Below are 46,830 nucleotides of genomic sequence, written 5' to 3'. Positions count from 1 at the left end.
ATCGCATGCTGAGCAAACCGCAAAAGCGGCACAAGACTCTGCGACAAGCACTAATAGCGGTCACGCCCTGGTTGTCGATACTAAAGGTTCTATCAATAACCTCGCCAATGAAGTGAACGAGGCGGGCAACGTGATCAGCGAGCTAAACAAGCATGCTCAAGAGATTTCAACGGTACTTGCTACGATTCAAGGTATTGCAGAGCAAACTAACTTGCTTGCTTTGAATGCTGCGATTGAAGCGGCGCGTGCTGGTGAACAAGGTCGCGGTTTTGCTGTAGTTGCAGATGAAGTACGTGTGCTTTCTCAACGAACTCACTCTTCAACAGAAGAGATAAAGTCAACGATTGATGTTTTACAACGCACAACGGCTCAAGCGGTTGATCTTATGGAGAGCAGCTCGAAACTGGCAATACATTCCGTCGAAGATGCCGACCGAGCTTCACATGCGCTAGAAGAGATCAACACAGCGGTGGCTTTGATTAGTGATATGGCGACTCAAATTGCTACCGCAGCAGAAGAGCAAACGCACGTGACGGGTGAAATTACTCAGAACATTACGACCATTAAAGATGTTACGGACCACTTAGTTGTGGGCGCACAGGACAGCTTAACTGAGTCGAACGAACTTAAGAGCCAAGCCGCTGGTTTAAGTGACAAAGTGGCGACTTTTAAGCTTGCTTAACTGTGTCACTCACTGATGCCTGATCAGTGAGTGATTGTTAAGCAATAAGTCAAAGCGACGTAGATTACGTCGCTTTTTTTGTATTTGTGAGTAATCAAATTCTTTATTAATCAGTTTCTGAAAATTCTTTCAGCGCACTCATTGCTTCGTCTGCTTTCTCTTTCTGAACGAAGATATGGTCATGGTAATAACCAGCAATTACGTTGGCGCTAATGCCGTATGAACCTAGCTTGGTGGCAAAAGCCGCTGTTAATCCAACCGCTTCAAGACTCGAGTGGACCGATAAAGTTATCAGGCTAAATACACCGTCGAAATTTAACTGCGCTTGAGTCGCAGATTCCTCTGTTAGGACCAAGGTTAACCCTTTCTTTTCACGAAAGGTCGCGATTGGTTCGAGTTGAACATAATCTGCTAATCCCCCGTCTACAGTACAAAAAACATAATCACCTTCAATGAGCTCTGGTGACATGGACTTTAGCAGAATGTTCAAATCGGTAATGGCGGTCATCGTCTTTTTCCCTGCGTAATCGCGTTTGTTTATGGTGTTGGATAATGCAGCCAAGATAGAATTTAGCTCTGCATAAGTAAAATTAATAATACTTATTCCACATCAGTATCGTTAATGTCTAGATTCCTTCCATCTTGATGGCATCGAACAAGTGCTGAGTGGTGAGATGGAGTGGCACTAAGTTCATTATCTCGGTTGTGTTTTAGAACTGCCTGGAGATTGTGTGTTACATTTAAGTTGATACACAACTGGAGATATCGATGATCTGGCTTTCAGTGAAAGTACTACAGATTGGACTTGTCTATGGATACAGGAAGTATCAAAAAACGAAAAGAGCTCCTATGTAGGGGCTCTTTTTTTAGATGGCCTTTTTCTTATTAAAGTGAGACTTTTTTTGGAACGAACAGTGTTGAAAGAAATGGCGTATTTGTCCGGTTTACTAGTCAGTATCCAAATTGACTCTGAAATGTCACATCATCAATAAGCGAAAGTATGTTGAAAATAGAACAAGTTACCCCTCATATCGGTGCGCGAATCCATGGAGTCGATCTCGCCACATGCAGTGTGACCGAACTCGATGAGGTTTATCAGGCGCTGATTAGCCATCAAGTAATCTTCCTAGGTGATCAAATACTCTCACCAGAACAACACTTGATGATTGCAGAGCGATTTGGGCAGCTCGAGCTTGCGCATCCCTTCTTTCCTCGCGTCGAAAGCGCACCTCAGGTGAGTGTCATCGAAACAACCCGTGGTAATGCACCCATGGAAAGCTATTGGCATACGGATCTAACCTGGCGCAAAGTGCCATCGAAAGCTTCTTTGTTGCATGCTCAACATATTCCAAGCACCGGTGGGGATACGATTTGGTGTTCGATGACGGCTGTATTTGATTCATTAGATGAAGACATGAAAGTAAAGCTGAGAGGCTTATCAGCGACTCATTCGCTGGTGGCTTTTGAAGGAGTTGAGCCAGATCAGATAGAGCTTGATTGGCACAAATCACTACTTAAAACCGCGCAGCAAAATCCACCTGTAATTCATCCTGTTGTTCAGAGCCATCCGGAAACCGGTAAAGAAACACTTTATATCAATGAGCAGTTTACCCGTTATATCAACGAACTTGACCGACAAGAGAGTGATATTTTACTTAACCAACTGTTTGAAATTGCACGACGCCCTGAGTTTCAAGTCCGTTTCAAATGGGACAAGGGATCAATGGCTATTTGGGACAATAGGGTAACGCAACATTACGCGGTGATTGATTACGGCGATACTCCAAGAAAGATGCATCGCGTTACAGTGACATAATGAAAACGAAGAGGCGCAGCACTTGCTAAGGCGCGTTATTGGTGTAGGCGTGAGCGTATAAATCTGAATCACTTAGGGATGTTGTCTGAGTTAAAGTATGAAACCGAGACTTTATTCATCTAAGTCATAATAAAATCAAAAGCGTTGATACATATTTGATTGAAAGCTCACTGCTCTGAGGTGATGTGTAATATACTCAGCGGAAAACATAAGAACCAACATCAAATTTTAGACTTTGTAAACGTTAGGGCTTAGTAAATAAAGTATTTGTATGAACGCGATTCGTAAAGTTTATCAGTACGCAGAACCTAACCTAACCCTTGTGGGTTGGATGGGCTTTGTCGGTTTCCCTGCTTACTACATTGTATGGGAATTCTTGTTTCCGCAACCCTATGAAAATTTAGCCGTGCGTCTGTTTTGCTCGGTATTGTTCCTTGGGATTGTTGTTCGTAATCGTATTCCATTTGATTGGCGAAAGTACCTTCCGGCTTATTATCAAGTCGCTATTACCCTCTGCTTACCGTGTTTTTTCTTTTACATGCTGCTGATGAATAACTGGTCCAACGTATGGGTTATGTCTTTCATGTCGGCTATTTTCCTCCATATTCTATTAGTTCACGTCACCCGAGTGATGTTTGCACAAACCTTCGCCGGGATAGGGATTGCTACCTTGTGTGCATGGGTGGCACAAGGCTTCTACTTAGAGCTCACTATGGATTGGACGCATGTGCCAATCTTCTTATTTATCTATTTGTTCGGTAACTTATTTTACTTCCGTAATCAGGTGGAACATGAGAATAAGGTGTCATTGGCGAAATCTTTTGGAGCTGGTATCGCGCATGAGATGCGAAACCCACTAAGTGGTTTACTGACATCTATTGATGTTATGCAGTCCATATTGCCGAATCCGAAAAGTGGTGGCCACCAAGGGCAATACGCTTTGAGTAATGAAGAAGTTATACAGTTACGTGAAGTGGGTGATGAAGCGATGGAGATTATTCACTCAGGTAACGAGACGATTGATCTGCTATTGACTTCAATTGATGAAAACCGAGTATCTCGTTCTACGTTCAAGAAACATTCAGCTCAAGCGGTGGTGGAAGGGGCGATAGATAGCTTTAACTATAAGCGCTCAGCTGATAAATCAGCGATCTCTTTAGATGTACAAAGCAACTTTGACTTCTTGGGTAGTGATACCTTGTTGAAGTACGTGATGTATAACTTGTTCAAGAACGCATTCCATCATCGCAGCCCTGAAGATTTTCATATTCATGTCACCATGTGCAGTGATGACGTGACCAATCAAATTATGGTTACCGATAACGGATCTGGTATTTCAAACGATGTCATTCGACGTATCTTCCAGGATTTTTACACCACCGGCCAATCAGGTAACTACGGCTTAGGTTTGCCATTTTGTCAGAAGGTAATGCGGTCGTTTGGTGGAGAGATTAAGTGTAAGTCTGAGGTGGAACAGTGGACGCAGTTCACGATGACTTTTCCATCTTTGACTTCTCACTCTGTGAACGAAATTAAGAGTGAGCTCACTAAGCTAAAGACAGTGTTGATGGTGAGTGACCAGAAAGTACTCTCTGATAAAATTACTGAGACATCACGTTTTATGGGGTTTGACCTCACCGTATTAGACGTTGTATCAGCACTTAAAAATAAGGAATATCAATTTGAGTTCGACTTGATTTTCGTTGATATGGAGAGCTTAGATTTAAGAGCCAATTACCTCGATAGAATTGAATCTTTACTATCGTTCACTGAAGCGAGAATCATCTATTTGTATGAGCATCACCCCATTAAGCGTGTTCGTAACGTTGCTTTTGAACCGATTTGGGTGGAAACACAAGTTTGGCTACTGAATACCAAAGCCACCATCGAGCGCTTACTTTTCGATTCCAATTACGTCTTGCCGTCGGTTGCTGTGAAACCACTAGAGGCGACTAATAAATGTACGATAATGGTGGTGGATGACAACGAATCTTTGCGCCGTTTTACCGCAATGTTATTGGAAAAACAGGGCTTTGACGTTGTACAGAAAGAAGATGGCCAACAAGCGTTAGATGCTTTGGATACCGAGGATGTTGATTTGATTCTGATGGATATCGAGATGCCAATTATGGATGGTATTGAAGCTTCTCGTCGAATCCGCAGTGCAGCCAAAGAATACTCTACAGTGCCGATTATTGCTCACACAGGCGACAGTTCCCCAGTGACATTGGAAAAAATGGAATCGTCAGGCATGTCAGATTTTATTGTGAAGCCAGCAGATAAAACCCGACTGTTCGATAAAATTGCACACTGGATTTGATTGGTTGTACCGTCCGGTTATCCAGCTGAACTAGATGAATAGATGAATAGATAAATAGATGAACACAAGAAAGAGCTCAGCAATTCGCTGGGCTCTTTTTGTATCGCGACATGATAGCGTCTATTCAGTCCTGCCGTTTGTGTTAGTTATAGAATTGGTGTGTACAGAGTTATACGAACTCTAACTCTGGGTGATGGTACGCTTCGTGACAAACTGTGAGCACATGGTCAATGTCTCGTGGTGTCATATCGGCATTCACTGAAAATCGGATGATGTTCTTGTTCTTGCCCGTAGCGGGGCGGCAGAACACCGCACCGAACACATTCCGTTCTTCAAGGAAGTCGCGCACTCGCTCTGTATTTCTCTCATTGCCGCACTCCAACGCAACAATTTGAGACTCGCTGCGGATATTAAAGCCAATTCGTTTTAGACCCGTAGTCAGCGATTTAGCACGCAGGAACAGAGCTTGTCGTTTATCATCTGCACTTTTGATTACCTCTAATGTTTTCTCTAAACGGACCACCTCTTGTGGTAACACGGTCGAGCTGAAAATCGCGGGATAAGCAACAAACGGTAAGGTTTCTGAAAGCAGTTTTGGCCCAAGGATCGCGCCTGCACGATAAGCAAAGGTTTTAGCCAAACTTACGGTGATGAAGTCGACTTGCTTTGTAAGGCCCAATGCGTGAACTATGCCGGCACCATTTTCCCCATGCGTGCCCAATGAATGCGATTCATCAACGACGACGGCACAATCAAACTCCTGCGCCATTTCGTAGATGTCGCGTAGTGGGGCGATGGTCCCAATGGTACTGTAAACCGAATCGACCACAATAACGCCTGAGCCGTGGCGCTCTAACTGTTTACGCAGGTGATTCATATTGTTATGCATAAACGGGTGGGCGATGCCGCCAGCGGCACGAATGCCTTCCCATAGCGACATATGGGCAAAAAAGTCGATATACACCGATGTGTCCGGCGGGCAGATGGTTTGTAATAGTCCAATATTGGCCGCCCAACCTGACTGAGAAAGCAAACAGCTCTCCATTCCGACATAGTTCGCGAGCTCGGTTTCAAACGCAGGTTTAGACTCTTCATCTTGTAAAAAAATTGCAGACATCACTACGTTGTCATCGTGTTCAATAATCGCTGCTTGATGGGCGTCTTGGATCGGTTTGTTGTGTGACAGTGCTAAGTAATCATTGCTCTGCATCACGACGGCATTGCGCTGAGGTCGTTTACCCAATACCAAGTGCTTTTGGCTTTGGTTCTGGGTAATGAGGTCTTGAATATAGAAATTCAAGCGTTCTTCGATAAAGGAAGGTAGTGGTTTGTTTTTTGTTGTATCACTCATAATTATTCTCTTCAAATACGGGAAAACGCCAGCGCCGGCGGTTGTATATTGAAGTTAAAAAGTGATGTGTCATTAGTCAGTTTGCATAATTTTGTATGTGCTAGCAAACTCAGTATTTAAGGGTTTTGAGGCGAGTGGGTTTCCTTACGGTTCGGGGCTTTAACCGAATCAAGATAGGAATAATAGCCTTCTTTTTTATGACAAAAGGCTATTAAAATTCGGTGTTCGAAAGGCTTTTAAAAAGCTGATTTTGAAAGGCTCCGGGCTGTTAGCTGTGAATGTGGATAAGCTCAATTAAGGCATCCAATTGCTGCTTAGTTTCACCCTCTAACGAATACCCAATATTGATGCGTAAGCAATTGCTGCAAAGGTCGAGAGTGCTGAACAGGTGTCCAAGCCTAATATCAATGTTGTGGTCGGCAACTGCCTGAGCAAAGCTTGATTGGTTCAAATTTGGTATTTGTAGCCAAAGTACCATGCCACCTTGCGGGTTACTTATCTTTACTCCTTGAGGAAGGTGCTGAGCCAAATAACTTAGGTATTGCTGGCGCAAAGAGAGAAGCTGAGTACACCTTCTTCTAACGTGTTTTGCGTATTGACCAGATTCGATAAAGTCAGCAACTGCAAGCTGAGTGGGTAGGGCGACGCCATAGCTTGCAGCAGAAAACTGAGCCTTGTATTCGTTAATGAACCTCCCTGGTAAGCACCATCCTAATCGGTAACTCGGTGACAAGCTTTTCGATATTGAACCACACCATAGTACATAGCCGCCTTTGTCGTAGTATTTCGCGGGGAGTGGAGTGTGTGAGGAATAAGAAAGTTCCAGATACACATCATCTTCAATGATCGGTACTTGATAGTGATTCGCTAATTCAGCAAGCTTTTGTTTTTGACTAGCCGACATGTTGATCCCTTGAGGGTTCATATGAGAGGTACAAAAAATCGCGGCATCCACTCGTTTATTCTTCAAATGTGCTTCTAATTGTTGCAAGTCGATACCGTCATCTAGAGATGGGATCTCGATGATTTGTCGCGACATCTTTCCGAGCAACTCCAGAATGCCGTTGAAACAAGGTGAACTAATCGCGATGGTGTCGCCTTCTTTGGTGCACGATTCAAGTGCAGCCTTAATCGCAGACATACAGCCTGCCGTAATCACCATCTCTTCAGGTGAAAAGTGTACATCGAGCTTGGCAAAGTGAGTGGATAATGCCTGACGTAACATTGGCTCACCTTGTGTATCTGGGTAATGGTTTAGCCTGCTGCTCATACGCCGAATAGCGCGGCGAAAACTGCGTTCCAGTTCAACAATCGACTGTTCATTATTGGCGGTGCTAGACACCCCTAAAGGTCCATTGATTGAGCTGTGAGTCGATGAGGTTAGCTTGACGCTCGACACTTTACTTTCAAACTGTGCCCACTCTGGGGTTGAACGAGCAGGTTTATGAGGAGAAACAAAATACCCTGCTTGCGGTCGAGAGTGTATCCAGCCTTGTGATTCCAGTTCTTGGTAGCAGCTCACCACGGTCGACATGCTGATGGCTTGTTGTTTAGCTAATTGACGCAGCGAAGGCATGCGTCCACCTTCGGGTCTTTTCCCCGTTTCAATCTCATCAATAAACTGATTGGCTAGCTTTCTGTAGATGCTCATGGTCACGACCGTTGTTAACTGTACTGGTTTTTATTGTAAAAATTGTATCTGTACTGGTTTTATTGATCAAGGGATACTCATTCAAAACAAAGGAGGGGTCAGTATGAAAAGAAATGATTTGTTGTTAGCGGTGTTCGTGATGGCAATTTGGGGATTCAATTTCTCGATGATCAAAATGGGTGTAACCAATGTTCATCCGTTGTTGGCAACCGCCGCGCGTTTCTCGCTAGCGGTGATTCCGGTGATATTTTTTGTAGCAAGACCGAATGTCGCGTGGCGTTATTTAGTGAGTTATGGCTTTGTGTTTGGTGTGGGCATCTGGGGCATGGCTTCATGGTCAATCACCGCTGGGCTCTCATCGGGGCTTTCGTCGGTGTTGCTCTCAACCAATGTGCTAATTGGTATGGCGGTTGGCGTGTGGGTTTTCAAAGAAAGTGCGTCGGTTCGCAAGTTAATGGGTGCGATGTTAGCGATGTGCGCGTTGGCGGTGCTGGTTTCCGCAGCAACGGGCAATGTCACTGTTAATGGCGTGATTCTTATTATGATCGCAGCGTGTAGTTGGACGTTAATGGGCGTGATTGTTAAAGCGTCTAAAACCACTCAGGCTTTTGCGTTTAACGTGTGGGGCATGCTATTTGCGCCAGTTCCATTAGTGTTGTTTGCGGTGATGCTGCACGGTGACCAAATTATTTGGCAGGCGATAGAACAATGGGATTGGAACGCAACGATTGCTGTGTTGTTTCAGGCTTACCCAACCACGCTATTCGGTTACTGGGTGTGGAATAAACTGTTAATTCAATATCCGTTAAGCACGACAGCGCCGTTAACCTTGCTAGTACCTATCTTCGCATTGATCAGTGGTTACTTTATGTATGACGAGGTGCTATCAGTCGCTCAAGTTGTGGCATCTGTACTGTTTCTAGTCGGTATAGGTTTGATAGTGAAGCCTGCTAAGACAACCGTAAGACCTCTTAGGGAAATAAAGACGATTGATTGAGCATTTTCTAAAAACACAGCAGAATAGCATTGTCGAAAGGATTGACTAATTCGAATTAAATTCTGAAATGATACAAATATCATATTTAATAATGGTTACTTAGTAACCTCTGTTGAGTTTGATATCAAATCAAGTGGCTGATTTTATTGGGTATAGGATAGAGGTCTCAAAAATTATCTTTTAGAACACTAAAGTTTTAAATTCTTATTATGTTGGGTTTTGTGGGATATAATATCACATCGTACCTGTTGGTTAGGTGTTTTTTAGCTATATATGTGACTTTACAAGGGAGTTATCTTCCTGATTTGAAAGAATAATTAAATTGATGAGATAAAAAAGTTGGCGAAAATCAGAAGCTTGGCATACACTTTCCTTGTAAATGACCTTATCTCATTGATTGAATAGGGTAAATGCTTTGGCGCTACTGAAGATGGTAGCAATGTATAACATAGCTTTGAGGAAAGTTTTATGGCACTCACTAAAGCCGATTTGGCTGAGAACCTGTTTGAAACACTCGGATACAGCAAGCGGGATGCCAAGGAAACGGTTGAAGTGTTTTTCGAAGAAGTTCGTAAGGCACTTGAAAATGGCGAACAGGTAAAACTGTCTGGTTTTGGTAACTTTGATCTTCGTGAGAAAAACGAGCGACCTGGTCGTAACCCGAAAACTGGTGAAGACATTCCAATTTCTGCTCGACGTGTTGTTACTTTTAGACCGGGACAAAAACTGAAGGCCCGAGTCGAAAATATTAAAATCGAGAAGTAGCCAAGCAATAGACCACGCCTAGCGTGGTCTTTTTGTATCTACGTCTTATGCATCATTTGCTGACTGTCTTGTCACTAGTTTCTCTTAGTGGTATCACCTGACTCTCTTTTCTTAGCTACCCTTCTCGTTAATCACCCTTCTCGTTAACTACTAATAGTGAAATCCCTATATTTTGCTTTCTGATAGTAATGAACTAATGAACTAATGAACTAATGAAAGCAACGCGAGAGCACTAATAAAAAGAAAGGGCTGCGATTATGCAGCCCTTTGTCGTTCTTGTTTATGGTAAGCGTTTATGTCAGTGGTTATGCCGCTTTAATGTGCGTGGTAATGTACGGTTGCCATGCTTGTTGGTAAAGCTCTAAAGATTGGCGTCTTAGGCTATTGATTTGTGCCGCTTCGATATCGTTGATTGGGCGATGTTCTGCAATTGCGTGACGCTCAATGCCTTGGATGATTTCGTAGAGTTCGTGCTCAGGGCCACTTTTCACATCAGCAATCGCTTTCAAGTGAAGTTGAACCTCTGCAATGATGTTGGTTTTAGGTAAACGAACCAACAAGTTAAGGTCACGGTAGCCAGAATCGGCTGGTGACTTAAACTTGTTTTTCAGCTTAACAACGTCTGCTTCACGGCTTAGCGCTTCGTAAACTTCAACCAAGCTTTCTACATCGTTCGCGATGATAGTTGCACGGGCTAAGTCGGTAATTTTTGTTACATCACCATCAAGCTCAAGGGCGATTTTTTCTTCTGCACGAGCTTGAGATTTAACGCCAGCAAATAGCGCTTCAGAATTGGTGAGTAGGGCAGTACTTTTACAGATAGTTTCTAGTTCAGCTTGGCCTTGATGCGCTTTGCTGTACAGAATATCGAAGTCGGTGTAAGGCTGAGTCGGGCGTGAGTCGAAGGCTTTGATGCCGTAAAGGCCGCTCAAACTATGACGGAATACGTTTGATGAAACTTGGTTTTGCGCAGGAGTGCGCGTTTGATCAGTCGAACTTGTTGAAACAGGTGCTGCTGCGAATGCAGGCGCTCGGCTCAATACCAATAGCATTAGGGCCGTCGTACGGAGAAATACACTCATTCAAACTCCAAAATACAAGGTTACAAAAACGGGTAGTTAAAAGGGGTAACCAGTAACGCACAAGAGCAAAAACAGCTTAACTAAACTCACTACATATTAAATGGGGCTAGCTAAGACAGAAACCAACTCTAACGTTTAATATTGCTTTAAAATGTGAAGATATAGACAAATAATCCAACCGTTAGTTCCGCAATTATTAGAACTTTGAACTTAGCCAGTTTCTGATTTCATCGAAACCAATTTGGTACTTTAAACCAAGCTAAGGTTGCTCTTACCTCTCTATACTGTACCCTTGCATTATGACTGTTTAACATGAACGAAAGATGAATAATCCTGAATTTTGGCACAATAAATGGGCAGCCAACCAAATTGGTTTCCACCTCGAAGATGTAAACCCACTTCTGATTAAATTTTGGGAAAAGACTGAGCCTAGCTACGAGAAGAGTGTGTTTGTTCCACTTTGTGGCAAAAGTGAAGATCTGATTTGGCTAGCTTCAAAGCATGAAGATGTTCAAGGTGTCGAGTTAAGTCAGATTGCGGTTCGCGCATTTTTTGCAGAGCACCTTTACACCCCGACTGTGACTCAAATCAGTGGTCAGCACGAGCTGTATCAATTCGATGAACTGAACATCTACACGGGCGATTACTTCTCAGCGCCAATCCAGCCTGTCGATACCATTTACGATCGCGCGTCTTTAGTCGCATTGCCTGAAGAGATGCGCGTGCAATATGTAGAGCGTTTGAAGCAACTGTTAAAGCCAGGCGGCAAAATCTTATTGGTGACATTGGATTACGATCAAAGTGAGATGGCAGGGCCTCCCTTTAGCGTACCTAAGCTAGAGATCGATCAGTTATTTGCAGGTTATAAGATCACTTTGTTGAATCAAGATATCGCAGATGATGAACACCCTAAGATTGCGAAGAAAGGTTTGTCTCGATTCAGTGAAGAAGTGTATTTGATTGAGTCTGACGCTTAAGCTTAAGCTGAGTTTGCTTTTAAGCCAATAGCTAACGCCAACAGCTAAAACGAACAAAAAGACGGGCTCGATAGCCCGTCTTTTTTTATTGTTCAGATGTGAACTCGTGATTGTTCAGAATTGAATAGCTGGCTAGTAAATCACTTTTACTTTAGAAGCACTCTCAATTGCATCTTCAATCGCAGTCTCAGTGCTGTTGCGACGAGTAAGCGCCACACCTAGACGACGGCGACCATCGATATCAGGTTTACCAAACAAGCGAACTTGCGTCTGTGGTGCGTCTAGCGCCTCTGTAAGACCTTCAAAACGAATGTTGGTTGAAGTGCCTTGGCCCAGAATAACCGCTGATGCACATGGGCCGTATTGCGTGATGGATTTGATCGGCATACCGGTAAACGCGCGTACGTGCAGTGCGAATTCCGATGAGTCTTGAGACATAAGAGTCACTAAGCCAGTATCGTGTGGGCGAGGGGATACTTCGTTGAAGATAACGTGATCGCCTTTAACAAACAGCTCGACACCAAAGATGCCGTGACCACCTAGTGCGTTAACCACTTGTTCAGCCGTGTATTGCGCGGCTTTAAGTGCGTTGTCTGACATCACTTGTGGCTGCCAAGACTCACGGTAATCACCGTCTTCTTGGCGGTGACCGATAGGTGCACAGAAGTGAACACCGTCGACTGCGCGAACGGTAAGTAACGTAATTTCGTAATCAAAGTCGATGAAGCCTTCAACGATTACGCGACCCGCGCCAGTACGACCGCCTTCTTGTGCGTAGTCCCAAGACTTTTGAATGTCTTCCTCTGTTTTGATAACGCTTTGGCCTTTACCTGAAGAGCTCATTACTGGCTTAACAACGCAAGGCATTCCCACGAATTCAACAGCGGCAGCGAAGTCTTCAAAGGTGTCTGCAAAGCGGTAAGGAGAAGTGCTCAGTTTCAACTCTTCTGCGGCTAGACGACGAATACCTTCGCGGTTCATCGTCAGCTTGGTTGCATTCGCAGTTGGAACGACATTCAACCCTTTTGCTTCTAGCTCTACCAACTTGCTGGTGGCAATAGCTTCAATTTCAGGAACCACATAATCTGGCTTTTCTAGTTCAATGATCGCTTGAAGTGCATCGCCGTCTAACATGTCTAATACATGGCTACGATGCGCAACTTGCATCGCGGGTGCGTCTGCATAACGGTCACAAGCAATAACTTCCAAACCTAAACGTTGGCACTCGATAGCAACTTCTTTGCCGAGTTCACCTGAACCTAATAGAAGTACACGAGTAGCATTTTCACGAGTAGCAGTACCAAACATAGAAATTCCTTCCGATCTTTTGAACGATTGATTGAAAACGGGGTGATCATACTTATTTCAATGATAAAAGCAAACGTTTGCGCAAGTTGTTGCGTTAATTACAGGTATAAAAAAAGCAGCCCCGTTAAATAGGGCTGCTTATTTGAATTTTTGTTAATTAGATGTACTTAGATTGCTAAGTAAGTCACTGGAATGTCGGGATTAATCGCTTCTAATGTAGATTGCGTATCCGCTAGGTGACTGATGCTACCTTCGGCGATTTCAACCAAAGCTGCACTTTCAATTTGTTCAAAATCGAAGCCAGCCAGTTTAAGTTGAATTAACGCGACTTGCAGAGGAGGTAGGCTCGGGTTGAACGCTGCGTTTTCAGCGTAAGCACCCGTAAAAATTTCACCTGACGTCAGTTGTAGCGAAACACCACTTAGGTTTTTGGTGTAAGGCGCATGGCTGCGGTTTAGTGCTGCTAGCGCATCTACAACAATAGGTGTTGTTTCTTCGGTCGTGTACTTATGATCAAGCTTTGTCATTAGGCCTGTTGTTACACCTAAATCAGCAGGGCCGAACGAGTCTGGTAGGTACTCTTGCAGAGACATTTCATCACGTTGTGGAAGCTGAACCTTAAGCTCTTTCGCTGTGGTCAGTTCGTTCATGAATTGACGACAGTGACCACAAGGGCTGAAGTTGATGGTGATATCAGAAATACCTTGTTCGCCTTTCATCCAAGCGTGGCTGATTGCAGATTGCTCAGCGTGTACTGTTTGGCCAAGTTGAGCACCAGCGATTTCAAGGTTTGCACCAAAATACAGAGTGCCAGACAAACCACGCACGATTGCACCAACATAAAAGTCAGATAACGGAGCGTAAGAATAGGCTGCGGCAAAAGGAAGTAGCGCAATACGTAGCTCGTCATCCGCGAAACCACTTGCTTGCAGTAGGCTAGCAAATTGTTCTGGAGACAATGTCGCGTCAAAGTTGTCTGCTAATACGATGTCACTCAAAAGTGCTTTGATTGCTGTTGGAGCACTTTCCAGCGCCAGGGTAATACGACTGTTCATGTTGAATCCTTAATTGACCTTAGGCTTTAATTCTATGCAATGCTCAGGAATTTTCTGTGATAAAGATCACCATTGAATTGTTGTTGTTACATTGGTTTGCATAATTAGAGTGAGGTCACACTTGAAATCGATTACAGGAGCCATTTATACAGCTGATATCGCACTTAGTGCTCGTAAAAGACCGTGACTTGACTGCTATTGCTAAATAAATGCGAATAAAAAGCCCAAACAGACACTGTAATAAACAGCATTCTGGTTGGGCTGGATCGCGTAGTGATCGTTTAGGTTAAGAATAGAACCAAACCACGAGCGAAAATATACTCGGTGCGATGATCGAGGTAATGACGCCACAAAGCACAAGAGCCAACGAACTGAATGCAGCATCTTCCTGATTCTTTTCAGCACAGGTCGCAGTACCTAAAGCATGAGACACGGTACCCATGGTTAAACCTCGGGCAATAGGGCTCTTAATACCAATGAGATTGTAGATTGGATAAGCAAAAATTGCCCCAAATAGACCAACAATCAATACCAGTATTGCCGCAATCGCTGCTTCACCACCTAAATGGCTCGATACTTCCATCGCAATTGGTGTGGTGACTGACTTACCTAATAAACTCGCAATCAAACTTAAGTCTGCTTTAAAGGCGACCGCAATCATTGCTGTTGTTGTCATCGACATCACACTGCCTAGTGTGCAAGCAAAGGTGATGATGCGCCAGTTGGCTCTGATTTGAGGTAGCTGTTCATAAAGCGGATAAGCAAGGGCAACTACCGCGGGCTGCAGCATGTAGGTAATCCAGGTGTTGTCCGCATAGTAAGTCTCAAACGGTACTTTGAAGAACGTGAGTATCGGAATGATGATACCAATGCTGATCAGCAGGGGATTACACAGTGGTGAGTTCACTTTCTGACTTACCCAGCGAGCAAACAGGAATACCACGATGGTGAGTAGAATCCACATGATCAGTTACCTCTCGAAAGCAAGCGGTCTAAAAACCATGATAAGGACACCAACACCAGCAACGTGCCACCAACGGCGCTCGCCATAATTGGCAATGCGTTCGCGATGAGCATGTCGAAGTGATCCATCAACCCAACACTGATCGGAACAAACAGTAAGATCATTAGGCGGATAATCAAGCTTGCACCGGGTTGTACCCAGTGCGAAGGAACAATACCAATCACCATGGCGGCAAACAGAATCAACATGCCAAAAATACTGCCTGGGATTGAGGTATCCAAAAAGTGCTGTAACGCGTTACCTACTGTAAGTGCACCTATGATTAAGGTGAAGGAGATTAAGCAGTAAACCAGTTGGATCAATCTTTCTTTCAAAGTGTTACGTCTCTTGATAATGGAATTAACTAGCTAACTTTTCTACGTATTGATAAACCGCCTTCAAGATAGCCATTTTCTTCTCGTCACTTTCATGTTCGTGCGCGAGGTTTTCAAGGTTGAGCATGTACTCTTCTAAACGGCACTCATAAAACTCACGACAATGGTTTGCCCATTTCAATTGCTCAGCTTCGTCGAGCGTCCATGGGAAGTTACGTGCACGGTAACGGAACAGTAACGGTTTAATACGTTCGTCACTGAAGGTGATATCCAAAGCTGCCAAGTTGTTCGGGTCAGTTTCACGAATGATGTTCATCGCTGTTTTATCAGCAGGTGAAAAGAAACCGTCGTAAAGGTGGGTATCAACATCATCACTCTTTTCGTACTCGCGCTCTTGAGAGTAAAGGCCAATGAGTTTTTCGCGGATCTCTGGATGTTCGCGCAGCAGTGCCAAGTTCTTCAAGCATTGTTGGCGATCGATACCGATGGTTTCGGCATTTTCAGCCGTCAGCGTTTTGGCTGGAGCAAGAATAGGGCACTTGTTCAGTTGAACCAATTTGATGGGTACGGGTAGCTCGTCTTCACTCAGTTCACTGCGTTTGGTGTAGAGTCTGTCTCTGAGTTCATCAGCGTCCAGTTCTAGTAGTGGGCTTGGATCTTTAGCTAAATCAACCACGATAACCGCATTTTGATTAGTTGGGTGCCAAGCCATAGGCACAATCCAGCTTGTGTAGTTGCAGTCACGGCCAAACATGCCCGAAACGTGCATCAATGGTGTCATGTTTACGATGTCAACTAGGTCATTTAGCTTACGCTTATGACGCATGTTGTAAAGGTAATCGAACATCTTAGGTTGTGCAGCTTTAAGCTTCTTTGCTAACTCGATGGTCGCAATAACATCGGCCATCGCATCGTGCGCGTTCTCGTGTTCAATGCCGTTTGCCACAGATAGGTGTTCCAGTTTGAAACTTGGATAACCTTCTTCGTTCTCTGGCCAAACAATGCCTTCAGGGCGCAGTGCGTGAACAGCGCGCATTACATCTAATAGATCCCAACGTGAGTTGCCGTTCTGCCAGCTCCACGCATATGGGTCAATGAAATTTCGGTAACAGGTGTAACGCGTTACTTCATCATCGAATCGGATACTGTTGTAGCCAAGGCTTGTGGTGTTTGGTCTCGCCAACTCAGCATGGATCTTAGCGATAAACTCTGGCTCAGGGAGACCTTGTGAAGCCGCTTTCTGTGGTGTGATACGGGTGATCAACGCAGCTTCAGGCGCAGGGAGGTAATCAGCAGGAGGTTGGCAATAGATAACCAGAGGCTCTCCAATAACATTGAAATCTTGGTCGGTACGAACACCCGCAAACTGACTCGGACGGTCTTTTGCTGGGCTAACGCCCCACGTTTCGTAATCGAAAAAGAAGTAGGTCGGCTGATTATCTGAACTCATTGAAATTCCTGAACAGCAAGCGCAGAACGTTTACTGTGGCTGAAGGTTAGTTTTGTTCAGTATCTGATAGTATGCGGTACGCGTGCAACCCAGATCACAAATAAATTGTCGGAAAACGGTGCTTTACTATTCAATCGAGTCGGTGGGGATGTCTTTGAATCCAGTTGAGGCGGTATCTTAGTTAATACAATCTGTCTATCGTCCGTTTAATCCGATGGGGGTGAGAGTATCAACTGGACTTTCTGTTTAATGGTTAGCTCTCGGTTTCTCAAATCTTTGAATATAGCCTTCCATTCTTGAAAGGTGACGATTATAGGGTTAAAACTGTTTACGGGTTTGGTGACGCCGTAATGTACGGTTTCAACTTCCGGTTCGAACGTACCAAACAACTTATCCCAAATGATCAAAACACCGGCGTAGTTCTTATCGATGTATTGCGGGTTTTTGCCGTGATGCACACGGTGGTGTGATGGGGTGTTAAAGATGTATTCAAGTGGCCCCAAGCTTCGTATCCATTGTGTATGGACGAAGAACTGCAAACCTAGATTCAGAAGCACCACAAAGATGACCCATTTAGGGTCAAAACCTATGATGACCAACGGTACCCAGAATAGCCACATCCCAGCAAGTGGGTACATTAAGCTTTGACGGAAAGCCGTACTGAAGTTCATGCTTTCTGAACTGTGGTGCGCGACGTGCGCGGCCCACATCCAGCGAACACGATGGCTTGCTCTATGGAACCAGTAATAGCAAAAGTCTTGTAATACCATCAATACAACAAAACTCAGTACGCCCATTTCAACGTCCATTAAGCGCCAACCAAACAGCCAAAGATACAACTGCACGACCAATAACCCGGTGAGCAAATCGGAGAGTTGATGCATTCCCGCCAGCGTGAAGTTACACATCACTTCTGAAAGTTTATAGTTGGAATTGTCTGGTAGTCGACCTTGCTTCTGACCGATAAAATACTCAGCCAACATGCACACCATGAATAAGGGCGCTAATACCAGCAGTAGCCATTCTGGGTGATTGATTAATGCGTCGATATTCATGTTTTATCCTTGTTGAGACGCCAGACGCGTTCTTAGTATCAAGTTTACTTAAACTTGCTCGCCTGAGATTCAATCAGCAGAATTACGTTACCAGCGAGCAAAGTGATCTTCTGTTAGGCCAAGAACACCATCGAGGTGATGTGTCACTCCATTGTTGTCTTCAATCGAGCCAGAAAAGTGACCAATGAACTGACGAAAGTTACTCTTTAACAGCCATAAATTGAGCTTTTCGCTGCGGTTATTTAAGGGCGTAAAGGTCAGGTTTATACGTCCATCTTGTGATGTTATCTGCCAAGGTAAATTCGTGTCTTGGCGACTGAACGTAAACTGTACCGGGTTAAGTAAGTGTCTGGTTCCATTGACCCATAACACGTTTTCGCAGCCTCCGGTTTCATTCACGCCCGCCGCGAGGTTTAGGCCAATATCTGTGCCATTGGATTGCGTGTTGATGCTTGCCCAGCGCCAACTGGTTTCACGTCTCATGTAACCCGCTGAAAAGTCATAACCAGCACGAGCTTGTTCGAGAACGAGTGATTCTCCCTTGATTTGGATGTCACCGCTGATGCGCAAAGCATTGTGCTTTTGGGTGTAAGTCCAACCTGAATAACCCGTTGGGCTGCACATCGCCAAGGGCAAGCTGTCGGCTTTAGGCTTTAAAGCGAAATCGGCCTTGATGAGTTTGGTATTCAAGCGAACTCGCCATTGTCCGCCTTCGATATTAAAAGCAATGCTTTGGCCTGCAATGCTTGTCTTTCCTTCAGATGGTGAAGGCGTTACTTGTTTATCAAACCCCAGTGGTCGTAACCATGAACACTCTTCAAGTTTGTTGCTCTCTATATCGTACACATAACAAAATGCCGAGCCTAAGTAGCGAATATCCGCGATAGCGACACCAACAACGTGTGTGTCGGTGGTGATGCTGACAAACTGGAATTGCTTAAAGTGGAAGTGCTTCTGCCAAGAGTTTGCTTTTGCATCCATCGAGTTTCGGTAGTCAAAGTTCTCGATGTTCAGGTGCTTTGGGATGCCATCGAAATGTCCAATGATCGGCTGACCATTAGAATCAATCAAACTGTGTGGAGCAGGATTCGTTTTTATCATTGCGACAGTTCACATAAATTTAACAACCAAAGCCATTGTGCGATGAGTAGCGTAGAATTGGGAGGTCATATTCGGACAAGAGCGCGTTACCAATCACGATTTTGTCAGTAGTGTTGTTGAAGCTGAGTAGTCATGTTTATGGGAATGGGCTCGATATAAGGAGAGACGATTGGAGATTATCGCGGAGTATAAGCCGACCGGACATCGGCATCAGTTGGGTACATTGGATATTGCGCTGCTGTTGAATACTATAGAGCAGCGAGGTATCGACATTGAAAGGTTACTCAATGATGTGGGTTTGCCGAACATGGATTGGCGAGACCCGAATGGAAAGCTGACTTACGCTGATAAACTTGCGTTATTTAGCGCGGCGAATCAGAGTTTTCCTCACGATGGTCTAGGGCTTTGGTTGGGAGAGCATGCAAGTTTGAGCCACTTTGGTGTGTTGGGTTATGCGCTATCAACCAGTCAAAATGTCGGGGAGGCCATCAAGTCGGGCTTTAAATATCTGCGCCTGAACGGTCCTATCTTCTCGGTTAAATTGCTTTTGGATTCCGAACACGCAGTGATTCAGATTGAGAACACCTTGGAAGTGGGCGAGCTGCTTCCTTTCTGCAGTGAATATTTCTTGAGTTCCATCGTCTCTTTGTTCAAAGAACTGACTGGTCATGAGTTGGATATTCACACTTTGGCTTTGCCTTACGCTAAGCCCAATTACACCAAGCTTTATGACGAGCGTTTCCAGTGCCCGGTGATTTTTGAACAAAACCATTGTGAACTGCGTTTTGATGCCTCGGTTTTATCACAAACCTTATTGACTCATGATGCCGCGACACTGAAGCGCTATCTTGCGTCTTGCCAGTCGATAGTCGAAACGCTGGACTCTGAGCACCTGCTGACTAACCAAATCAAAACGATCTTTTATCAAACCGCAGGCAGTTTCCTGAATATTGAACAACTTGCGGATGAGTTTGGTTGTAGCTCTCGTACGCTTAGGCGAGAGCTAGTTACCCATAAATCCAGTTATCAATTATTGCTGACCGAAGTTCGAGTGGAACTGGCCAAAGAGCTGTTACTCGGCACAACTATGAGTATCGATGACATCGGTGAAAGGCTCGGTTATAGCGACCCGGCAAATTTCAGAAGGGCGTTTAAGGGTTGGCTCAATAAAACGCCCGCGCAGTTTCGTGACGGTTTAAGTTAAAGCGTTACTTGCTAAAAAATTGTTCTCTGAAATTGGTGACTTGCTGCTGATAGTAACTGTCCCAATCGTGCTGAGACCAAGTGGCATAACTTGATGAGCGCTGAGAGTCTAAGGTCGCGTTGAGCTGATCCAGTTGCTCGTGATAACTCATCACGGTTTGCTGCTGTTGCGCGACTTGTTGTTCTCTTGCGGCAATGTTGCTGGCCTGCGTTTCATCTAAGTAGGCCTCTTGAAGGTCGGCTTTGACTGATACTATCTCAGCAGGGCTATAACTGCTGGGTATCAAAGAGACTGCCAATTCATATTTTTGAAGCTGTGTTTCGGCGTTTAACGTGTCCGTGTTGTTTTGCCATTCACTAAGCAAATCTTGATAGTTGGTCAAAAACTGGCTCGCTTCGTTTTCTTTAAGGGTGTTTGCGTCGAGCGTAAAATCTAGATGCGCAAACTGGTCTGCGAATAGCTGGTGGGCCAACTCGCCCCATATTTGCTGTGCAGACTGCTTGAATAAGGCAACACGATCTTCAAGAGTCTCTATGGATTCAAGTGGGATGGTACTTTGGGCTAATTGCCAGTCAACTGATAGCTGCGGATAGTCGCTCAGTAACTCAAACCATATACTCGGCAACTCTGATTTCAATCGTGCGAGTTGCTCAGTGCAGTCATCACGTTGTTGGCAAAGCGTCCAGAACCCATCGAGTTCATCGAATAGAGCTTTACCTTCAAGTTCGCTCAAGTTTTCAACATGCGTTTCTCCGCCCGATGATTCTGCTTCGGCTTGTTTGTTCTGCGATGCTGCATTTCCCGAACTGGTGGTTGCAGTTGGTGTGAAATTATCGTCATCAGTTGTCGTAGAAACACGCGGCTTAGCTTCTGCGTGTTGAGCAGAAGATAGCGGTGTTTCAATCGATCTTGATGACCATGAGTAGCCAACAATGCTCGTCACCGCGACGAGCATTATGATTAATATAACTCGATGCATTATTGGTTCACCGAGTTACTTGATCACGGCGCTAACAGGGAAGTGGTCTGAAAGGTTGTAGTGCTTCCATAACTCACTGCTTGTTGAACGAGGAACATCAACGCGGTTATTGTTGTGAGTTTTTTGTGCGTACTCCGAACTCACCACTACGTAATCCAAGTATTCGACATTTTCCCCACCCGACATAGGTTCGCCCGCAAAGTTGTTGATGCGTGGGTCAAAGGTAGAAGCGGTGTAACCAGAGTATGTTGGTTCATCAGCCTGCAGGTTAGCGAACATCTGTTGGTAGTCGTCTGGGAACTTCAGCTTGTTCACGTTGAAGTCACCGCTGTAAATAACCGTTTCAGAGGTTGGTATTTCCAGTGATTGAGCAAGCTGACGCATCTGCTTGAATTGACGTTGTCGGTAGTCACGAGCGGTGTCCGTATCGAATGATGCGGTGTGAGTGCCAAACACATGGTAAGCCTGACCATTCTTGATGATCTCGGCGTAATTCACGCCCTTATCAGCGAAACAATCTGTGCCTGTACAATCAGGGAACACGTATTGCGCTTCGTTGACGATAGGGTAGCGGCTGACAATGATTACGCCGCCGTCATAGATGTTAATCCCGTCTTTATCGAGCATTTTGGTTTGATAAGGATACTCCTTCGAAAGCTCACGCAAGAATTCATCTCTGCCGTTAGCAAACACCTCTTGTAGCGCCAACACGTCATAGCCCTTTACGTATTGAGGGATCAGGTCATAGCGGTCACCAATATGTGAAGCGATGGCAGGCAGCGCCCAGATGTTATAAGTCATGACTTTGAGTGTATTGGCATCTGGCTCTGGTTGCTCATCCACTTTTGGTGGAGTGATGGTGTAATAAATATCATCGTAGCGCGCCGTAGAATCGGCTTTAAGCGCTAGCTCTGCATTAACCCCGAATGCATCGGTTGTGCTGCGATGAATATTACGATCGTCATGCAACGTTAGGTTGACGTCTGCAGCACTCAAGCCATGTTGCAGTGTCGAGTTGTACCAATGTCCCTTCATGGTTTGGTTGAGCGTGACACTCTCACCCACAGCGTTCGATACCACAGTGTCAAACCCATAGGTCTTCCCAGATTTCACACCAGTCCAGCGATTGAAACTGATCAGCTTCTTCGTCTCCCAAGGGCCAATCTGTTCAACATGTTGCTGCCACTCATCACCGAATTGAAGCAGGTCGGTACCCGTGTGATTGGTTTGAATCGTCATTACTTGGCTAGTGTTATTGGTCAGGTACACATCGGTATCTGCAATAGCCGAGGTTGAAATGAATGAAGCTGATGCAAGTATTGCACTCAGGCAAGTCCATTGAGTTTTCATTTTCACGTTATCCTTACTGATTGGTTTAAAGAATAACGTAGTAAAGAGTTGTGACATTGGAGTTATAACTCTATGGGAATTATCCAAATATTAGATATATGCCATGGTTTTATAAATTAGATTACTCATTGAAAATTAACATATTGCTTTGCCTGAATGATAAGTGATACGCGCGCACGCTAAAAAATAGAGGAACGATTTGGGTTTGAGGGTAAGTCACTATTGGTTGTTTTCGTGGAAATCATAGGTCGGTAAATAACCAGAAATGGATGCTGTGAATCACGATAAGGGAAAACGCTAACCGCCTTGCTCTATCAGCATAAATTTTGCCATTGTTCAGTAAACAGATTCCTCAAAAACAGGTATGATAGTGTCGTTTTTAATCCTGAACTGGGAAAGTCATGGCAAAGTTAACACTCCAAGAGCAGATGCTTAAAGCTGGCTTGGTAAATGAGAAAAAATTAAAGAAGGCGAAGAAGGGCTCTAAAAAGTCTCGCGTTCAGTCTCGTGAAGCAAAAGCGGCAGCAGAAGAAACTAAACTGGCGCAGCAAGCGAAAGACAAAGAGTTAAACCAACAGTTGAAAGAACAGCAGTTGAGCAAAGAAATTAAAGCTCAAGTGAAGCAACTGATTGAGATGAACAAGATCGAACAGAAGAATGGTGAGATAAAATACAACTTCACCGATGGTACGCTAGTTAAATACCTTTACGTAGAAGATCTGACTCAAAAGCAACTAAGTAAAGGCATTCTAAGTATCGCGCGTCAAGGCGAAAGCTATGTTGTTATCCCTACTGCGGTAGCGAACAAGATCGCGATGCGTGACGAAGAATCTATCGTTGATACTCAAGCTTCAAGCTCTGATGAAGTAGACGAGGATGACCCGTACAAAGACTTCGTGATCCCAGATGATCTAATGTGGTAATTGCCCGTTAGTACTGAGTAGAAGCACGAATTAAAAATGCAGCTGACAATCCTTCGATTGTGGCTGCATTTTTTTGTTTATGAGCTGTGAATCTTCTAGATACTAAATGACCACTAGCCAAATAGCTAAATAACTAACTAGTTAGATCATGGTTGAAGCGATCAGGCGTCACCGGGCTTCTCACGTTTGCTGTTCCAACCCATAAAGTTGTAAAGGTTGTAACGAGCAAAACCCAATTGTTCATGCAATGCAAAGTCTGTAACTGCGAAGTTGTACCATAATGGTAACCATGAAATTTGAGCAGCCATGTAGTCGGCTCGTACTGGGATGACGTTTAATCCAAAATGATTAAAGTAGAGTTCACTACGACGAATATGTAGGCCTGATGAAACAAGAACAATGTTGTCGAACTGGTGATGCTTCATTAGGTCACTGGTGAGCTGCGCGTTTTTCCAAGTGTTGACGCTATTCGATTCTTGAATGATATCGGCTAGTGGAACGCCGAGTCTAAGCAACTGCTGTTGATAAACTTCCGCTTCGGTTACACCATTATTTTGTGCATCTCCACCACTAACAATCACTTTGCATATGGTTTGAGCCTTCGCACAGTTTTTATATTGGCTTGCCGTTTCATTGATGCGACCGAACGAAAAAAAGGTCGGCTCAAATTCTTGTGTACTTGCGATGAGTTGAGTACCAGCACCAAGCAAGAAAATGGCATTGTGAGAGGTCCACTGAATGTCAGGCTTGCGCTCATAATTGGCTTGCAGGTCGTTTAGTAGATAGCGAGGGATTAAACCCGAACCAATCAATATAAATAAAGAGATAAGAAGAAGTTTGATAAAACTAGAGGTTTTTCGCCACTGAAATAAACGTGTAACGCCAACGAATACTAGAATAAGTAATAATATAATAAAGCTCATGAGGATCCTGTTATCGAACGGGTGCCAGAATGATGTGACATATTGAAGCGGTGCATCATATATCAGTTTGGCTGATGTTTCATGGCTAACTTATTGTACTATTGAACAAATATAGCGTTTTGCGTTATAGAATGTGGATGATCGTAAAGTAATAAACAAAACTAATAAGCAATAAAAAACCGACGCATGTGCATCGGTTTTTGTTTAACGAGACTCAAGTTATTGGATCAATCGAACCCATTAAGCGTTCGCTTGTTCCAAATCTTGCTGCTTGTCCTTTTTAGCCAATAGGCGGCTTGTAATTGTACCAGCTGTCATTGCACCAGATACGTTAAGCGCAGTACGTGCCATATCGATAAGTGGCTCGATAGAGATAAGCAGTGCTGCGATAGTCACAGGAAGACCCATCGCGGGTAGTACGATAAGTGCAGCGAAAGTTGCACCGCCACCAACGCCGGCAATACCAAATGAGCTCACTGTGATAATAGCAATCAGAGACAGAATGAAGTTAATGTCCATTGGGTCGATACCAACCGTAGGCGCAACCATAACTGCAAGCATTGCAGGGTAAATACCCGCACAACCATTTTGACCAATTGTTGCACCGAAAGACGCAGACAGGTTAGCAATCGCTGGTGGTACGTTTAACTTAGTGATTTGAGCTTCAACGTTCAGGGGAATAGTTGCTGCAGAGCTACGAGACGTGAAAGCGAACGTCAGTACTGGCCAGATCTTTTGGAAGTACTCTTTCGGGTTGACACCAACAAAAGAAACCAACACACCGTGAACGACGAACATCAGGATAATAGCGACGTAAGAAGCAACGATGAAGCCCAATAGGCTTAGGATGTCAGAAGCACTTGACGTTGCGACTACCTTCGCCATTAATGCTGCGATGCCGTATGGCGTTAGTGCCATGATCATCTTAACTAAGCGCATAACGATAGATTGAGCCGCTTCAACGAACGTACGGATTGGAGATTCTAATTCTTCTTTCTCTGCCATCACCTTACGAGCAGCAATACCCGTTAGCACGCCAAAGATAACTACCGCGATGATAGAAGTAGAGCGAGCCCCTGTTAGGTCTGCAAATGGGTTAGTCGGAATAAAGCTAACCAGCATTTGTGGAATAGTTAGATCTGAAACGCTGCCGATGCGGCTTTCTAGTGTTGCGATACGTGCTGTTTCACGAGCGCCTTCAGTTAAACCTTCAGCCGACAAGCCGAATGCTTGTGTTACAACAATACCAACAATCGCAGAAATTGCCGTTGTTGCTAGCAACACAGAAATGGTGATGCCGGAAATCTTACCTAGTGAGCCGCCTTTCTCAAGCTTCACTACTGCCGCAATCATTGAAACTAACACTAATGGCATGATGACCATTTTTAGTAGGCCAACGTAACCACGACCCACAATGTTTACCCAGTCGAGCGTCTCTTTGATAATAGGATTGCCTTCACCAAATAGCAGTTGAAGACCAAGGCCAAAAGCACTACCGAAAACTAAACCGAGTAAAACGAGGCGAGAAAGTGTGTTTTCTTTTTTCTGCTGTCCGTAGAGAAAAAAGAGGATACCAGTGAATACCGCTAAGGCAGCGATAGCTGAAAATGACATTGTTTTTCCTTATGAATAACCATGAATCGATAGGGCGCTTAGATATATGGGCGCAAATACTGTTAGCTAAAATAGCGACCTGTAACAAAACGTAAAATAAGGAAAAGTAATTTATTAGAACGATTAGTAATATCCACCCAATGGGTTGGATGGATATTCAACATTGTGGTGAATAGGTAGACGTTTTAACGATATTTCGCTAATAAATTAATCATGTCAGTCGAAGTGTAAATTTCTAGACTTTGAAAATTATTTTCGAACAATCGGAATAATATTGCTTTCGCTACATCTTCCGATTGGATAGGGCGTAGGTTTTTGAATTTTCCAAACATTAACGGAGATATTAAAGGGAAGACTCTTTGTAGGAGTTTTTCATCAGTTCTGGGTTCGGCACGTTCACCCACCAGCGGGCCTGGACGAGCGATGAAGAGCTGCTTGAAGCCAATACGTTTTAGGTTTTGCTCCATTTGTCCCTTACAGCGCAGGTAGTGTGAATAGGAGTCTGGCGAAGCGCCATAGCTAGAAACGACTGCGGCACGTTGAACTCCAAGGAATTTCATCGACTGTGCCACTTGGCTAACCAGTTCTACATCGATCTTTCGCAGCGCTTCTTTTGAACCTGCTTTTTTCTTGGTTGTGCCTAAGCAGATAATGCCTAAGTTGGGCGTCGCTTTGGTGTCGTCCCAACTCGTTACTTGTAGATCGTTGTGGATGAGTGTATCGAGTTTGTTGGAGTGAAATTCTTCACCTAATGCTCTTCGTGACAAAGCATAGATGTGTTCGACAGCGGGCTCGTTAATGAGCAGTCTCAGGACATGATGACCAATTAGCCCTGTCGCACCAGCTATAACAACCGATGTTTTATCTCCATTAATACTCATTCTATCCCTTACTCGCTCTACAAGTGCTTGTTTAATATAAACAGTGTTTGAATTTTAAGCGAACAAAAGTTTCATGAATGAGCGTTAGGAAGATGGGGTTTGATGATGGGCTTTTATACGGAAGGTATGTGCTTAGCTAGGTAAACCTCAATTAAGGTGTTAAAGATAACAAAGCCCGCTGGGCGACGGGCTTGTTATTTGCTTTGCTACTTTGTTGTCTTATTGCTTCGATAGCTATTAGGTGAAGGAGAGTGGGATTTTCCTTACCTTTTTACTGGTTTTCTTACTCGATTTATTTGGTTTTCTTTTACTTGAGTTTGGAATCATTCCACCTCCTAAATCATTGTTTGGTTTTGTCTTTCAATCGATTGTTTTCCTTTAAAGCAACTGCGATGTGGGTATTCACAGTATGGGCACTCATCAATGGAGAGATTAACAAGTACTTTAGATAAAGCATAAACGATGCCAAAATGTAAGTTATTGATAAATTTGTTATCAATATTGTAGGTGTTTCGGGTTCGTCAATTTGACTGTCAATTTGAGAAAATACCGGTGTGATCTGTTTAAATTAAGAACACTCTCTACCGTTTCTGTTGATTAGGCATAGATACAGCATTGCTTAACACGTAAACTGAACCGTAATTCACATAGACCAAGGACGTGCTATGAACCTCAAGCTTGATACTCTTGCTCCCACTCAGATTTATCACTTGATGACACAAACCGTTGTTCCTCGCCCTATTGCGTGGGCATTGACGGAATCTTCTGATCAAGAGTACAACCTAGCGCCTTTCTCTTATTTCACGCCTGTTTCCAGCAATCCGCCGCTACTGATGTTATCAGTTGGGAAAAAGCCGTCGGGCGAAATCAAAGATACCACCCGTAATGCCCTTGAAACGGGTAAGCTAGTGATTCACATTGCTTCTTCAAGTTCTGCAGAAATAATGACGGCAACAGCAGCAACACTCGATCATGGTGACTCTGAAGTTACCGCGAATAATATTGAACTGGTTGAATTCGAGGGCTTTTCTTTACCGAGAGCAAAAGAGTGCGCGGTCGCTTTTGGTTGCACCTTGTACGAAGTAAAAGAAGTGGGAGAGGTGCCACAAAGCCTTATCTTTGCTCAAGTTGAAACCGTGTACATTTCCGAAGATGTGATTGATAAAGAGAGTGAACGTCTTAAGATTGATGCGTTGGCATTGGACCCTTTATCTCGACTTGGTGGCGGTGAATACGCGACGCTTTCCAATGTGTTCTCTGTTGCACGCCCTAAATAGTGTAACGATTTAGCTTAAGCAGAATCGCAGCCCTAGAAATCCATTACCTTAAATTTAAGTGTTCCTAAACTTATGTTAGATACCCAATACTCGCAGTACATCCAACACCGAATTGACCAAAAAACCAAGCCACTCGGTGCGCTTGGCTTACTAGAAAAAGTCGCACATCAACTGGCATTGATTCAGAGCCAAGGCAAAGAAACTGCGGTTGAGCACATCGAATTGAATAAGCCACGTATCATCATTTTTGCTGGCGACCATGGCATAGCAGATGAAGGTGTGAGTATTGCTCCAAGTGCCGTCACGCAACAGATGGTGTTGAACTTCTTAAGCGGTGGCGCAGCGATTAATTGCTTTTGTGCGGTAAACAACGTCGAAATTACAGTCGTGGACACTGGGATTTTGTTGCCTGTTGAATCTGACAGCGACATGTTGATTTCTCAGCGCTTAGGTACGCGAACCAATAACTTTGCCAATGAAGCGGCAATGAGTTTAGAAACTGTTGAACGTGGGATTGAACTGGGAACTGAGCTTGTATCTAGAACCATTTCGAATGGCACGAATATCATCATGTTTGGTGAAATGGGCATCGGCAATACCAGCAGCGCGTCTGCCATCTTAAGTGCGCTAGCAAACCGAACTGCAGATGAGTGTGTTGGTTTAGGCACTGGTATCAACAATGAACAGCTTGCACGTAAAGTGGCGGTGGTTAAGCAAGGTGTTGCTCGTTGCATAAATCCTGACGCAAAAGAAGTGTTAAGCCAAGTCGGCGGTTATGAAATAGTTCAAATGGTGGGGGGCTTCCTTGGCGCTTACGAAAACAGAACCCCTGTGTTGGTCGATGGTTTTATCGTGTCGGTTGCGGCGTATGTCGCGACTCTAATTGAACCGAGTTGCCGTGATTACATGATCTTTGCTCATCGCTCTGAAGAGTCGGGGCACAAGATTCTATTAGAGCTGCTAGACGCTGAGCCACTGCTCGATCTTGGATTAAGATTAGGCGAGGGCACAGGTGCTGCGCTAGCTATGCCAATAATTCGTGCGGCGGCAGAGTTCTATAACAACATGGCGAGTTTTGCGAGTGCTGGAGTCACGGTTTAATGAGTGATGCACCAAAACGATCGTTGAAAGATAGCATCACATACCAATGGGAACTTTTTTCGTTGGCGATGGGTTTCTTTTCTCGTTTGCCGATGCCGAAGAATACGCCTTATTCAGAAGAGCGCATGAATCGTTCGGGTCGCTACTTTTCAACGGTTGGTTTGTTACTTGGTGTTCTGTGTGGTGGTGTGTTCTTGCTACTCGATGCAATACTGCCGAGTGCAGTGGCCATCTTTTTGATGATGAGCTTTAGCTTGATGCTAACCGGTGCTTTCCATGAAGACGGCTTAACCGATATGGCGGATGGTATTGGCGGCGGTATGACCTTAGAACGCCGTTTGACCATCATGAAAGACAGTCGAATTGGTACTTATGGCGCGTCTGCACTGGTTATGGCTCTGCTTGGCAAGTGGGTTCTATTAAACGAACTAGCGAATATGACAAATTTGTTTATGGTTATCGTGACCAGTTATACCTTTAGCCGTGCAATTGCTGCATCACTGATTTACGACATGCCTTACGTTAGCGATTTAGATACCAGTAAAAGTAAGCCATTGGCGAACAAGCAAACTAAAGGTGAACTTGTCTTTTTATTGCTTGTGGGCGTTCTGCCTAGCTTGTGGTTTGGTCTTGAGCTCGCTTTGGTTTTATCTGTCGTCGCCTATCTGTTTAGATTAGGTTTCAAAAAATGGTTATTGGCTCGAATTGGCGGCTTTACTGGCGACTGCTTGGGTGCGGCTCAACAGTTGATGGAGTTGCTGATTTACCTTGTGTTCGTTACTGCTTTTTACAATGGTTTTCTATAACAGGTTCCTATGACAAACACGAATCAAGCTAATCAAATTAATCAAGTAAGTCAGCGAAATAGCCATCTGGTATTGGGTGGAGCTCGTTCTGGTAAGTCTAGTTTTGCAGAACAACAGGCATTATGTGCACTTGAAGCATGTTCAAATGGACGCCTCAACTATATTGCGACGGCCACTTATTTGGACGACGAAATGCGTGAGAGAATTGCGCATCATCAACAACGTCGTGGCGAGCTGTGGATTGAGCATGAAGCCCCTGTTGAATTAGCCGAAAAACTGCAGTCTTTTGATCAAAACGATGTGGTGTTGATTGACTGCCTAACTTTGTGGTTGAACAACATTATTTTTGAGTTGGGTGATGATGCGATCAATGAACAGGTTGAGGCCGTGGTTGAAGTTTTAGTGAAAAGCGTAGAGCAAAGCCCAGCGCAAATTATCATGGTTTCTAACGAAGTCGGTTTAGGTGTAGTGCCGCTAGGTAAAGTGTCGCGCCTATTTGTCGACAATGCGGGTCGCATGAACCAAGCGCTAGCTCGCGTCGTTGAACGCGTTACGCTGGTTGCAGCAGGATTACCATTGAGCTTAAAACCGTCGAGCCATTCGACTCAAAGCTCGACTCATAATTAGATTGGTATCAAAGGTTAGTTGAACAAATGGAAAATGGAACAACCAAGAACATCTATCTACTAAGACATGGCAAAGTCGAAGGCGAAGCGGCACTTAATGGTTTATCTGATGTGTTGGTTAATCCTGATCTTCAAGATCGGATATGTGGGGCGCTGATAAAACAAGATATTGCCTTTGATTGCGTGGTTACCTCACCATTAAGGCGATGCAGCGACCTCGCAAACAGATACGCACAGCGTATGTCTGTGACTTTATCTGTAGCACCAGACTTTCAGGAAATGAACTTCGGTGACGTTGATGGTGTCCCATTTGATGAGCTTGAAGACAAGTGGGGAATGCTAGAAACCTTTTGGCAAGATCCTGCTAATCATCAACTGACTGGTGCAGAAAGTTTACAGAGCTTCCACGACAGAGTAACTCAAGCTTGGTCGCAACTTTTGGACGATCCAAGTGACAATCTATTATTGGTTACTCATGGTGGTGTGATTCGCATATTGTTAGCGCACTGCCTTGATATCGATTGGAAAAATCCGAGTTTGTACTCGAAGCTATCGATAGAAAACGCGTCGATAACTCATATTCAAATCACTCAGTTTGCGCAGAGCTTTACCAGTGTCAAATCGATAGGGCTACCTGTTCTCTGAGTGTTCAAAAAACACAGTTTAAGAGTTAACAATCTATTGGACCTGTAAATTGAAACAGAAACAGAAACAGAAATAGAAATAGAAATAGAACCAGAAATAGAAGTATAAAGCGGCGTTTACAGCCGCTATACCAGATTGGTATTACTACCTACGTGAAAGGAATTTAGTCATGACAACACCGAGTTGGGATCTAAGCATTGCTTATCGCGATCTTAATGATGCAAAAATCGAACAAGACATTGAACTCATTCAACAATGTATTGAGCTGTTGTACCTACACGTTGAAAAGCGTCATATCATTCTAGCGATGCAAAACGCCATTCAAACTTCTGAAGCGGCAGGCACGTTACTGAGCACGATCAACACCTTCGCTAATTGCCACGCATCGGTAGACGCGACGCACACAGAAGCCAAAGCTCTGCTTGGTCGTGTAGCGAAGCTGAACTCTGAAATGTCTCAAGCGTTTAGCCCATATGAAGACACGCTAATCCACGCAGAACCAGAGTTTATTGATGCAGTTTTAGAGCATGACAGCGCAGATGTAGCAGGACAACGCTTTGCGATTGAAAGCTCGCGTAAGTTATCAAGCAGCCGCCTTAGTGTTGCTGAAGAGCAGTTATTGGCCGCGATGAAGGTTGATGGCCGTGATGGATGGGGTCGTTTGTACGATAACTTAACCGGTTCTTTAAAACTGTCGCTAAAGCTGAACGGTGAAGACGAAGCGCTAGGTTTTTCACAAGCTGCGAGCTTGTTGTACGGCAGCGAATTCGACAAACAAGAACCGGCATGGCGCGCAGTCCAAGGCGCAATGGAGACGCACCAAGAGTCTTTTGCTTCAATTCTAAATGCGCTTGCGGGTTGGCGACTGACAGAGAACAAAAAGCGCTCGAAAATAAGCGACGTACATTTCCTTGATCCAAGCCTACACGCCAGCCGCATCGTACCTGAAACGCTAGACACCATGATGTCGGTAGCAAAGGCAAATCGCGAAGTAGGCCAGAAAGCAGGTCTGTTAATGGCAAGAGTTCACGGGCTTGATGAAATGAAGCCTTGGAACCATTTAGCCGCGATGCCTCCGCTGGGTGGCAGCGAATCTAAGGTTTATTCATTTGATGAAGCGATTGAAGTGATCAAAACCGCTTTTGCTGAAGTCAATCCAGAGATGGCTGATTTTGTCGCATTAATGGTTGAGAACGGTTGGATTGATGCCGCACCAGCTGCCAACAAACGTCTAGGTGCGTACTGCACCAAGTTTGCTGCGACACGTACACCTCTTGTGTTCATGACATGGAGCGGTAGCCGCTCAGACTTAATGACATTGGCGCACGAGCTAGGCCATGCGTTCCATAACTGGGTGATGAAGGACATGCCTTTGTGTCAGACACGCTACCCAATGACTCTAGCAGAAACCGCTTCAATCTTTGCTGAAAACATCGTTCGTGACCACTTGTTAAAACAAGCACAAACACGCAATGAGAAACTTGAAATGCTGTGGGAAGAGCTTTCTTCTTCACTCGCTTTGATGGTAAATATTCCAGTACGTTTCGAGTTTGAGAAAGCCTTCTATGAGCAGCGTGAAAAAGGTGAGCTAACGGCTCAGCAGCTGTGTGACTTGATGGAAACCACTTGGAAGGAGTGGTATGGCGATGCAATGACAGAAGCCGACCCTTACTTCTGGGCAAGCAAACTGCACTTCAGCATCTCTCAAGTGAGCTTCTACAACTACCCATACCTGTTCGGTTACCTGTTCAGTAAAGGTGTTTACGCTCAGCGCGATGCTAAGGGCGAACAATTCTACGGTGATTACGTTTCCTTGCTTCGTGATACGGGCAGCATGATGGCGGAAGAAGTCGTTCAAAAACACTTGGGAATGGACCTGACTCAAGCTGACTTTTGGCAACAAAGCATCGACATGGTCAAAGTTCAAATCGATGAATTTGAAAGATTGCTCGATCAGGAAGATTAATTGATCTCAATCTGTTCATGGTAGGTAAGAGCTGTGTTAGCTTACGTGGCTCTTATCTTGCTGATATAAACAGAGATAACCAAAAGTTGTTCTAAATAGGTGAAATTATTTGGAACAGATGTCGGTTAGTAAAGTCAGCAGGTAATACAAAAATATATGGGTAGTATTTGTGAGTGATAACGGAGTTTCTATTGATAAGTGCGATCCTAGCAACACAATTTCTATGTACAATTTATTAACATACGGCCGTGCAATTAAGGAGTAGCGCATGACGAAGACCCTCTTTCGCCAATCATTTCTTTTTGACAGCCTAGATCTTGAGCAAGAAGTGGTTGCAGGACAGACCGTACTGAGTAACGGTGTTCAAATTAAGCTTCATCAACGCGGTGTATTGGAAGTGATTCCCGCAGAGTATAATCCTGAGACCAAGAACATCATATTTTCAACAGGTGTTCATGGCGACGAAACTTCACCAATGGAGCTGATTGATAAGCTCATTGAGGATATTGAAACCGGCTTCCAAGTCGTGACAGCAAGATGTTTGTTCATCATTGCTCACCCAGAAGCGACCAATGCGCATACGCGTTTTCTTGATGTGAATATGAACCGTCTGTTTGATGAAAAACAGTACGAGAGTAATCGAGAAGTGGACATCGCGAAGAACCTTAAGTTCTTGGTTACTGAGTTTTACAAGGAAACGGTGCCTGCCACTCGTTGGCACTTAGATCTGCACTGTGCGATCCGTTTGTCTAAGCATTACTCTTTCGCCGTAAGCCCTAAGGTTCGCCACGAAGTTCGCAGTAAAGCCTTGTTCGATTTCATTAACAGTGCTCACGTTGAAGCGGTGTTGTTATCCAATGCGCCAACGAGCACCTTCAGTTGGTACAGCGCTGAAAACTTTGAAGCCCAAGCACTGACAATGGAGCTAGGGCAGGTAGCAAGAATTGGTGAGAACCAGCTTGATAAGTTAACGGCTTTCGATTTGGCAATGCGCAATTTGATTGCTGAAATAGAACCAGAGCATTTGCCAAAGAAAACCATTACTTATCGCGTAAGCCGAACCATTGTTCGTTTGCATGATGATTTTGATTTCATGTTCTCTGATGCCGTTGAAAACTTTACGGCGTTCAAGCACGGTGAAGTGTTTGGTCATGATGGTGATAAGCCATTGATGGCGAAGAATGAAAACGAAGCGGTGGTATTTCCAAATCGTAACGTTGCTATCGGTCAACGAGCTGCCTTAATGGTGTGCGAAGTTGAAACGCGATTCGACCATGGTCAGCTTGTGTACGATTAATATCCAGTTAGGTTTAATCGACCAAAACAACCGCCCAACTGCTTGAAATATCAAGGTTCACATTACGGTGTGAGCCTTGAGTTTATTTGGGGATACAGGTAAGGTTACGCGAACAATTTCAAAGTAGCTTGATATGGATTTCCAACAACTTCTTCACCAAAAACAGCGAAAATGGACCCGAGCCATTTATCTGATGGCTGCACTGCTTGTCACGCTGAGTGCGATTTATCTAATGGTTGGCGATCTCTTCATTTCCCCTCTGGGCACATTGTCCACGTTAGAACAAAAACTACTGATTGATTTACGCTTACCTCGACTATTGGCGGCTATTGCTATCGGGGCAGGGTTAGCCGTATCTGGCGCAAGCTTACAAGTCTTATTGGGTAACGTATTAGCAGAGCCCGGTGTGCTCGGCATTTCTGGTGGTGCAAGCTTAGCGATGGTGATCGTGCTGTTCTTCTTACCGTTTGCTCCTACACCAGAACTGTTCATGATTGCCGCCGTTTTAGGGTCACTCTGTTTTACCGTGATTCTAGTGAGCATGGTTAAAACGATGCGACTGACTACGGCCAAGTTATTGCTGGTGGGTGTTGCGTTAGGCATTCTTTCTGGCGCGATGGTGACGTGGGCATTCTATTTTAGTGATGATCTTAGCTTACGCTTATTGATGTATTGGCTGATGGGTAGTTTGGGTGGTGTAACTTGGTACCAGCACTCGCTCACGTTAGTAATGATCCCCGTTATTATCTGGCTGTGCCTGCAAGGTAGCAAGCTAGACAAACTCATGATTGGCGAGACCCATGCTGCGCAGTTAGGCGTGAACGTTCCGAGATTACGTTGGCGTTTAATCTTCGCTGTGTCTATTTTAGTCGGCTGCGCAGTAGCGTTAGGTGGCGTGATCAGCTTTGTGGGTTTGGTGGTGCCACACTTACTGCGTTTAGCGATTGGTACCGACAACCGATACCTTCTTCCTTTGTCTGCCGTTGCCGGTGCCGCGTTACTGGTGTTTGCTGATATTTGCGCACGTACATTACTCGATTCTGCAGAATTACCCTTGGGTGTGATGACAACCAGTATCGGTGCACCAATCTTCATTTGGATGTTAATTAAAAATCATGATTCAAATTAAGAGCCTGAGCGTCGGCGCTCGTTTATTACCACTATCATTTGAGCTCAAGCAAGGGCAGGTGACTCATGTCATCGGTCCTAATGGCAGTGGGAAAAGTACCTTATTAGAAGCGATATCTGGCGTTGGTGATGACTACAAAGGTGATATAAAGCTCGACGGACAAGACTTGTCAGTATTATCACTACAAGATTTATCATTGCATCGCGCTTATCTTTGTCAAAGTGCAAGACCCGCCTTCAACTTGGAAGTCTTCCAATACCTTGCGTTATCACTGCCAAGTTCATCACATGGCCTTGATACTGAAATCAACACGGCTTTGGAAGAGATAAGCCAGATGTTGGACATCACAGATAAACTTCATCGTTCAATTCAGACACTGTCTGGTGGTGAATGGCAACGCGTTCGTTTAGCGGGAATGTGCCTGCAAATTTGGCCGACGCTTAACCCTTATGCAAAGCTCCTGATCCTAGACGAACCTGCAGCGCCGTTAGATATTGCTCAAGAAGCGTTGCTGTATAAGCTTATCGAACGAGTGGCTGAGAAGGGCATTGCGGTTATTATGGCTAACCACGACCTGAACCGAACCTTGAGGCATGCCGACCAAGTACTGCTGCTCGAAAAGGGCGTACTACAAGCATCAGGCAGTGCAGAGCAAGTGCTTGTGCCTGAACAGCTAGAATCCGTATTTAACACGCAAGTAAAAAGCATCTCGGTCGACAATCAAACTTACCTATTGTTTGGTTAATTTAGGCTCATCAATACAAGGCAATCTATATGTTTAGATATATTCAACGACGACGAATCAAGAAAGTAATCAAATCACTTTCTGCAAAGTTGGTGAAAGCGTACGGAAGCAGTGATTTTTTCTCTATTGGGCAAGTAGAAACGAGTTCATGTGAATTGAGTAAGCGCCAACAACTGGTTGCCTTAGCATTGTTTGCTGATCCACAAGACCTTGCTGCTGAAATTGCTCCAGCCATTCAACTGCTGCGTAATGATGTGTCTAATGACTTCTTCGGTGGTGAGGAATATAACGCGCGTGATGTACTTAATTTGTTGGGCGGTGGCGGTTGGAAGGGCGGTCGTATGGACGATGATATGTCGAATCGATTTGGCATGAATAGCCGCTATTAGTTTAGCTCGTTCAAATTAACGTTTAATGATTTATCCATTTATAAACGTATACGCTCAATAGCTTAGCGACTTTACAGCAGTCTCAACAACGTAATAATAATGAAGATAAAAAGCACTCAATATCATTATTTATGCGAGCGTTTCACTCCAATTAATTCAATGAAAAAATACCTTCCTAGCGATCTATTTTCTTAGGGAATGCGTAATTTTTGTCGGTAAAAATTGATAATTCGAACCAATATCATCTATCTCTAACGCATTTCTTTGAGTTGTGTGATTCTGATTCCTTTCAAAATAAATCCCACTTTTATTGATAGTTATGACGTATATATTTTCCGTGTTCTTTAAGTCAGAAACTATAAACCCTCGAACTGCAATATTGATTAGTAAATGTCCAATCAATATTTCATACGGGGGTAAAATAATAGAGAGTGGGAAAGTGAAAACAGCAAATAATAATATTCTAAAAATAGCAGTGGGGATGGCTATGCTATCCAGCGTACCATCAGTAGCAAACGCTCATGGCTGGTCTGAATTTCCAAGTGCACGTCAGAATACGTGCTATGAACAAGGCGGGGTTTGGTCGGGTACGCCACCAAATGCAGCATGTGCTCAAGCAAAAGAGATTTCAGGGTCATATCCTTTCGTTCAACGCAACGAGTATGCGAAAAACATTCAAGACTTCAACAACATCAATGCAGTGAAAGCGGCGATTCCAGACGGCACGTTATGTTACGCCAATGATTCGCAAAAACGTGGCATGGGTGCACCTCATACAGGTTGGACTCGCACCGAGTTAAGCACTGGTACATTTGAATATGTATTCAATGCGACTGCACCACACAACCCGTCATTCTGGGAGTTCTACCTAACCAAACCAAACGCCGACCTGAGCAAAGGCCTAGCGTGGGGAGATTTAGACCTTCTCCAAGAAGTTGGGAATGTTCCTGTAAGTGGTGGCAAATACCGTATCAACGTAACGATTCCTTCAGACCGATCTGGCGACGCAATCTTATACGTTCGTTGGCAACGTGACGATGCCGCCGGTGAAGGTTTCTACAACTGTTCAGACATCACTATCGCGGGGGGAACAACTCCTCCACCAGAGCCGGGTCCTCAACCTGATCTAGTCCGTGGCGACCTGTTTGTTTCTGACCAGTTTGGTACGCCAGGAATTGGTGATACGGTTAAATATGACATCATCAACAAGTACGGTGAAGTAGCGCGTAGCTTCGACATCATTATCGATGCTTCAAACGTTAACGATTGGGCTCGCTTGTTGGCTTCAGAGATTAACGGCTGGCATGAAGAGTTTAAAGATGGCGCGATCTTCATTGGTGACTGGCACGCTGAAATGCAGCACTACATGTATTTCCAAAACGATCCTTCACGTAACTTCTTCAACTCAAAAGATAGCCGTGCTTCTGGTCAGTTAACGCTGATTGATGGTGGCGACGGTGGTGTTGAACCATTGAAAGGCGACATCTACGAGCTAGTGAAGAGTGACAACGTAGTGAATGCTGGCGACAAAGTTGTGATTGCAACAAGCGAAGCGGCGACATTGACTCAAACTCAAGGCTCTTCAGTAAGCATTCAAAATAACGGCACGGCTTCTATCGTAGTTGATACCACTGGCATCACTGCAAACGAAACTCTATCGTTTATGGCTAGCTCGATTGAAAGCGAAAGTGTTGAAACCTTCACTTTTGAAGTAATTGCTGATGACGGTGGCGTAACACCAGACCCAGATCCAACGCCGGATCCAGATCCGACTCCTGACCCAGACAATGGCACTTGGGACTCTTCAGCGACTTACCTAGGCGGTGAAGTAGTAACGTACTCGAACCAGTCTTGGAAAGCACAGTGGTGGATTCAAGGTGGTACAAACCCTAAAGCGACCTACGAAAATGATCAATGGGGCGTGTGGCGTCCAGCTAACTAGTCGGCTAGTTAATCTAAACTAAGTAGCTAAGCAGCTCAGTAATTAAGGCACCACACTCGATTGATGAGTGTGGTGTCTTTTCTTATGGGAGAGATAAACAAGTCGACCGTGAAGGTAATTGGGTTTAGGGTAGGGCTTTGTTATACCTGAATGTCTGAGTACTTCGAATATTCACGGTTTAGTAATATTTTACACATTAGATAGAAAAGACTTTTTGATGAAAAAATCTCAGATACTCGCCAATACAATCAAGAATCAGATAGAACAAAACATCTGGCTTAGTGGTGAGAAAATTCCATCGATTAGAGACGCGTGTAAACGTTATAAACTCAGTATCGAGACGGTACTTCAGGCGTATCAACAGCTTGAAGACCAAGGCTATGTGCGATCTAAGCCTAAATCTGGCTATTTCGTGTTACCGCGCAGAAATGTGTTCACCTCAGAACTCGCACAACAAAAAGCCATCAAGCCGTATCCCGTTAAGATCAGCGACCTGCTTTACGATGTACTTCAACGAGCCAAAGACCCTAGTATCATTCCACTCAGCTCGGCATTTCCAGACCCTGCTTTGTTTCCGCATCAAGCATTGTCGCGCAGTTTAGCCAATGCCAGTCGTCAAATGCCCGATAACAGCATGCTTACTAATCTGCCACCGGGCAGTGAAACATTACGCAGGCAAATCGCTCAGCGCTATCAAGCTGGTGGGCTAGATGTATTGCCCGACGATATTGTGATCACATCTGGGGCAATGGAAGCACTTAACTTATGCCTGCAATCCTGTACCGAACCGGGTGACTTAGTCGCGATAGAGTACCCTGCGTTTTACGGTGTGTTACAGACCATTGAAAGGCTTAATCTTACCGCTGTTGAGATCCCGACCGATCCTGAAACCGGTATCGATTTAGATGTATTGGAGTCGGTGTTCGCTTCAATGGACATCAAAGCATGTTGGTTCATGACAGAATCGCAAAACCCTGTTGGCTATTCGATGAGTGATAACAACAAGCAGCGACTCGCCGAGTTAGTGAATGACCATAAGATCCCGATGATCGAAGACGATGTGTATCGAGAACTTCATGTCGGCAACCAAAGCTCATTGCCTGCTAAAGCCTATGACACCGGCGAGCAAATCATGCTGTGCGGTTCGTTTTCCAAATCATTGTCGCCCGGCTTTCGAATCGGTTGGGTAGTTGCAAGGAAACAAGCGTTAAAGATTCAGAGATTGCAGCACCTATCGACACTCTCCAGCAGTATTCCGATTCAGCTTGGCTTGTCTCACTACCTGACGTTTTATAGTTATGACAACCACCTTAAAAAGCTTCGTAAACTGCTGAATGAAAGGAAGAAGGCGCATATAGCACTTCTCGAATCCAGTTTGCCTACGAGTGCTCTGATTCATAAAAGCCAAGGTGGTTATTTCCTTTGGATAGAGCTGCCTCATTCTGTTTGTGTAGAGAGGCTTTATGAGCGAGCACTTGAAAACAACATCTCTGTTGCGCCGGGAATTATATTCAGCAGCGACAAAAAGTTCTCTCATCATATTCGTCTCAATTGTTCGTACGCTTGTGACGACAAAATAGCAGAAGCCATTCGTACACTAGGTAGTTTGATTCAGACCATGGAATCACAAGCCTAAGTCGTTAGTCGATCCTCGACTATGTTTACTTGAAATCTAGCTTGTCACTCGTCGGATAATTCAACCTGTTCTGTTTTTTAACATTCAATCTGTTCTAGTTTGGTTTGTTCAAACTGTGCTGAAATACGCTCCAATTCTTAATATGAAATCCATCATTATGATGTTTGGAGCTTAAATGTTTGATGTAGTTGAATTGTCGCGTTTACAGTTTGCGCTAACCGCTATGTTTCACTTTCTCTTTGTCCCGTTAACTATTGGTATGTCTTGCTTATTGGCGATCATGGAGTCGATCTATGTGCTTACCGGTAAGCAAATCTATCAGGACATGACTCGCTTTTGGGGCAAACTTTTTGGTATTAACTTCGCCTTAGGTGTCACGACCGGATTAACCATGGAGTTCCAGTTCGGCACCAACTGGTCTTATTATTCTCACTATGTCGGCGATATTTTCGGTGCTCCTCTTGCTATCGAAGCCCTTGTTGCATTCTTCCTAGAATCCACCTTTGTTGGACTGTTCTTTTTCGGTTGGGAAAGGCTGTCCAAACGCCAACACCTTATGGTGACTTGGCTGGTGGCGTTGGGCTCAAGCTTTTCTGCATTATGGATTCTGGTTGCTAACGGTTGGATGCAAAACCCGATTGGATCGGAGTTTAATTACCAAACCATGCGTATGGAAATGACTAGCTTTGCCGAAGTGGTGCTCAACCCAGTTGCTCAAGTTAAGTTCTTACACACAGTCGCTTCGGCTTATACCTGCGGTGCGATGTTTATCCTTGGCGTGAGTTCATACTACTTGCTTAAAGGTCGTGACGTTGCTTTTGCAAAACGTTCGTTTGCTGTCGCAGCTTCGTTCGGCATTGCTTCTATCATATCGGTGATCGTATTAGGTGATGAGTCGGGCTATGAACTGGGTGACGTCCAAAAAGTAAAACTCGCAGCGATTGAAGCTGAATGGCACACCGAACCGGCACCTGCGGCGTTTACCTTGTTTGGATTACCAAATCAAGAAGAAGGCAAAACCGACTTTGCTGTGAAAATTCCCTATGTGATGGGGATTATTGCAACGCGATCTTTGGACGAGCAAGTGACAGGGCTTCATGACTTGCGTGATCAACATTTAGTGCGTATTCGAAACGGTATTATTGCTTATGAATTGCTAGAGCGTTTGCGATCTGGCGATACCTCACATGAGACAGAGCAAGCTTTCGATCAAACCAAGCACGACCTTGGCTACGGCTTATTGCTCAAGCGATACACAGATACCGTGACTGATGCTACTGAACAACAAATCCAACAAGCAGCCGATGATTCAATTCCAACTGTGTGGCCTCTGTTCTGGTCATTCAGAATCATGGTGGGTTGTGGCTTCGTTATGTTGTTTGTTTTTGGCGCGGCTTTCTTACAAACCTACCGTAAAAACATTACTCAAAAGCCTTGGTTATTGAAGGCGGCACTTTGGTCAATTCCATTACCTTGGGTGGCAATCGAAGCTGGTTGGTTTGTTGCAGAGTATGGTCGTCAACCATGGGCGGTCGGTGAAATTCTCCCTGTTGCGGTCGCGGCTTCTTCGCAAACCGTTGAAAACTTACTTACGTCTCTCGCGCTAATTATTGGCCTCTATGCGGTCTTCATCATTGTTGAAAGTTACTTGATGATTACCGTCGCTAAAAAAGGCCCAAGCAGTTTGAAAACGGGGCGTTATCACTATGAACAAACAACAACATCACTTGAAGCCAAATTGGCACAACAAGTTCAACAATAAGGTGACTGACTCATGTTCGAATATGACACATTGCGTTTAATTTGGTGGGTGCTAATCGGTGTGTTGCTGATTGGTTTTATGATCACCGATGGCTTTGATATGGGAGTAGGAGCGTTGTTACCGTTTATCGGTAAAACCAACTCTGAAAGACGAGTGATGATTAACTCCATTGCACCCCATTGGGACGGCAACCAGGTGTGGTTAATTACCGCAGGTGGCGCTTTGTTTGCGGCTTGGCCGTTAGTGTATGCGACATCGTTTTCAAGCTTATATGTTGCGATGTACTTGGCTCTTATCTCATTGTGGCTGCGTCCTCTTGCACTTGAGTACCGAGCAAAGATCGACAGCGTTCAGTGGCGACAAGTATGTGACTTAGCAATCTCGTTCTCAGGCTTCTTCCCTCCTATCTTGTTTGGGGTGGCGTTTGGCAATTTGATGCAAGGCTTACCTTTTACGCTCAATAGCTTCTTGATGGTTGAGTACCACGGATCGTTTGTTGATTTGCTTAATCCGTTTGCTCTGTTGTGTGGCTTTGTTGGGTTATTGATGGCGTTGTTGCAAGGCAGTGCTTGGCTGATGATGAAAACCACCGATGCGCTATACAAAAAGGCAAGAACAGTGACGCAGGCGAGTGCTGTATTTGTCGCTTTCCTTATGGTGATTGGCTGTATGGCGATAAACCATATTGATGGGTATCTGATAGTCAGTGCGATGGATCATAGCTCGGCTTCAAATCCTTTGAACAAAGAAGTCGTTACACAAGCTGGCGCTTGGTTAACCAACTTCGATACGTACCCTTGGATGTGGTTTGCACCGATCGGCAGCGTGACCATTCCATTGCTGGCTTTGATTGGCGCAAGGTTGAAATGGGATGCGATTGCTTTTATTAGTTCAAGCCTGACTAACGCTTGCATCATCTTAACGGCGGGTTTCTCGATGTTCCCGTTCATTATCCCGTCTAGCGTTAATCCAAGCCATAGCTTAACCCTTTGGGATTCAACCTCTAGCGAACTGACCTTGAACATCATGACAGGCGTAGCATTTGTGATGGTGCCAATCATCCTTTGTTACACCGCTTTTAGTTATCGCACCATGTTTGGACGACTCGATAACGAGTATGTCGAACGCAACGGCAATTCACTGTATTAAGGAGTTTCTCATGTGGTATTTTGTTTGGATATTAGGCTTATTCCTAGCCTCTGCATTTGCAGTTTTGAATGTCATCAGCCTAGAGAAAAGTGACTCAGAAACTGAGTTCTGATTGACGTTTGATTCATAAAAAGACCAGAAGCATGATGCTCTGGTCTTTTTTATGAGCCTTCCTAAAGCGTAAGATTTGGTTCTTCCTTCGTGGTACAAGATGGTAAGACTTAAATCGAGTGAGCTGCATTCTTTTAAGTACACCTAAATCTCAACTCTATATAAGATTTAATCAAAACAATTTTATCTAACCTATTGTTAAATATTTAGTATTTGATAATGTGCTAGGTGCACATTAAGGATGTGTTTCATATTTAGCGATGAAAATAGTAGGAGTTGCGATGAGTATTATAGTGAGACGGTCTGAACCGTCAGATGCAAAGGGAATCAAAGAAGTTTACGAATGCACAAACGCTTATACCGGTACGCTGCAACTCCCAAATCCATCTCTGGAAAGCTGGCAGAAACGAATCTCTAATATGCCCGACAACGTGTACTCGTATGTCGCGATTATCGACGATGAGATTGTTGGTAATTTGGGAATGGAAGTGTGTGTAAACCCGAGAAGGCGTCATGTTGCTTCATTCGGAATGGGTGTTAAAGACGATGTATTAGGCAAAGGTGTCGGTAGCCAACTGCTCGCGACCGCGATCGACTTGTGTGATAACTGGATTAACATCAAACGACTGGAGCTAACGGTGTACACCGATAACGAAAGAGCGATCAGTCTCTACAAGAAATTCGGTTTTGTTATTGAAGGAGAGTCGGCTGGGTTCGCTTTCAGAAATGGCGAATATGTGGCGGCTTATCATATGGCTCGACTGGTATAGTGTTCTGCTTCTAATACACGGCTCCAATTAACACAGCTAGAGCTTTCTAATAGATAATAAAACGCCACGTTAAAATAACGTGGCGTTTTCGATTTCAGTCAACTGAGGCTTTAAAGTGCTTCAGTTGTAGCCATACTTAAACCGTTAGTGGCTCAAGGTTCGCAGGACGGTAGTGTACAGATTTTAGTACTTTACCTTGGCGAACTGTCTTGCCCTCAGATACGAAATCTTCCGCACACTTAGCGATGATGTATTCGCCTTTTTGAACCGCCATCAGCTTGATGTTCTGCTCAGCATAGAAAGCTTCTGTTTCAGCGTATTCAGTTTCGTTTCGACATACTTTGCTCATGTTGCTTGAGTGTACTTCGTCCCAGCAAGGTAAGAAGTCAATTGAGCGGTTTTTAGAAACATTCAATAGCAGGTCGATCAGGTAACTGATTGCTAGGTTGTCTTCAACCTTAGCTTGGCCAAGGTGAACCAGACGTCCCATCAAAACATAAACGCTGTCTACGATAGCGTCCGCTTGTTCGATTTTAGAATCAGCTTCTGCAAGTTCTGTTAGTTCTTCGATCGCTAGAGAGGTATGTAGCGTATCGCCTTTTTCGTCCATTGTTTCAGGAGCAGCAACAGGCAGATCAAAAGTACTGCGGAACTCTTCAATGTCGCGGTAAAGGTGATCGTAGATTTCTTGGCTTAGTTGAGAAAGGTTCATTTTCCTATCCATTCTGTTTCGTTAATGGATTATTTTACCAAAGCTAGGAATAGGGTGCTAACGCAAAGTCGAAGAAGTCGACTTTTATTCATTGGACCAATGAGGTATTTTGCATACAAACCAATTGATTATTATGTTTTTTTACACTTTACTCTTCTTAATATACCAAATATTAATGTTGCCATTAACTTCGGCTGCAGTGGGACTCCATTTATGAACCAAGCCAGTGAAAGCGAAATTGTTATACGTCGCTTGTATCAAATCACCAATGATTACCGGAAGGGCTTCGATATTCAGATCGCTCAGCTGCTTATCATGGGGCTTGAACGCTTCAACCTTGATATCGGTATTTTATCTAAAGTCGAGGGTAATACTTACTTAGTTGAACACTCTGTCACACCTGAAGGGGTTGAGCTCAATAGTGGCGATATCTTCGATTATCGTTCAACCTATTGCGAAATTACCTGTAAATCGATTGGTCCTATCTGCATAGAGCATTGTGGCAAACACGATAAGTATGCGACGCATCCCGCTTACCAGTCTTTTGGTTTAGAGTCTTATATTGGCATCCCGATTTTCGTTAATGATGAGCTTTATGGCACCTTAAATTTTTCAAGCCCGGCTCCTTATCATCGTGAATTCAAAGAGTTCGATATCGACGTTATGAGGTTAATGGCCTCATGGATCGAAGTGGAACTGGTTAGAAGACAGCAAGAACGAAAACTCAAAGAGCTGAATGAGAAGTTAGAGTACCAAGCTCTGTATGATCCTCTGACCCATTTGCCAAATAGACGTTGCTTGTTCAAAACGTTGAATGCAGAAGTGGAGCAGTTAAAAGGATCCTTAGGAAAGGGAACCTTGGCCGTTGTCGACATCGATTTCTTTAAACAGGTCAATGACACTTATGGCCACCAAATGGGTGATGTTGTCTTAAAGAAAGTGGCGAACGTGCTGAGCCATAACACTCAAGAGGGTGAGTTTGTGGCGCGCTTTGGTGGCGAGGAGTTCATTCTTTGGTACCCAAATAAAACACCAAGTTGTGTTGAAGATAAGTTCATGACTCTTTTACAAGAGATGAAGAAAATCACGCTTGATAGAAAGCCAGTCACTATATCAATCGGTGCGTGTCATTTTGAGTTGAGTACAGGGGATACCAAAGGGGAAAGGATGTCGGCGTTAGATAAGCTCATCAAAGTTGCCGATGAATGCCTGTACATTGCGAAACAAAATGGACGAGATCAGTTCATTTCTCGTCCATATCATCAAGAACGCTCAGGAATATGAGCCATCTTGTTAGCGATTAACTGAACGATTAACTGAACAGGTAAGGGAACAGTTGACGACGTTCTTCCGGCGTTAAAGATTCAACTCTCGCGATGTTGGTATCCGGAATCGCTTCAGGGTTAGGGTAGTGCTTCAACACTTTTTCCATACTCGCTTCACGAATCAAATGGTAAACCGGGTACGGAGAGCGATTAGTCAGATTTTCATCGTCTTCTGGATCCGCACCACCAAAGCAATAGTCTGGGTGGAAGGTTGCCACTTGGTAAACGCCTTCCCAATCTTCTTGCTTGATCAAGGCTTCAATCCAATCAATGAACATGTTGTAGTCGAAGAAATCTTGCAGCATGTTAGGTACAACCACCAAAGTTGTCTCCAACTCGGCGACTGGCGTGTTATCTAACTCTACAAAATGCGTCATGATGTCTTCCAATAACGCTTCTTCCGTATTCGCTTCACTCACAAAGATCTTAATCTGTTTATTACGTTGTGGCTTGGCTGCGAATGGACACAGGTTTAGGCCAATAACGACATCGTCTAACCACTGTTTTACTTGGTCGTGGATGGTTTGAAGATCTGTGCTTTGAGTGTTCGACATAACAGGTTCCGAAATGAAATTTTGCGTAGGATATCAGAACGGACGTTAATCAAAAGCAATAATTGA

At 44.3% G+C, this 46,830-nt stretch carries 43 protein-coding genes; 25 read left to right on the top strand and 18 right to left on the bottom strand.

Annotation, left to right across the window (positions count from 1 at the left end; all coding sequences use genetic code 11):
- Window positions 1–682: methyl-accepting chemotaxis protein (locus tag MED222_RS11455; protein ID WP_009846959.1), on the top strand; the 682-nt coding region annotated here is incomplete at its 5' end.
- Window positions 683–788: 106 nt separating this feature from the next.
- Here MED222_RS11455 and MED222_RS11460 read toward each other — a convergent pair.
- Window positions 789–1,190 (bottom strand): ACT domain-containing protein, encoded by a 402-nt coding sequence (locus tag MED222_RS11460; protein ID WP_009846958.1) that lies wholly within the window; start codon window positions 1,188–1,190, stop codon window positions 789–791.
- 492 nt (window positions 1,191–1,682) lie between these two features.
- On the opposite strand from MED222_RS11460, the gene MED222_RS11465 reads away from it, so the two are divergent.
- Together MED222_RS11465 and MED222_RS11470 are read left to right on the top strand one after the other, a co-directional pair.
- A complete protein-coding gene (locus MED222_RS11465) occupies window positions 1,683–2,498 on the top strand; it encodes a TauD/TfdA dioxygenase family protein (protein ID WP_009846957.1) in 816 nt (271 codons plus the stop codon).
- A 271-nt stretch (window positions 2,499–2,769) separates the two neighbouring features.
- Window positions 2,770–4,818 carry an ATP-binding response regulator gene (locus MED222_RS11470; RefSeq protein ID WP_009846956.1) on the top strand — a complete coding sequence of 683 codons (2,049 nt, stop codon included), beginning with the start codon at window positions 2,770–2,772 and terminating at the stop codon, window positions 4,816–4,818.
- 169 nt (window positions 4,819–4,987) lie between these two features.
- Here MED222_RS11470 and cqsA read toward each other — a convergent pair whose 3' ends face one another.
- Entirely contained in the window at window positions 4,988–6,169 is a 1,182-nt protein-coding gene (cqsA, locus tag MED222_RS11475; RefSeq protein WP_009846955.1) for an alpha-hydroxyketone-type quorum-sensing autoinducer synthase, read from the bottom strand.
- 268 nt (window positions 6,170–6,437) lie between these two features.
- Window positions 6,438–7,820 (bottom strand): aminotransferase-like domain-containing protein, encoded by a 1,383-nt coding sequence (locus tag MED222_RS11480; protein WP_009846954.1) that lies wholly within the window; start codon window positions 7,818–7,820, stop codon window positions 6,438–6,440.
- Window positions 7,821–7,923: 103 nt separating this feature from the next.
- Between MED222_RS11480 and MED222_RS11485 the strand changes: the two genes are divergently transcribed.
- Together MED222_RS11485 and ihfA are read left to right on the top strand one after the other, a co-directional pair.
- A complete protein-coding gene (locus MED222_RS11485) occupies window positions 7,924–8,817 on the top strand; it encodes an EamA family transporter (RefSeq protein WP_009846953.1) in 894 nt (297 codons plus the stop codon).
- Window positions 8,818–9,285: 468 nt separating this feature from the next.
- The gene (ihfA, locus tag MED222_RS11490) at window positions 9,286–9,582 is read left to right on the top strand and encodes an integration host factor subunit alpha (RefSeq protein ID WP_004734853.1); all 297 of its coding nucleotides are present in this window, start codon (window positions 9,286–9,288) and stop codon (window positions 9,580–9,582) included.
- A gap of 305 nt (window positions 9,583–9,887) precedes the next feature.
- Here ihfA and MED222_RS11495 read toward each other — a convergent pair whose 3' ends face one another.
- The gene (locus MED222_RS11495) at window positions 9,888–10,664 is read right to left on the bottom strand and encodes a RelA/SpoT domain-containing protein (RefSeq protein ID WP_017059130.1); all 777 of its coding nucleotides are present in this window, start codon (window positions 10,662–10,664) and stop codon (window positions 9,888–9,890) included.
- Between the two features lie 323 nt (window positions 10,665–10,987).
- Here MED222_RS11495 and MED222_RS11500 point away from each other — a divergent pair, with 323 nt between their 5' ends.
- Window positions 10,988–11,641, top strand: coding sequence for a thiopurine S-methyltransferase (locus MED222_RS11500; protein WP_009846951.1), 654 nt, complete (start codon window positions 10,988–10,990; stop codon window positions 11,639–11,641).
- A 132-nt stretch (window positions 11,642–11,773) separates the two neighbouring features.
- Here the strand turns inward: MED222_RS11500 and purT are convergent, their stop codons facing one another.
- The 7 genes from purT to MED222_RS11535 form a co-directional block, all read right to left on the bottom strand.
- On the bottom strand, window positions 11,774–12,949 hold the full coding sequence (gene purT, locus MED222_RS11505; RefSeq protein ID WP_009846950.1) for a formate-dependent phosphoribosylglycinamide formyltransferase: 1,176 nt from the start codon (window positions 12,947–12,949) through the stop codon (window positions 11,774–11,776).
- Window positions 12,950–13,116: 167 nt separating this feature from the next.
- On the bottom strand, window positions 13,117–14,004 hold the full coding sequence (gene cdd, locus MED222_RS11510) for a cytidine deaminase (RefSeq protein ID WP_009846949.1): 888 nt from the start codon (window positions 14,002–14,004) through the stop codon (window positions 13,117–13,119).
- Window positions 14,005–14,290: 286 nt separating this feature from the next.
- On the bottom strand, window positions 14,291–14,968 hold the full coding sequence (locus tag MED222_RS11515) for an LrgB family protein (RefSeq protein WP_009846948.1): 678 nt from the start codon (window positions 14,966–14,968) through the stop codon (window positions 14,291–14,293).
- A 2-nt stretch (window positions 14,969–14,970) separates the two neighbouring features.
- Window positions 14,971–15,342 carry a CidA/LrgA family protein gene (locus MED222_RS11520; RefSeq protein WP_009846947.1) on the bottom strand — a complete coding sequence of 124 codons (372 nt, stop codon included), beginning with the start codon at window positions 15,340–15,342 and terminating at the stop codon, window positions 14,971–14,973.
- Between the two features lie 25 nt (window positions 15,343–15,367).
- Entirely contained in the window at window positions 15,368–16,792 is a 1,425-nt protein-coding gene (gene sbcB, locus MED222_RS11525; RefSeq protein ID WP_009846946.1) for an exodeoxyribonuclease I, read from the bottom strand.
- A gap of 206 nt (window positions 16,793–16,998) precedes the next feature.
- Complete coding sequence (locus MED222_RS11530) at window positions 16,999–17,847, bottom strand: sterol desaturase family protein (protein WP_009846945.1); 849 nt, start codon at window positions 17,845–17,847, stop codon at window positions 16,999–17,001.
- A gap of 87 nt (window positions 17,848–17,934) precedes the next feature.
- A complete protein-coding gene (locus MED222_RS11535; protein ID WP_009846944.1) occupies window positions 17,935–18,948 on the bottom strand; it encodes a DUF2804 domain-containing protein in 1,014 nt (337 codons plus the stop codon).
- A gap of 169 nt (window positions 18,949–19,117) precedes the next feature.
- Between MED222_RS11535 and MED222_RS11540 the strand changes: the two genes are divergently transcribed.
- Complete coding sequence (locus MED222_RS11540) at window positions 19,118–20,152, top strand: AraC family transcriptional regulator (protein ID WP_009846943.1); 1,035 nt, start codon at window positions 19,118–19,120, stop codon at window positions 20,150–20,152.
- A 4-nt stretch (window positions 20,153–20,156) separates the two neighbouring features.
- On the opposite strand, the gene MED222_RS11545 is transcribed toward MED222_RS11540, so the two are convergent.
- Window positions 20,157–21,107, bottom strand: coding sequence for a hypothetical protein (locus tag MED222_RS11545; protein WP_009846942.1), 951 nt, complete (start codon window positions 21,105–21,107; stop codon window positions 20,157–20,159).
- A 39-nt stretch (window positions 21,108–21,146) separates the two neighbouring features.
- Entirely contained in the window at window positions 21,147–22,481 is a 1,335-nt protein-coding gene (locus tag MED222_RS11550) for a sphingomyelin phosphodiesterase (protein ID WP_009846941.1), read from the bottom strand.
- A 401-nt stretch (window positions 22,482–22,882) separates the two neighbouring features.
- On the opposite strand from MED222_RS11550, the gene MED222_RS11555 reads away from it, so the two are divergent.
- Window positions 22,883–23,404: a DUF2058 domain-containing protein gene (locus tag MED222_RS11555; protein ID WP_004734880.1), complete on the top strand. Its 522-nt coding sequence runs from the start codon at window positions 22,883–22,885 to the stop codon at window positions 23,402–23,404.
- Window positions 23,405–23,565: 161 nt separating this feature from the next.
- On the opposite strand, the gene MED222_RS11560 is transcribed toward MED222_RS11555, so the two are convergent.
- The 3 genes from MED222_RS11560 to MED222_RS11570 form a co-directional block, all read right to left on the bottom strand.
- Window positions 23,566–24,327: a YdcF family protein gene (locus MED222_RS11560; RefSeq protein WP_009846940.1), complete on the bottom strand. Its 762-nt coding sequence runs from the start codon at window positions 24,325–24,327 to the stop codon at window positions 23,566–23,568.
- A 240-nt stretch (window positions 24,328–24,567) separates the two neighbouring features.
- Complete coding sequence (locus MED222_RS11565; RefSeq protein ID WP_009846939.1) at window positions 24,568–25,941, bottom strand: L-cystine transporter; 1,374 nt, start codon at window positions 25,939–25,941, stop codon at window positions 24,568–24,570.
- A 185-nt stretch (window positions 25,942–26,126) separates the two neighbouring features.
- Complete coding sequence (locus MED222_RS11570) at window positions 26,127–26,822, bottom strand: NAD-dependent epimerase/dehydratase family protein (RefSeq protein ID WP_009846938.1); 696 nt, start codon at window positions 26,820–26,822, stop codon at window positions 26,127–26,129.
- A gap of 665 nt (window positions 26,823–27,487) precedes the next feature.
- Here MED222_RS11570 and MED222_RS11575 point away from each other — a divergent pair.
- The 16 genes from MED222_RS11575 (at window position 27,488) to MED222_RS11650 (ending at window position 44,173) form a co-directional block, all read left to right on the top strand.
- Window positions 27,488–28,099, top strand: a complete 612-nt coding sequence (locus tag MED222_RS11575; RefSeq protein WP_009846937.1) for a flavin reductase family protein — start codon at window positions 27,488–27,490, stop codon at window positions 28,097–28,099.
- A gap of 72 nt (window positions 28,100–28,171) precedes the next feature.
- Entirely contained in the window at window positions 28,172–29,200 is a 1,029-nt protein-coding gene (cobT, locus tag MED222_RS11580) for a nicotinate-nucleotide--dimethylbenzimidazole phosphoribosyltransferase (protein WP_009846936.1), read from the top strand.
- The gene (locus MED222_RS11585) at window positions 29,200–30,006 is read left to right on the top strand and encodes an adenosylcobinamide-GDP ribazoletransferase (protein WP_009846935.1); all 807 of its coding nucleotides are present in this window, start codon (window positions 29,200–29,202) and stop codon (window positions 30,004–30,006) included. The genes cobT and MED222_RS11585 overlap by 1 nt, the downstream gene beginning before the upstream one ends.
- A 9-nt stretch (window positions 30,007–30,015) precedes the next feature.
- Window positions 30,016–30,633 (top strand): bifunctional adenosylcobinamide kinase/adenosylcobinamide-phosphate guanylyltransferase, encoded by a 618-nt coding sequence (gene cobU, locus MED222_RS11590; RefSeq protein ID WP_009846934.1) that lies wholly within the window; start codon window positions 30,016–30,018, stop codon window positions 30,631–30,633.
- 26 nt (window positions 30,634–30,659) lie between these two features.
- Window positions 30,660–31,277 carry a histidine phosphatase family protein gene (locus MED222_RS11595; RefSeq protein ID WP_009846933.1) on the top strand — a complete coding sequence of 206 codons (618 nt, stop codon included), beginning with the start codon at window positions 30,660–30,662 and terminating at the stop codon, window positions 31,275–31,277.
- Window positions 31,278–31,446: 169 nt separating this feature from the next.
- Window positions 31,447–33,243 (top strand): M3 family oligoendopeptidase, encoded by a 1,797-nt coding sequence (locus MED222_RS11600; RefSeq protein ID WP_009846932.1) that lies wholly within the window; start codon window positions 31,447–31,449, stop codon window positions 33,241–33,243.
- A gap of 268 nt (window positions 33,244–33,511) precedes the next feature.
- Entirely contained in the window at window positions 33,512–34,540 is a 1,029-nt protein-coding gene (locus tag MED222_RS11605) for a succinylglutamate desuccinylase (protein ID WP_009846931.1), read from the top strand.
- Window positions 34,541–34,673: 133 nt separating this feature from the next.
- Complete coding sequence (btuC, locus tag MED222_RS11610; protein WP_009846930.1) at window positions 34,674–35,669, top strand: vitamin B12 ABC transporter permease BtuC; 996 nt, start codon at window positions 34,674–34,676, stop codon at window positions 35,667–35,669.
- On the top strand, window positions 35,656–36,414 hold the full coding sequence (btuD, locus tag MED222_RS11615; RefSeq protein WP_009846929.1) for a vitamin B12 ABC transporter ATP-binding protein BtuD: 759 nt from the start codon (window positions 35,656–35,658) through the stop codon (window positions 36,412–36,414). Before btuC ends, btuD begins: the two co-directional genes overlap by 14 nt.
- A gap of 29 nt (window positions 36,415–36,443) precedes the next feature.
- Window positions 36,444–36,803, top strand: coding sequence for a DUF6559 family protein (locus MED222_RS11620; protein WP_009846928.1), 360 nt, complete (start codon window positions 36,444–36,446; stop codon window positions 36,801–36,803).
- 487 nt (window positions 36,804–37,290) lie between these two features.
- Complete coding sequence (locus MED222_RS11625; RefSeq protein ID WP_032555244.1) at window positions 37,291–38,745, top strand: lytic polysaccharide monooxygenase; 1,455 nt, start codon at window positions 37,291–37,293, stop codon at window positions 38,743–38,745.
- A 217-nt stretch (window positions 38,746–38,962) separates the two neighbouring features.
- A complete protein-coding gene (locus MED222_RS11630) occupies window positions 38,963–40,381 on the top strand; it encodes an aminotransferase-like domain-containing protein (protein WP_009846926.1) in 1,419 nt (472 codons plus the stop codon).
- Between the two features lie 175 nt (window positions 40,382–40,556).
- Entirely contained in the window at window positions 40,557–42,143 is a 1,587-nt protein-coding gene (locus MED222_RS11635) for a cytochrome ubiquinol oxidase subunit I (RefSeq protein WP_009846925.1), read from the top strand.
- Between the two features lie 12 nt (window positions 42,144–42,155).
- Window positions 42,156–43,292: a cytochrome d ubiquinol oxidase subunit II gene (gene cydB / locus MED222_RS11640; protein ID WP_009846924.1), complete on the top strand. Its 1,137-nt coding sequence runs from the start codon at window positions 42,156–42,158 to the stop codon at window positions 43,290–43,292.
- A 10-nt stretch (window positions 43,293–43,302) separates the two neighbouring features.
- Window positions 43,303–43,404: a cytochrome bd-I oxidase subunit CydX gene (gene cydX, locus MED222_RS21935; protein WP_004734907.1), complete on the top strand. Its 102-nt coding sequence runs from the start codon at window positions 43,303–43,305 to the stop codon at window positions 43,402–43,404.
- A 280-nt stretch (window positions 43,405–43,684) separates the two neighbouring features.
- Window positions 43,685–44,173 (top strand): GNAT family N-acetyltransferase, encoded by a 489-nt coding sequence (locus MED222_RS11650; RefSeq protein ID WP_032555215.1) that lies wholly within the window; start codon window positions 43,685–43,687, stop codon window positions 44,171–44,173.
- A gap of 136 nt (window positions 44,174–44,309) precedes the next feature.
- Here the strand turns inward: MED222_RS11650 and MED222_RS11655 are convergent, their stop codons facing one another.
- Window positions 44,310–44,885 (bottom strand): nucleoside triphosphate pyrophosphohydrolase family protein, encoded by a 576-nt coding sequence (locus MED222_RS11655; protein ID WP_009846922.1) that lies wholly within the window; start codon window positions 44,883–44,885, stop codon window positions 44,310–44,312.
- Window positions 44,886–45,098: 213 nt separating this feature from the next.
- On the opposite strand from MED222_RS11655, the gene MED222_RS11660 reads away from it, so the two are divergent.
- Entirely contained in the window at window positions 45,099–46,169 is a 1,071-nt protein-coding gene (locus MED222_RS11660; RefSeq protein ID WP_009846921.1) for a sensor domain-containing diguanylate cyclase, read from the top strand.
- A gap of 28 nt (window positions 46,170–46,197) precedes the next feature.
- Here the strand turns inward: MED222_RS11660 and MED222_RS11665 are convergent, their stop codons facing one another.
- Window positions 46,198–46,764 carry a DUF1415 domain-containing protein gene (locus MED222_RS11665; RefSeq protein WP_009846920.1) on the bottom strand — a complete coding sequence of 189 codons (567 nt, stop codon included), beginning with the start codon at window positions 46,762–46,764 and terminating at the stop codon, window positions 46,198–46,200.
- Window positions 46,765–46,830: the final 66 nt, after the last annotated feature.

Source organism: Vibrio sp. MED222 (assembly GCF_000153005.1).
Lineage (GTDB): Bacteria > Pseudomonadota > Gammaproteobacteria > Enterobacterales > Vibrionaceae > Vibrio > Vibrio tasmaniensis_A.
Note: the sequence above shows the minus strand (reverse complement) of the source record. Positions and strands in the feature narration are given on the sequence as shown.

Excerpts from the sequence above, each read along its gene's own strand:
- MED222_RS11460 (WP_009846958.1), bottom strand. The coding sequence starts at position 1,190 with ATGACCGCCATTACCGATTTGAACATTCTGCTAAAGTCCATGTCACCA.
- MED222_RS11465 (WP_009846957.1), top strand. The coding sequence starts at position 1,683 with ATGTTGAAAATAGAACAAGTTACCCCTCATATCGGTGCGCGAATCCAT.
- MED222_RS11470 (WP_009846956.1), top strand. The coding sequence starts at position 2,770 with ATGAACGCGATTCGTAAAGTTTATCAGTACGCAGAACCTAACCTAACC.
- cqsA (WP_009846955.1), bottom strand. The coding sequence starts at position 6,169 with ATGAGTGATACAACAAAAAACAAACCACTACCTTCCTTTATCGAAGAA.
- MED222_RS11480 (WP_009846954.1), bottom strand. The coding sequence starts at position 7,820 with ATGAGCATCTACAGAAAGCTAGCCAATCAGTTTATTGATGAGATTGAA.
- MED222_RS11485 (WP_009846953.1), top strand. The coding sequence starts at position 7,924 with ATGAAAAGAAATGATTTGTTGTTAGCGGTGTTCGTGATGGCAATTTGG.
- ihfA (WP_004734853.1), top strand. The coding sequence starts at position 9,286 with ATGGCACTCACTAAAGCCGATTTGGCTGAGAACCTGTTTGAAACACTC.
- MED222_RS11495 (WP_017059130.1), bottom strand. The coding sequence starts at position 10,664 with ATGAGTGTATTTCTCCGTACGACGGCCCTAATGCTATTGGTATTGAGC.
- MED222_RS11500 (WP_009846951.1), top strand. The coding sequence starts at position 10,988 with ATGAATAATCCTGAATTTTGGCACAATAAATGGGCAGCCAACCAAATT.
- purT (WP_009846950.1), bottom strand. The coding sequence starts at position 12,949 with ATGTTTGGTACTGCTACTCGTGAAAATGCTACTCGTGTACTTCTATTA.
- cdd (WP_009846949.1), bottom strand. The coding sequence starts at position 14,004 with ATGAACAGTCGTATTACCCTGGCGCTGGAAAGTGCTCCAACAGCAATC.
- MED222_RS11515 (WP_009846948.1), bottom strand. The coding sequence starts at position 14,968 with ATGTGGATTCTACTCACCATCGTGGTATTCCTGTTTGCTCGCTGGGTA.
- sbcB (WP_009846946.1), bottom strand. The coding sequence starts at position 16,792 with ATGAGTTCAGATAATCAGCCGACCTACTTCTTTTTCGATTACGAAACG.
- MED222_RS11530 (WP_009846945.1), bottom strand. The coding sequence starts at position 17,847 with ATGAATATCGACGCATTAATCAATCACCCAGAATGGCTACTGCTGGTA.
- MED222_RS11535 (WP_009846944.1), bottom strand. The coding sequence starts at position 18,948 with ATGATAAAAACGAATCCTGCTCCACACAGTTTGATTGATTCTAATGGT.
- MED222_RS11545 (WP_009846942.1), bottom strand. The coding sequence starts at position 21,107 with ATGCTCGTCGCGGTGACGAGCATTGTTGGCTACTCATGGTCATCAAGA.
- MED222_RS11550 (WP_009846941.1), bottom strand. The coding sequence starts at position 22,481 with ATGAAAACTCAATGGACTTGCCTGAGTGCAATACTTGCATCAGCTTCA.
- MED222_RS11555 (WP_004734880.1), top strand. The coding sequence starts at position 22,883 with ATGGCAAAGTTAACACTCCAAGAGCAGATGCTTAAAGCTGGCTTGGTA.
- MED222_RS11560 (WP_009846940.1), bottom strand. The coding sequence starts at position 24,327 with ATGAGCTTTATTATATTATTACTTATTCTAGTATTCGTTGGCGTTACA.
- MED222_RS11565 (WP_009846939.1), bottom strand. The coding sequence starts at position 25,941 with ATGTCATTTTCAGCTATCGCTGCCTTAGCGGTATTCACTGGTATCCTC.
- MED222_RS11570 (WP_009846938.1), bottom strand. The coding sequence starts at position 26,822 with ATGAGTATTAATGGAGATAAAACATCGGTTGTTATAGCTGGTGCGACA.
- MED222_RS11575 (WP_009846937.1), top strand. The coding sequence starts at position 27,488 with ATGAACCTCAAGCTTGATACTCTTGCTCCCACTCAGATTTATCACTTG.
- cobT (WP_009846936.1), top strand. The coding sequence starts at position 28,172 with ATGTTAGATACCCAATACTCGCAGTACATCCAACACCGAATTGACCAA.
- MED222_RS11585 (WP_009846935.1), top strand. The coding sequence starts at position 29,200 with ATGAGTGATGCACCAAAACGATCGTTGAAAGATAGCATCACATACCAA.
- cobU (WP_009846934.1), top strand. The coding sequence starts at position 30,016 with ATGACAAACACGAATCAAGCTAATCAAATTAATCAAGTAAGTCAGCGA.
- MED222_RS11595 (WP_009846933.1), top strand. The coding sequence starts at position 30,660 with ATGGAAAATGGAACAACCAAGAACATCTATCTACTAAGACATGGCAAA.
- MED222_RS11600 (WP_009846932.1), top strand. The coding sequence starts at position 31,447 with ATGACAACACCGAGTTGGGATCTAAGCATTGCTTATCGCGATCTTAAT.
- MED222_RS11605 (WP_009846931.1), top strand. The coding sequence starts at position 33,512 with ATGACGAAGACCCTCTTTCGCCAATCATTTCTTTTTGACAGCCTAGAT.
- btuC (WP_009846930.1), top strand. The coding sequence starts at position 34,674 with ATGGATTTCCAACAACTTCTTCACCAAAAACAGCGAAAATGGACCCGA.
- btuD (WP_009846929.1), top strand. The coding sequence starts at position 35,656 with ATGATTCAAATTAAGAGCCTGAGCGTCGGCGCTCGTTTATTACCACTA.
- MED222_RS11620 (WP_009846928.1), top strand. The coding sequence starts at position 36,444 with ATGTTTAGATATATTCAACGACGACGAATCAAGAAAGTAATCAAATCA.
- MED222_RS11625 (WP_032555244.1), top strand. The coding sequence starts at position 37,291 with ATGCTATCCAGCGTACCATCAGTAGCAAACGCTCATGGCTGGTCTGAA.
- MED222_RS11630 (WP_009846926.1), top strand. The coding sequence starts at position 38,963 with ATGAAAAAATCTCAGATACTCGCCAATACAATCAAGAATCAGATAGAA.
- MED222_RS11635 (WP_009846925.1), top strand. The coding sequence starts at position 40,557 with ATGTTTGATGTAGTTGAATTGTCGCGTTTACAGTTTGCGCTAACCGCT.
- cydB (WP_009846924.1), top strand. The coding sequence starts at position 42,156 with ATGTTCGAATATGACACATTGCGTTTAATTTGGTGGGTGCTAATCGGT.
- cydX (WP_004734907.1), top strand. The coding sequence starts at position 43,303 with ATGTGGTATTTTGTTTGGATATTAGGCTTATTCCTAGCCTCTGCATTT.
- MED222_RS11650 (WP_032555215.1), top strand. The coding sequence starts at position 43,685 with ATGAGTATTATAGTGAGACGGTCTGAACCGTCAGATGCAAAGGGAATC.
- MED222_RS11655 (WP_009846922.1), bottom strand. The coding sequence starts at position 44,885 with ATGAACCTTTCTCAACTAAGCCAAGAAATCTACGATCACCTTTACCGC.
- MED222_RS11660 (WP_009846921.1), top strand. The coding sequence starts at position 45,099 with ATGAACCAAGCCAGTGAAAGCGAAATTGTTATACGTCGCTTGTATCAA.
- MED222_RS11665 (WP_009846920.1), bottom strand. The coding sequence starts at position 46,764 with ATGTCGAACACTCAAAGCACAGATCTTCAAACCATCCACGACCAAGTA.